A 48,911-nucleotide genomic window follows, 5' to 3' on the forward strand; every position below is an offset into this window, starting at 1 on the left:
AAATCCGTTACACTCCGAAGCCACCTCAAAGCGGAGGTCGACACAGCCCAAGAGTCCCATCCTGACGCGGAGATTCAGATCAGCGGGAATATCCCAGCAGTCGGGGTCTGTGCAACCGAGATGCTACCGTCGGTGTTTCGCAATCTCCTCAGCAATGCCGTACAGCACAACGACAAGGCCACCGCTAAAATAACGGTGCGCGTCGAGGAACGAGACGAGTCAGCCGTCGTTCAGATTGCAGACAACGGCCCTGGGATTCCGGACAAGCAAAAAGAAGCGATCTTTGGGAAGGGAGAGAAAGGTCTGGAGAGTGAAGGAAGCGGCATTGGGCTGTATCTCGTGCAGACGCTGGTCGAACAATTTAATGGAGCAGTCCGGGTGGAGGATAACGACCCTGAGGGCGCAGTGTTCACGATCGAGTTGCAAAAAGCCGAGGAACGTCCAACAGAGACAGAACCGTCACAGAGAAATCCGGCACTGTGACAGCATCCTGCGCCTGATCACAAGCCGAGTCCTGAATGATTTTGGCTGTTTCAGCGCCTCAACTGCTCGAAGTTAGCAGATAAGCATACCGCGTTCCGAAGTCTTTTTGATGCAACGAGTAAATCGTTGGTGTGGCAAATACAAACCGCAGTTGGTACTTCGCAGAGCGACCAGCAGGTGAACCAGACGCGGACTGCTTCGAGCTCAGAGAAGAGAACGTACCAGAGCCGGGCGACGGTGAGCTGCTCGTCCGTGTCGAGTACCTCTCCGTCGATCCGTATATGCGCGGCCGGATGCGCGACAGCGAATCGTACGCGGAGCCGTGGGACGTCGGAGACGTCCTCAAAGGCGGTGTCGTCGGCGAAGTCGTCGAAAGCAACAGTGCACAGTTCGACGAAGGCGACTTCGTGACCGGTGAGGGCACGTGGGCAGACTACAGCGTGCTCGATGCGGGTGACGTCGCTCCCGTCGACCCCGAGGTCGCTGACCTGCCGGCCTATCTCGGCGTCCTCGGAATGCCGGGTCGGACGGCGTACTTCGGGTTGCTCGACGTCGGCGAGCCCAAGCCCGGCGATACCGTCGTCGTCTCGGGGGCAGCCGGCGCAGTTGGATCGGTTGTCGGACAAATCGCGAAGCTGAACGGCTGCCGCGTCGTCGGATTCGCCGGGTCCGACGAGAAGACGCGCTGGCTCACAGACGATCTCGGATTCGACGCCGCGATCAACTACAAAGAGACCGACGATTACGGAGCCGCGCTGGACGACGCCGCACCCGAGGGCGTCGACGTCTACTTCGACAACGTCGGCGGACCGATTACGGATGCTGTATTCACGAAACTGAACCTCGATGCTCGCGTGGCCGTTTGCGGACAGATCGCGCACTACAACGACGAGAGTGTGCCGACAGGACCGCGAAAGCTGCCCCTGCTCATCGCACCGCGCGCGAAAGTCCAGGGTCTGCTCGTCGGCGATTACGCGACTCGATTTGGGGAAGCGACCGAACAGCTCGCAGCGTGGGTGGCGAGCGGGGAAATCGACCATCGTGAATCAGTCGTTGAGGGCTTAGAGAACGCACCGGATGCGTTCCTCGGGCTGTTCTCTGGCGACAACATCGGGAAGCAGGTCGTCCGAGTGGCTGAGTGAGCTCCCCACGGCGAAAAATTGGACGTCCTGGTGTGAGTCGAAGTCGTGGTCTCAGATCGACTTCCGCGACTCAATAGGCTCGTCGGTGTCAGTCGAGCGTTCGGGTCGATAGGTGTTGAGCCCGAGCACGCGGTTGAGGACGCACTGTTGGGTGGCTCCGGTGATGATGAACACGAGGCTGAGTACACCGAACAGGGCGGCGACAACTCCCGTCGAGAGCGGACCGAAGCCTAAGCTGAGATACCCAGCAAGGGCAGCCAGCGAGATGATACCAAGGACTGGCCCGAGGACGAGGCGAGCGATGCGATCGTAACCGCCGACATTCTTTTCCATATTGATCACATCATATTGGCGCTCTGAGGAGATAAGCGTATCTGGCCGTCCCGAACCCTGCAGGGAGTCCGTAGCAAGCGCAACCGAAATCAGTAGGTCATCAAATCGAAGAACAGCGCCTTCGCGCGCGATTCGAGACTTCGGTCGACAGGCCCAATCGGCCGGCGAGCGGTTGCAACTCCGTATTGATCGAATTCGGTCTCGATACGATACGTCAGCGACTTCTCGACCGCACCCTCCCAGAGGTCGACGACGAGGGCTCGGTTGTCGACGATACGCCGGAGCCGCCCCGTCTTCCTGTTCAGCGTCACTTCGATCCAGCAGTCACCGAATTCTGAAATGGGCGCGAACAGGAGCGGAACGACCTGTGCGTACGCGTCCGGTCCGGAAACGCGGTACGTGACCGTTCCATCTCTCTCCGCAGTTTTCGTCCAGTCAGTCCGGTGCGGGCGGACGAAATCGCCGCGGACCGCTCTGGCAGCGTCATCGTCGTCGGCGACGACGTCGGTTCCGCTGTCGCCTTTCGAGATGCGCACCCGCCCGTCTTCCGGCGTCGGCGCATCGAAGTCATACAGCATCGTCCCGTCGGTCACGTACAGCACGTTGGTCAACGGGAGGTCGTAGCTGTCGCTGTAGACCCGGTTGTAGTGAAACAGCGCCCACAGTAGCTGGTGCGGCGTGACGAACTCCCTGTCCGCCTCGTCCGCGATGCTGTCATTCCGGGTCAACGGGGCTGCAAACGTCGTCAAGGTGTGGAGGTGCCGTCGTCGGGAGTGTTCGTGCCACTGTCTGCGCACGTCGAGATCGTACGGTGCCTCGCTGGTCCAGTCCTCCAGCACTCGCACCCTCGTGGTGGCCCGGTGATCGACGGCGTGGCGGTGTCGAGCCGCCGCAACGATGCGCTCGCGCGGCGCATCACCTGTTGGGAGCGCCGGGTCGTAGGGACGAACGTCAGCGACTCGAAGACTGCCGTAGCCCGTAGCTGCGCCGAGGATCGCCGTACCTGCACCGGCGAGCAACGTACGGCGGTTCATTCGCTCGCCTCCGGTGTGGTTGTCCCCGGTCGCCAGACGGCGACCGCTCTCGAGGTATTCCGTTCGGGCGCGACCCAGACCATGCGGGTCATCGCTGGTTCAGGAATCTCGTGAGTCAGTGTCGCTCCCGGCGCAAGCGGGAACGCCGCAGCCGAGTCCGTGCTATCGCGATCGACCCACACGGTCTCGGTGTCGTCAGCGTCGGGGGTGACGACAGACAAGCGACTCGTGTTCTCGGCCGTGACACGGTTGCCGCGGTCAAACGTCACGGTCAGTGCTGACCGATCGGGATTCCAGTCGAACGAAACGAAGACATTCGGTCCACTAGTCGGGTAAGGGTCCGTCGAGGGACTGCTCGGTGCGAGTGAGCACCCAGCAAGGGCAGGGACGAGTGTCGTGAGGAGGGCACGTCGATGCACGAAGTGGCTTTCGGCAACGAGACCTAAAGATAGCTTGGGAATCGGATTCGTCCATCGGAGTTCTCGGGCCGTGCGACCACGTGTTCCTACTCCGCACCGCTTCAGTCAGATACAGCCACCGAGATAGGAGTATATGTGCAGTAGTCGTTTTTCCGAAACACCGAAGGCCTCGAAGCGAGCCCGAAACCGGAGCCGTAAGCGGCGAGGTGAACGTCACCTGTGGGTGTCCTTGTACTCCGTGACGAGCGCCTGCATCGCCTCTCGCGCATCCCCGAACAGCATATACGTGTTGTCGTACGTGAACAGCGGGTTCGGGATCCCAGCGTAGCCGGGGCTGAGGCTGCGCTTGTTCACGATTACCGTCTGAGCGTCCCAGACGTGGAGAACAGGCATACCCGCGATGGGACTCGACGTCTCCGAGAGGGCACTCGGATTCACCACGTCGTTTGCGCCTGTAACGATGACGACGTCGGTCTGGGAGAACATCGGGTTGACCGCTTCCAGTTCCGCCATCTGTTCGTACGGGACGTTCGCCTCAGCGAGGAGGACGTTCATATGACCGGGCATCCGACCGGCCACCGGGTGAACGCCGAAGATCACTTCGACATCGTTCGCCTCCAGAAGCGCCGCGAGTTCGGCGACGGCGTGCTGGGCCTTTCCAACAGCCATCCCGTAGCCGGGGACGATGACCACGCGTCGGGCGACGTCGAGCAACATCGCCACCTCCTCGGGAGAGGTCGACATCACGTTCCCCGTGTAGATATCCGCGACGTCGCCACTTGGCTCATCGGCGCTGTACCCGCCGAAAAGGACGTTCGTGAGCGTCCGGTTCATCGATTCGCACATAATGAATGTGAGAATCAGACCGGAGGCGCCGACGAGTGTCCCGGCGACGATGAGGACGCTGTTGTCGAGCGCAAACCCGGTCGCAGCGGCTGCCAGCCCGGAGCAGGCGTTCAACAGCGCGATGACGACCGGCATATCCGCACCGCCGATGGGGACGACCAGCAGGATGCCCAGTATCGACGCGGCTGCGACCAACACCCAGTACGATGGTACCCACGTTGCCGCCGAAAGCACGCTTATCCCAATCTGCGTGACGAGCGCCACGCCCGCAAGGACGGCGAGGCCGAAGAAGGCGGCCTTGAGTGTATTCTCACCTGGGTAGTGGATGGGGTCCTCGACGTATCCCTGGAGCTTCCCGGCAGCCACGAGACTGCCCCAGAACGTGACACCGCCGATGAGCCCGGTGGCGGCCGCTGCCGTCGTCGTCTCGACTGGAGCTACTGTCGGCCCCGACGGCCCAAAGAGGTCGACGAGTTCCGCGCCGGCCACGAGTGCTGAGGCGCCCCCGCCGAAGCCGTTGAATAGGCCGACGAGCTGGGGCATATCCGTCGTGTCGACAGTGACCGCGAGCCAGCTGCCGATCGCCGCGCCGACGAGAAGACCGGCGAACAGAACCATCGGTGAGAGGATCTCGAACCAGAGGACGGTGACACCGACTGCGACGACCATCCCGGCCGCCGAGAATATATTCCCCCGGCGTGCTGTCCGGGGGTGTGTCAGCTGTCGGAGCCCGTGGATGAACAGGACCGCAGCGGCGAGGTACGCGAGCGAGAGGGCCGCCGGCGGGAGCCCGGCCGCGATTCCCGGCACAGATCAGTCCTCCCGGCCTCGGAAGCGTCGGAGCATCCGGTGGCTCACCAGGTAGCCGCCGACGACGTTCGTCGTCGCCATCACGACGGCGAGAAAGCCCAACACCGTCGCGAGCGTCGACTGGCCCGCTCCCGCGACGACGACCGAGCCAATGAGCGTGATGCCGGAGATGGCGTTCGTCCCCGAGATGAGCGGCGTATGCAACGTGGCCGGGATCTTCGTGATCACCTCGTAGCCGACGAACGCGGCGAGGACGAACAGCGTCAGATTCTCGACGAACCCCATTCACCACCACTCCCGTGTTTCAGGCATCGGTTTCTCCGTCAATTGGCTCCTGGTCGGTGCTGTCACTGGCATCGGTACTGTCTGTGTCGGCAGGACTCGACGGCGGGTTCGGCTCACTGCGACGGTGTGGGGAACGGACCGCGCCCTCGTGGGTGAGGAGTGTGGCGTCGATTATTTCGTCTGTCGTGTCGGTGGCGATAGTTCCCTCCCGGAGAACGTGCTCCAAGAAGTTGGTGACGTTGTTCGCGAAGAGTCGACTGGCTGTCTGAGGGACGGAACTCGGGAGGTTCGTCGGCCCGAAGATAGTGACGTCACCGTATTCGACCGTCTCGTCGGGACGTGTCGGCTCGCAATTCCCCCCGCCTTCGGCCGCGAGGTCGACGACGACAGAACCAGGCGCCATCCCATCGAGCATCGCCTCGGTCACGAGCGTCGGGGCGGGCCGACCCGGGACCGCCGCCGAGGTGATGACGACGTCCGCCGCGCCGACAGCGCTAGTCATCGCTTCACGTTGCTTCCGATAGAACTCGGGGTCCTGTTCTCTGGCGTATCCGCCCGCAGTGGCGGAATCAGACGTTTCGAGATCAAGCGCTACGAAATCCGCCCCGAGACTCTCGACCTCCTCTTTGACGGCGGGTCTGATGTCGTAGGCTCGGACCCGAGCGCCGAGGCGTTTCGCGGTCGCGATCGCCTGCAATCCCGCGACACCCGCACCGACGACGAAAACCGAGGCGGGCGAGATAGTCCCGGCCGCGGTCATCTGCATCGGAAAGAGCTTCGGCAGTTCGTCTGCCGCCATAACGGCGGCCTTGTACCCCCCGAGACTCGCCATCGACGTGAGCACGTCCATCGCTTGGGCCCGACCCGTCCGAGGGAGGAGTTCGAGCGAAAACAGCGTGAGTTGTCTTTCGGCGAGCACCTCGAGTATCGCGTCGTCGACGGCGTACGGCCCGAGCATCCCGATAACTGTCTGTCCTTCGCGGTACGGGTCCAGTTCGCCGTCGGGACGGCTACCGAGACCACGGACCTGAAGGATGACCTCAGCACGCTCGAACACTGCTGTCCGGTCGGCGAGCACTTCACAGCCGACCGCCGCGTACTCGTCGTCGCTCCAGTTGCTCCCCGCTCCGACACCTTCGGCAACGAGGACCTCGATGCCACGATCGACAAGCTTGCGCGCAACCGGTGGAACGAGCGCGACGCGGGTCTCGCCCGTGACCGTCTCTCCGGGGACACCGACCTTCATCGGCTGCAACCCGTGCGAGCGGCGGCTGCCGATCCGCGGCTCTGAGCTGAGTCACTCATCGCCAGCTCGTCCACCCGCCATCGACGACGAGGGATTCGCCGGTCACGTACCCTGCCAGGTCGCTCGCGAGGAAGACCGCCGCACCGGCGACATCTTCGGGCTGGCCGTACCGGCCGAGCGGGACCATTTGGGTGAACTGCTCGGCCCCCGCCGCCGCCGCTTCCGAATCGGTCGGTTCCCCACCGATCATCGTCTGGATAGCGCCGGGATGGATGGCGTTGACACGGATTCCGTGCTCGCCGAGTTCGTGCGCGAGTGAATACGTCAGCAACGTCAACCCGCCCTTGGACGTGGCGTACGTGGGCCAGTTTCCGTTCCCGAACAGCCCCGCAATACTCGAGATGTTGATGATGGAGCCACTTCCACGGTCGCGGAGCCGTGCTGCGGCGACCTGGGACCCAAAGTACGCCCCCTTCGTGTTGATATCCATCAGCTGCTGGTACTCCGCCTCAGTCACGTCAAGAAAATCCTCGGCGTGCCAAATACCGGCGTTGTTCACCCATATGTCGAGACCGCCGAACTCCGCGGCTGCATCGGCAGCGGCCTCGAGGTCGTCGGTATTTGTGACGTCGCACTCCACGAACGTCGCGGCCGCGTCGGTCTCGTCTGCCAGCAGTTCGTGCGTCGGCGGCCCACTCTCTTTCGGGTCCTCACGAACGTCGGCGACCACGACCGCACTCGCGCCGTGGTCGGCGAACTCACGTGCGATTCCACGCCCGATCCCAGAACTACCACCGGTGACCACCGCGGTCTTTCCATCGAGGAGTGTCATATCCGATTTGACCTCCGAGAATACTCGTGTCGGAATAGTATAATTATAGACGACGTAACCCTCCCTCAGAACCAGTTGTGAACTCGGAGGGACGGCACCACGCCAAGTGAGTGGCTCACGGAGACAAAAAGGAGGGCTTACAGACAAGCCAACGGTGTTCAGACGTGGAGTACTGCCGGAAGGGAAAGTGGGGTGGAGTAAAGAACCGGTTGTGCCTCTGACCCACCCGCAATTGAACCAATAGCGGGGATGGTTGTAAATCTATTGAACACTATTTCACAAATGGGTATATTCCCTGACTCTGGTCCACCCGTAGGATTATCGATCGGTTTTCGTACTCATCTCCGAGATGAGTAGCCACTATTCGGCGCGCGTGGGACGATATCGCCGTCAGTGATCGAATAACTGAACTCCACGAGTAGCGACCGGCCGAACTTTGCTCGTATAGGGGCATCCTATTGTAGCGTTTGTAACCGATTATACAACCGATCGTGCGACTACGTGCGGTTGGGTGAGCAAACGCTACTGTAGAATGTCACCGCTACACGGATGAACGGCGTATCCGACCGCGCGGACGGTGGCGACGACTCCCAGCGTCGGTAAGACGGACACCACCCTGAGCTACGCAGGCGGACGTGCGAATCCGAAGGCGAGTGAATCGTCAGACTACGATGATCATTATAGTTATCCCTTCTTTGATGAAGATACCACCTTCATTATGCACTATGCAGATAGAATTCGACGGAACCACTGCTCGTAATAGCTTGCGAGCAATCTTGCGCTACCTGTTCGCCCTGTTTGCCTGGATATACAGCGGTTGCACGTGGGTAGTGGGACAGACCAGAGACACAATTCGAGAGGGGGGACGCTGGGCTGGCTCAGTAACGGGCGCTCTGTGGGGCTACTTCAGCGCCGCTCTCGGAGCCGAGAGAACGAGATATGTGCTGGAACGCGCAACAAAAGGTCTCTTCGGGGTTCGACAGGATATCTCGGTTGTGGCCCTCCTGAGTGCGCCCTTCCTTGCCTTTGGAACCGAGTGGTGGGTCGTGACCACCACCAGTTACCGGCAAATCGAGTCGATGGCCGTCGGCACCTGGACGGGGGCGAATCCGGAACCGCTCGTCTTCGTCAGCGTCGCCGCAATCGTCGCTGTTGCTACTCTGTTCACGGGCTTCAATTCGGGGTTGATTCCATCCACTGTCCTCGCGATGGCACCGACATTCGGTATCGGGTTCGCACGTTACGGGCTCACAGCGGAGTACTATGGCACAGTCGGAATCCCCGACGCGACAGCCATCGGTCTGATGATCGCTGTGGTGATCGGTCTCCCACTGGGAGTGACGGGGTTCTTGATCGGGACCGGACTCCGCCATCTGTGGGGGTACTTCGAGAAGCGATCGGGAACTGACGAGGCATCGAGGCAGGCGTGAGCAATCCGAGTAGAGGGACAAATCCTCAGCTATGGCTTTCGGTTCACGATACGATCTCTTGGACGTAGATGTGTGCGTACGCGCTTGCCCACACGACTGAAAGCAGTTCACTGACGCTCGATGAGATTATGTCTATAACGGGCGATACGAGTGCTAGTCTCGTACCGATCTCGGGGAAAACGGTTGGCAAATACAGGCTGAGTGCACTGCCAATAGCGATTACGGCGATGAGCAAGATTTTTCGACGGTAGTTCGTTGTGATGCGCCAACTCACCCAGAGTGATTCGATAGGCCCGTACTGACCGATAACGCACGCCTCGGGCGCGAACCAGAATTTGAACAGGAGAAAGAGAAACGGCACGGCAAAAATAATCCCACCGACTGCTGCGGCGACAGGGAAACTAACCATCTCCACCGGGGCCGGGATCATGCCGACCAGAAGGAAGAGTGGAAATGACACGAAGAACGGAACCGTCATCACGACGAATACGATGACAACGATGACGCCGACTAACGCCGGAGTTCGAACGATGCTTCGCCGTAGTCCCTCACGTACCGTGACAGACTCGCCGGTCAATTCTCCAGCAACTATCGTTCCCACGTAGGCGCGAATCGAAATGATAAACGCGAACGCCGTCACAGCCTCGATGACGCCGATTGCTGGCGTCGGAAGCACAGTGATACTGTCGATCTCGAGAAGTCGATTGGTGAAAATAATCACGCCAGCGAAGGCGAGGATCGACGGGTAGGACCGAAACAGGCGAACCGACCAAACGAGCGCGTCGAGGACGGTCCGATTGGTGGTGGTTGTCTCAATGTTTCGGCATTCGAGACAACCACAGCCATCGACATCTTCTCGGGCTTTGATTGTCGGTGCCACGCCACACGTGGTTGTGTCGCCACCGGTAGAAGCGCTTCTGCCCGCTGAGTCGGTGTGTTCGCTCATTCCGCAGTGACGAATTGGGAGATGGATTCACCGACTGCGAGCAGGACCGATGGAGGGCCAAGTAGCGACGCGAAGGCCTTGAACGCGCGTTTGAGGCTCGGCCGGTCGTCCTCAGTGCCAAGGAAGAGGAGCGTCGGATCCTCCGAAACGACATACACACTCATCTCACGGCCTTTCTCCGAATAGCAGGTGTCGGTGACTTCGATTACTCCAGCTGCTTCGAGATTCTCCAAGTGATAGTGGACGTTCTGCACGCTCTGGCCAAGTTGGTCAGCGATCCGCGACGGAGTCGCCGGTGTCTCGTTGAGCAACCGGAATATTTCGTAGGCGGTTTCGGAGGACAACGCTTCGATCACGTCTCGTGTCGCGTCGTCGTCGAGGCTCAAGACTGAGGGGTTGTCACTTCGTTTGACGGCGGCGTTCGTTTGTGTCGGAAGGAGTCGTGACATAGTTGCTGTTGACTGCTGTGGATCGAGATCTGTTCTGATCAGCGGCCGCTTGATACCATCGTACGTAGTTGTTGTCGGATAGTCATATTTGTCGGTCGGCAGTCATACTGACTCTATGGAGACAGGTGATGCAGCGATCAGTCGTAGGTAGTACGCCGTGTACACCGTATAGAAGTACGCGAAGCCAACCGCCGACAGGACGATTCCGATCGGAAGGAGGACAGCTACCGGAATACCGGGGTCGATCGGTAATACGTCAGCAGGCCCGGCATCCGTCAACGTCAACTGGAGCAGGTACTCGGGGATAAAAAAGGCGTTCAACAGGATGACCCACACCAGCGAGAACCCGGCGACGCTTTTGAGGTTCGAGCGGACGAGCGAAACGCTCCTCCGAAATGCATCCGTGATGCCCTGGTCTTCGATGACGATCGCAACATCGTAAAATTGCACGAACATAATGACGAGGAGGATGGACAACAGCCAGACGAGCAGCGAACCGACGCCTGCGGCGAAGGCGGCCATCTCGTGAATCGCGGCGAGTGCCAGAGTCCCGATACCGAGTATGAATCCGACGAGGCCGAGCCCGATGGCGGTTCCGAGGACGAGAAGCACGAACACCACCGTTCCGAGTAGCAGCCGGAGGTAATGTGTCTGTGCTGCCGTCACAAACTGAGTGACCGACGTTTCTGTTCCTTCGATCGCAGCTCGGGCGGTGTCGATGAAGCCACCGAGAACGAATGGGAAGACGATCAACCACGCGAGCGATGCACCCGCAGAGACCAACGGTGAGTCGATCAGGTGTTCGACGTTCTGGAGTTGGCTCCCACCCCCGACGAGGAGGCCGGCGACGAGCAGGATCGGATTTGCTTGGAGGGCGGCGAATCCATCTTTGAATGCGGAGACCAGTACCATCGTGTCTACGACATACTGTTGTCTCATATTAGATCGAATGGAGTATCAAAACCAAATTTAAGCGATAATGGGGCCTGTATCCGCTATTTCCCGGGGTAGGAGATTATCAGTCCACTAGTGCCGCTGTGAGCGCTCGGAGTTGTCCCCATCCGTTCGAACGGAGTGCCGCCGGCATCCGTCGGCGTGCTCCATCGAGTGCCGTCCTCAGAGCAGTTGAGGCGTTTTCGAAGATGCCAGCCCCGTGTCCGACGAGAATCCGGCGCGGAGAGAGGTCATCAAACACGGCTCGGGGAGGGAAGAATCGACACAGGAGGTACATCCCGAGTTGCTCCGCACCGACTGTGAACAACGGTGCAGTCCCGAGTACGTCGGGGACGTAGAGTGTCTCGTCGGATTCACGATATGCAACTGCTTCGGACCACCCCGGAAACGGGCAGCAACAACGCAACTCGAACCCAGAGGTACCGACCGCACCCGTCTCTGGATCGATTGGAGCATCGAGTTTGGATACTGCGCGGGAAAGCCACGAGGGACAGTACACCGGGACATTATGACGTGTCGCGAAACGGTCCGCATCACGGACGTGGTAGTTCGAACAGACGAGAACGCCGCGTATGTCGCCAAGCGCTGCGAGCTCCTCGTCGATCCCTGGGGCATCGAGTGGGTCGATGACCCACACGCCACCGTCTGTGCCGACGACGGCGTGACTCGTCCGGCGACCGGTTTCGTTCGGGTGTGCGAACCAGCTGATCCCGCCGTCCCACCGATCGACTACCTCGTACCTCGAAGGGGTATGCCGGTCGTAAATTGGCATCGTCAGCTTTCGGGGAAGACCGTGTCCGGATTCCGACCCTCGAACGGGCCGACGTGTTCATCCGTCGTCGCGTAGCGGTACAGCGCCGTCCGGACGATCGCAGCGGCCGTCTGCGAACCCACGATTGCTGTGACGACGATTCCGCCACCACCGACGAGCGCACCCATAGCGACCACACCATCGAGAACGAAGTATCCAGCCGCCCCCAACGCGACACCTGGCAGCGCAACGATCAGGAAGACGAAACTCACGCCGAGCGTAGCGGAGACGCTTTCGCCCCACGTGTCTCTGAAGAGCGACCCACTCCGACGGAGCTGACGACGTAGACTCCGTCGCTCGTCGAGGACGATGACCGGCACGATGAAGAACGTCAGCAGCGCCCACGCGACATCGAAGACCATCCGCGTCAAACTCCCGACCGCGCCGAACTTCTCGTCGAGAATGTACAAGACCGTGCCGAGCGTCGCGGCGACGACTGCCCACAGGGCGATCTGCCGGCGAGCGCGCCACGCCGCAGCGAGGCCTTCCCGAACAGATGTGGGATTCCCATCGAACAGTTGCGCTGCGCAGTGCACCACCGCGGCGTTGAAAAACGTCGCCACGCTCGAGGAGATCGCAATCGCACAGAACAACACGCTGTACTTGTAGAGGTCGTTGGTGAGCAGTGACCCGACGAGTCCCTGCTGGAAGACGATCGCTCCGAGGACGGCGAAGGCACTCCCGACCGCGAGAAGACTCAAGGCCGGAAGGACCAAAAGCGTCGGCCGCTGGGTGAAGATGCGGAGACTGTCACGAGTGATATCGAAGCCGCGTTGGTATTTCGAGGTCATCCTGAACAGTCTCCGTTTGACTGGCCACGCGCAGATCGAGCACCATTGCGTGTCGAACGTGCTGTGACACCGCCAATCGCTCCGAGTGCAACACTCTCTGTGAGCGGTGCCAGGGTTTTTCGTCGTATGACGGAGGGCATACTACGTTGATTCGGTCAATGTGCGTATAAAAATCCGGGAGGATGAAAACTGCATCTGAGCGATCGGCTCGTTCCTCGTTCGGGGGGATTTTCGCCCTCCTACGCTATGATGCGTGCTGCATACAGCGTGCATAGCTATCACGCCTGGTGAAGATCCCCGAACAAAAGGATAGACAATCAACAATTCTTTGCCCCATCACTTTGGACTACTGCTATGACGAGCAGTCGTGCCTTTGCCACCACGACCGTTGCATTGGGCATCGTCGCGCTCGCCCACGCGGCGATCACGTGGCCAGTCTCCGCAACGCTCGTACTGTTCGGAGGAGGAGCAGTAGTCGCGTTCGTCGCCGAGGCCCTCGTCATTACTCTCGGGTGGCTCGAACATCATATCGAACCGAAGGTTAGTGACGTCCCACTCTATGTCCTGTTCGGCTGGACGGCAGTCATCTATTTTGCACTCCGAATCGCACTCCTCGTAACCGATGGTTGGGCGGCAGTCGTCGCAACCGGTGTCATCGCCACCACCTACGACATACTAACCGACCACCGTGGTGTCGAAGACGGCCACTGGACGTATACAGACGACCTCGCTGGGCCGCGCTACCGTGGAGTCCCGTGGTGGAATTATCTCGGCTGGCTCCTCATCAGCTGTTTCACGGCGGCATTCACTATTCCCTTCCTGTAGTCTCCGGCCCGCATTATATCACTCTGACGAGACGATACATACGCAGACGTAGCGGCAGAGTCAGAGCGAGAGGAGAAAAAGGGCGCTCCGTGCGTGCTGTAACCGCTCTCCACCCTGACCGCAATCTGAGCAGATATATCAATTTCTAAGGGTTTCAACAGGGCTATCGAACACGAAGCGCTCGCCGTCGAGGCGTTGGTTTGGAGTTCGGGGCCACATCTGCGCTGGCCAGACGGGCACTCGCCCGGTTGCAACCGACGGCGAAAGACCCTATTCGTGGCGAAGTACGCGGTGGGAGTCGCTTACGCTCCGGATTCCGAATACAGGTAGAGCGCGCCCACAGCCACGACTAGTTCTGCCACCTTGGCGGCGACGGCCATCGGATTGAGCTCACCGCGCATATAGAATGCCTCGACGCTGAAGCCTTGGAATCCGAACAGGGCGATGATGGTGAGCAGTGCGTAGCCCGCGGCGACCAGATAGAGCGTTTGATTCCAGTACCGGCTCAAATAGAGGGCAATACCCCCAAGGAATCCAAGTCCGTTCAGTATAAACAGTATTCCCATCGTCTGACTGAACCCCATCACCTGGGGCCCTAACAGTAGGTGGACCACTCCGGTGACCAGTGCCGCGAGGATGGTCACGTATCCAATCGGGTGGGATGGAAGGCTGACGATCGAGCCGCCACTCGTCGATGATGATTTCGTCGCCATCACCCGGTATTGAATTCCGGTGATCTTACAATATAGCGACCTCTCCCAGCCAGGGATAACCACCGGTAGATAAACATACTCGGATGGATAATTTGCGGGGGTGGGCTGATTGTCCACGTCGATTGTACTTGTGAGAAGACAGTATCCACAAGCACCCCAACAACATAGTCGCTTCAATCCGACGGAGATTGGCACTATCGGATCTTTGGCGATTGCCACCCAATCGAGAAGTCATCAGATCAACAGTGCGAGCGGGATAGTCACGGGCGGTCTGGGTTCTTGGGGAGGCGTCGGGGCGGGCAACCCCCGATCAGGGGTCCCGAAGCGTGGCCGCCACGTCAGCACTCACTGGCGCGACCGCCCGGCAGGTCGCGGCCGCGACGACGTAGTCGATGGCATCAAACGATACCGAATCGAGGCTGACTGATCCCGACTCCCGCTCGAACTGATCGTCTGTCCACCTGATCTCGTTGGCGTACCACGGCAGCATCGCGCGGATGAGTAGTTCACCGCGGTCGGCAGTGCGTGCTTGCTCGACGGCATCGATTGCATCAGCCCGGAGGTGGGCGACGTCAGTAACACTCTCGACGGCGACGTCGTCGCCGCCGTCGATCCGCTCGCGCAGCGTGTTGAACGCTCGCGTGTACACCAGTGCATCAGCTGCGCCGAGGATACTGCTCGCGAGGGTTGAGCCGTCGTCGGCTTCGAGCGCGTCATCTGCGCGGTATCTGGCTTCGGAGCCCAAGTTGGCGAGCGCCCGTACCCCCGTCGTCTCGCCGACGTCCCGATCGACGAGTGCCGTGGGGTTGTCGACGTCTTCGGCCGGAAGCGACCCCATCCGCGCCCGGACCCGCTGTCGGAGTTCCGCACGGGCGGCCTCGAAACGCGAGCGCTGCTCCGCAGTCGCATCGAGACTCGTCCGAAAGCGATCGAAGACATAGGAAGCGACCGCGACACTCGTCCGGGCTCGCTCGTGGTCTTCGGCGAGGTCCGCCACGTCGAGCGCTGTGCCCCCATCCCGAGGGGGCCGTCGAGGTTCCGCGGAGATCCAGTTCCGCGCGGACTGGATCTCTGTCTCGATCTCCTCGTGGACAACGACTGCGCGGACAGGATCGTCGCCGACGTACGACCACTGTGCGAGGACTTCGTCGATCGCGCCCTCGACGGCTGCGGCCTCCGCTGCGAGATCCGACAGCGTCAGGTCTGCTGCGATGGCTCGCCACGCCGCCCGGACCTGGTGTGCGTCGACACGCGCACTGTTCGCTCGCCCGAGACGGCCATATAGCGTCTCCGCCTCGCCGATCCGGTCGATCGAGTCGGTGGCGGACTCGTAGGTGTCGTTCAGTCGCGCTCGAATCACGCCGTTCGGGATCTCCTCGCGGTCGAACGGAGCCGGGACCGCCGCCAGGTCGGACTCTGCCATCGATCGCTGCTCGTCGACGAACGACGCCTCGATTTCGATCGGGAGCGTCTCCGGAACCGTCGGCGGGTCATCGGCGACGGCATCGGCGAGCGCGTCGGCAGCGACGGTCCGCTCGCTCCCTCCGTGGAGGAGTCCCGAACAGCCGGCCAGCGACGCCAGCGTCCCGACGCCCGAGAGCGCGAGCAGTCGCCGTCGAGTGACGGCCGACTCGCAGTGTTCGTGAGTCACGATCCGCTCTCCTCCCGGCGCTCACCCTTGGGGCGGCGGCAGGCCCCGCCACCGCTACCCGAGCTGTAACCGGAGATCTGGTCGGGATCGAGCGCGACCGGCAGCCGGATCAGGTTCGTCACGGCGACGCGAGTGTCGGCCTCGCAGGCAACGTCGGCGTCGCGGAGGGTCCGCGCATAGTCAGTCTCAATCTCCTCGTCGGTCCAGCGGACCCAGCAGAGTTGGTGGCGGTAGCACTCGCCGACGAGGTGGCGCTCGACGTAGACGGTTTCGGAGTCGAAGTTCGTCGCTTCAAGGAACCGCTTGGCCTCGTCGGCCCCGTCAACGTCGGCGAACGTGACTGCGTCGGCGTCAGCCCCGTTGGCGAGGACGTAGTGGGCCCAGTCGTCGATTTCCGTGCCGGGCGACGGTGTTTCGTTCTCGGCCGCCGTCTCGCGCACGACGTTCGGCTCTGTAGCCGGGCCGCGGAGTGTGACGTGTGGTGGGCTGACGAGCGCGTCTTCGGGCGGTTCGGCGTCGGGTCCCGCACGCGAGGACGCGGAACCAGAGCCGCTGCCGCTGCACCCGGCGAGGGCGGTCAAGCCCAGCGCGGCAACCGTCGAGGCGAGGACGCGCCGCCTGGTGGACCGCGGTGTGTCGGAGGGCATCGTTTCTGGGTCCCACCCGGGTAGTAAATAGACGGCGAAGGGTCAGAGGACTGTTTCAGAGTTCTGCGCTGCTTCGTCCACTCGGGGTGGTGGACGAAGCAGTGCTCTCAGGACCGCGATCGCCGGTGTCGTCGGCGAGTTGCACGTACGCTGCGGCGATGATGCCGTAGACGAACGTATACAGGATGCCGTTGATCAAGACGGAGGCGATGTCGCCGAGTGCGGGCGCGCCAGCGAGTTGGAAGACCGTCGGCACGACTCCAATGAGCATCCCGCTGACCGCGACGAGGAGGACGATCACGAACAGCCGAAGCCGGTTCCCCTTTGCGAGCCCCCAGGAACGTTTCAGCGACCCGACGACACCGCGGTCTTCGACGCCGACCGCGAAGATGAGAAACACGAAATGGGGAGCGAGGAACAGCCCCGGCAGGATCAGCAAGAAGAAGCCGATCATCGTTGCCACAGCGGAGACGACTCCGGCGACGAGCATCGTGAGACTCGCCCAGCCGATACGGCGAGTGTACAGTTCACTCGGGAACGAGGCGAGTTGTGCTTTCGGCCGTGTCAGTGCCCGCGAGAGCATCACGAAGTAGACAGCGCTGAACAGGAATGCGCCGATCAAGACCACACCGGCGACAGCGGTCGGGACCGGAAGCGACAGGCCGAGGGCGTCAGCCGCTGCCGGCGGGACCTGAGCGCCGAGCACCGTGTTGAGCGACGCCAAGAGCAGAAACTGCTGTACGAGCAACAGTGCGAACAGGATGCCGCCGGTTCGCGTCGTAACGCGATCGATACCGTCTGTGAACGCTCTCGATAGCTGGAGGGCCATCACTGGCGACTACAGCGAGAGTATTCAAAAGTCCTCGAATGACTCAAATCTCAATATTACCGTCCGTCACTCCTGCCGCAAGCACTCTCGGGAGACGGTTCAAGAGCTTCAACGGGCGCAGTGCGAGACGATCGTCCTCGAAGAAGGTGACCCCGAGAGCGTTCTTACTGCTGTCAGGACTGGTAAATATGAGGGGACGAGAATCGTCTCGGATCAAACGAACGATTCTCACCGTGATGGGAAGTTATCTCGATGGAGATCCAACCACGACTATGTCCCAATACAAGGCTTCCTTCGAGATAGACTCGAAGACTGATTCGTACGCCACGCGACGTATGCTAGAGCAGGTATACGATACAATTCGAGAAGAATCACGGGTCGTTCGAGAAGGAATGGACGACGCCGATGAGCTCTTGGAAGAATTCCGGACGCTTCGAGACGCAGCGAAGCAGCCTACACCGGGGCGACTGACCATTACCTACGAACAATACGACGGTGAATTCGAGGACTGATGTGGTGGACTCTTCGTCGGGGGCGCCCTGAGTGCCTTTGAGAACCTACGTATACACGTAGGTGTCGGGTCGAGCCCCACACGTGGAGCCCGGTGAACAGACCGGGGTTGAGGTTACTCTCTCCGTTGAATGATGGTGATCAGTTGGGACTTCGGAAGCCACTCGTCAGAGAGATACGGGACGTCGTCCCGCTCCTCGAACCTCCGGTGCTCTTCCTGTAGCCGTTCATTCAACCGCTTTCGACGGTCGCTATCGACTGCATTCTCTATTCCGTGTTCGATCGAGTGTATCTGGTGTGCGATCTGCATCAGACGACGACCCGGCGACGAGTCCTTGAAGAGAATTGCGTCCTCGGTTTCCCGGGAGATGTACCCGACAAATGTGGTAGCCAGGCTTCCCCGCCCGTCGTCTGTTTTCTCGTTGACGAGCCACTCCGGAAGTTGGATGAACACGTCGTCTTCGTCCAGGAGACCCAACAACTGCCACAGCCGATGCGTATCTTGTTCGTTGAGGAGGCCCCGCTCTCGGGCCGTCTCCAGAGTCACATCGCGGTCTCTGAGCGTCTCTGAGTGCCACCTGCGAGCGAAAGAGTCGTAGTCAGCGTACGTTCTGATAGCGTCAACCACTATCAATCAGATAGAAGAGCGAGACAAAGAAGCGTTCTGCCCCCTGGACGACATTTGTCGGGCGGCGAGTAGGACTCTAGCAGCATTTGCAAGTCTTCACTCATCCGATCGTACGCTGTCGTGTGATCGGATGAGCAATCAGTTGCAAATGCTACTATAGCCGATCAGGTCGCAACTGGACCACTAGTCGTCCAGCGAGTCGGGATACCAGACCTTTTCCCGCGTAACTGCCTCTATACAGTGTGTCCTCGTTTTTACTTCCGCTGGCAACCCAGAGCTTGGCTTCGACACCGGTGACAGCGGAGATGTTCGTCGTCTTTGCCCTCATTCTCCTCGCTCTCGTACTCTTTGCGACCGAACGGTTTCCGATCGACGTCACCGCCATCTTGATAATGGTCCTGTTGATGATGCTCGAGCCGTGGACGCAGATCTCGCCGCGGGAGGGAATCTCGGGGTTCGCGAATCCGGCGACGATCACGGTCTTGGCGATGCTCATCCTGAGTACGGGGGTCAACCGAACCGGCATCGTCCAGTTGATCGGCCGCAAGATGGCTGTCTTCGCCGGGACCGACCGACGGAAGCAACTCGCCGCGACGGTTGGCGTCACCGGTCCAGTCTCTGGCTTCGTCAACAACACGCCGGTGGTCGCGATTCTGGTCCCGGTCATCGCTGATCTCGCACACGAGGGGAGAACATCGCCGTCGAAGCTTCTGATGCCGCTGTCGTTCGCGTCGATGCTCGGGGGAACGCTCACACTCATCGGGACGTCGACGAACATCCTCGCGAGCGATATCGCGGCCCAACTCGGCGCGGAATCGCCCGGCCTCGGACTACACGCGTTTGGGATGTTCGAGTTCACCAAACTCGGTGTCGTCGTCTTCGCTGTCGGTTCCCTCTACCTCATGACGGTCGGCGTTCGACTCCTTCCCGAACGGATTCCGGCTGACGAGGACCTCGTCGAGGAGTACGCGCTTCAGGAGTACCTCGCTGACGTCGTCGTCCCGGAGAACTCACCACTGGTCGGCCAGACCGTGGGGGAGGCGCTCGGCGACGACGACCTCGATATCGACGTGTTACAGTTGATCCGCTATGGCGAACAATTCGACGAACCTCTCGCTCGAAAGGAGATTCACGAACACGATACGCTCCGACTCAGGACGAACCGAGAGACACTCGAATACATTATGGACGCGGAGGGGCTCACACTGTCGGGCGGCCCGCAAACAGAGGACGATCTGCATCCGGAGGAGGAAGAACCGGTGCTCGTCGAAGTCGTCGTCCCGTCGGGCTCGTTTCTCGTTGGCGAAACGCTGGCGAGTTCCTCGTTTCGACAGCGCTACGACGCGAACGTGCTGGCCTTCCGCACCCGCGGAGACGTCGTCAGGGACCGATTCGAGGACATCCGTATTCGCGTCGGTGACACGCTATTAGTCCAGGCTCCGCCAGATAGCCTTACGCGACTCGTCGAGAACGAGGATTTCATCGTCGCCCACGAGTTCGACGAGATGACTTATCGGAGCGAGAAGATCCCGTTCGCAGTCGGCATCATCGCCGGCGTGGTCGCACTGCCGGCACTGAACATCCTCCCGATCGTCGTCTCAGCACTTGCTGGTGTCGTGGCGATGATCTTCACCGGCGTCCTCAAGCCGACAGAACTCTACTCGTCTGTCGAGTGGAACGTGATCTTCCTCCTTGCCGGCGTCATCCCGCTCGGTATCGCCCTGCAGCAAACGGGCGCTGCGGCGCTGCTTGGCGATGCCGTCGCTGCGACGTCGGTGTTCCTGCCCCCGATCGGCGTCCTGTGGGTCTTCTACCTCGCGACCGGGCTGTTGACGAGCGTCATCAGTAACAACGCGAGCGTCGTGTTGATGATTCCGGTGGCTGCCAACGCGGCCCAGTCGATCGGGGCGAACGCGTTTGCGTTCGTCCTGGCGGTCACGTTCGCCGCCTCGACGGCGTTTATGACGCCGGTCGGCTACCAGACGAATCTCTTCGTCTACGGCCCCGGAGGGTACAGGTTTTCTGACTTCATTCGAGTCGGCGCACCCTTACAATTCCTCCTCTCGATCGTCACCGTCCTCGGGATCGCGTTCTTCTGGGGAGTCCGCGTCTGAAGCCGCGACCGTCTCACGGACGAGCCCCAGACTCGTGAGAACTGGATCTCACTGGAGACTTGGTTCGACCGGTTGGCCGAGTGTACCTGGCGACCCGCCGCTCTGGATGACGTTGAACGCCCGCATCATATCTGTCCGAGAAACGATCCCGACGAGGTCACCGGACCCGTCGACGACCGGCAAGCGTCCAACGCCGTTCTGCTGCATCTGCTGGAAGGCGGTCATTGCGTCGGTGTCAGGGGTGACCGTATGGAGGTCGGTCGACATCACGTCCTCGACGCGATATGCATCGCGTTCGACTTCTTCGATAGCACCTGCATCATCCAGCGTCACCATCCCAACGAGATTGCCGTTTCGCAGTACTGGATACCCGATATGGCGCTCAGTAAACATTTTCGTGAGGAGATCAGAGATAGTGGTCCCCTCGGGAACCGTCTTGAGGTTCTCTCCAGGCGTCATCACGTCGTTCACGGTGATGTCTTCGAAAGCTGCCTTGATCGTGGTCTGTTGGGCCTCGCCGGATGCAGCAATGTAGATGAAAAACGCCAGTATAATGAGAAACCAGTTGGTGAACAACCCGAGAAGTCCCAGACCGAACGCGAACAGTTTCCCGACGGCAGCAGCCTGTTGGGTCGCCTTTGCGTGTGGCTGGTTTCGAGCGAGGAGTGCTCGTAGAATACGTCCGCCATCCATCGGAAAGCCAGGGAGCAGATTGAACGCAGCGAGCACTATATTCAGGATTGCAAGATAGCCGAAGACGAACCGGGCTGCGTCGACACTCGATGGGAGACTGGTAAATGCCACATAGGAGCCCACGCCGAGGAGGACGCTCACGACGGGACCAGCGATAGCGATCACCAGCTCGTGACGCCAGTCTTCGGGGAACTCGGTGAAGCTAGCCACGCCGCCGAGTAACCAGAGTGTGATCGAATCGATCTCGTATCCGTATCGCAACGCGACCAACGAGTGTCCGAACTCGTGCAATAGGACGCCGGTAAACAGTCCCAGCGCCGAAGCCAGTCCGAGTATCCACGGGAGGGTCCCGTCCGTCAACTGGTTCGGGTCCATCGTGGCGCCGAACGTCTGGTTTATCACCACTACTAACTCAGCGATGTCCCAGGCGATGAATACGGCGAAGAGCGGAAGGACGATCAGGAAAGTCCAGTTGAGCCTGATAGGGATACCAAACGCCGAACCGATTCGGAATCCTCGCATACGTGAACAGTTGTCGGCCCAGCGCAATAAAACAGGCCGTCAGCAAGAACGACCGGGTGAGGGAGGTGTCACAGAATCTCATACTGTCGGTCAGACGTTCGTGAATTATGTTGGCACTCACGGGAGGCCGGAATTCTTCACCTAGTTCTGTCCGACAGTATCATCATCGCGTTGAGTACGCTCACAGCGTCAAGAGATGGTGCTGTAGAGCGTGTTCAACGGTGGGGAAGGCAAAACGCACGTGGTCGAGAATGATCCTAGAACTCAACGCGAGCGCAGAAGTCGGAGGTGCCGGGAATTGTTACTTGCCTTTATTGTATTCAAGGTGTAATATGTGGTATGGTACTCAATGTAGAGGTTCCGGAACCACCAGACCTCTCGAACCGAGGGATGCCACGGGAGTTCGAGTTGCAAGACGAGACACTCGGGTCAGAGGACTTCTACCGCGAAGATCTCGAAGACCTGCTCCAGGAGGGTGCATGGAAGGAGGGGTTCAACGAATGGGCCGAGTACACGGACCTCGACGAAGAGCACGTTCGAATCGTCAGCGACCTCGGCCTGTTCCAATCGTTCGACTTCTACTGGGATCCGACCGAAGACCGTCTCCGCTTCGACGCCCCGACTATACCGGATGACTGGCGGGAGCGAGACGCGACCGAGTCGCTCGACTCGAGCACGGTTTCGATGATCGACGCCGCGTTACGGGATCTCGGCCGAGCCATCCACGAGACGCTGGAGGACTACCTCGACCGGAACGACGAAGCCTCCGATTTTGGCTGGGGGGAAGAGACGTACGGCAAACGAGGCGAGTGACCTCCGCGTGAGTACTTACTAACGCGAACTGTAGATACCAATAGGGGAGCCTATGTACGACCACATTCTCATCCCGACGGACGGAAGTGGCGAAATCGAACAGGCCGGCAGCCACGGGATCGAACTCGCCCGGACCGACAACGCGGCGGTGCACATCCGCTACGTCGAGGACACGAACACATACGCCTACGAGGACGTCCCCCGGAGCAGCGTCGGACTCCTCAAAGAAAGCGGGGACACCGCGCTAGACGAGAGTGCGATGGGTCGAGAACGGGGATTCAGTGTGGAGACACCTATCCAGCGTGGATGGCCGTCCCGAGAACTCCTTGCCTACGTCGACGAGAACGACGTTGACCTCGTCACTCTGGGCACATATGGTCGCACGATCGAGGTCCAGCTCGGGAGTCCCACCGAGCGCGTCATCCGAACGTCCAGCCAACCAACGCTCTCTGTCCGATGAGGGGACCGGATACCCTATCGCTCCTCGGTGACGACCACGAGGCGTTCGAGGCGGTCCTCTCCGGCGAGGTAGCCGGGCCGGTCGCCGTCGTCGGCGGTCCCTTCTCCGGACGCGGGACCGTTCTTGACCGGGCAGTGCAGGAACTGGACGCGACCCGAGTCGCCCTCGACCCGAGCGACAGCGTCGACCGGGTCCGGGGAGAGATCAAAGGCGGACCGGTCGTGGTCGAGGATTGCCAGCACCTGTACGAGCGCCGTATCAGCGGCTTCGAGGGGCTGTCTGCGTTCCTCAACGACCTTGCAAGCGTCGATGCGACGGTAGTGACCGGCTGGAACCGGTACGCGTGGGCGTATCTCACGGCGGTGCAGGCCCTCGACCGGGAGTTTCCCGTCACCGTTGGGGTCCAGCCCCTCCCCGCAGAACGGATCGCGGAACTCGTGCTAGATCGGTACGACGGGATGCCAGCATTCGTCGCCGACGACCCCGATCAGGGCGGCTTGGTCGTCACGACGCACCACGAAATTAGCTGGCGGGACTGGTCGGTATCGGTGCCGGTCCCTATGCTAAGTCCAGTTGCAGTCAGGGGCCTGTTTTCGGATGGAGATCTGGATCCAAAGGACGTGACGTTCGGCCGGCTCGCTGCGGTCTCGAACGGGAACCTCGGTGTCGCCACGGCGATCTGGGAGACCCGTCAGGGGGCGGAGGTACGCCCGAGCGACATCGCGGTCCCCGCGTCCGATCGGGACTTGGACCGCGAGGAGGCATTCTGTCTGCGGATCGTGCTCGCGAAAGAGAGGGTCAACCGGGCACAGCTCGCGGGAATTGTTGACGGACTCGACCGGGTCCTCGGGCGCCTCTCGCGCGACGGTCTCGTCACGGTTGAGGACGATCTCGTGGAACTGGTACCGGCGGCAGTGCCGGCCGCCGCGCCGGCGACCGAACGGGGGCGGATACTGTGACCGCGCTCCAGGCGCTGGTAGACCTGGGGATAGCCCAGGAGACGCTCACGAGAATGGTGGGGGTGGTCGTAGCCGCGTACCTGACCACTCAGGTCGTCGGGTACGTGCTCACGGCTGTCGCCGAGCGCCTTCCCCACCGGCGGATCAGAATCAAGATTGTTGTTCCGATCGCGCGGGTTCTCATCTACGGAACTGCGGCGTATCTGATCTTGGGACCGTTGCTCCAACTATCGACCGCACAGTTGCTCGCAGTGTCGGGACTGTTCGGGGCGGCTCTGGGGTTCGGCCTGAAGGACCTCTTCGCGGCGATAATTGGTGGATTGGTGCTCGTCACCGAGCGCCCCTACCAAGTCGGCGACAAGGTCTCCATCGGCGGCGACTACGGCGAGGTAACAGATATCGACCTCCGGGCGACGACGCTGAGGACGCCCGACGACAGCGCCGTCAGTATCCCGAACGCGACGATGTTCACTGCGAACGTCTCGAACGCCAACGCCGGCCAGTCAGAGATGATGGTTGTCGTCGAGCTCGCGGTCACCGCCTCTGCCGATGTCGATCGAGCGAGTGCGATCGTCGAGGAGGCAATGATGACTTCGAAGTACGTCTACGTCGACGACGACCACCCGTTCACGGTCCTGGTTGAGGACGAATCCTACTATCGGACGATTCGCGGCAAGGCTTATGTGGCCGACCTGCGCGACGAGTTCGCGTTCGCCTCGGACGTGACAGAGCGCTCGATGGCCGCCTTCGCCAGCGAAGGAATCGAAATGCCCGAGGCTCCCATCCGCGCCCCCGAAAACCGCTGACGCATCACCCTGTTACCCTCGAAAACGCTCGTTTTCCGGGCGAGGTTGAGAAACACGTCGTCCTCTGTCTCACACTCTGGACAGGTGCACGAAGTGGAGACCGTCCTCGTCACGTCTTTCTATGCAACGGTGACGTTTCGGCCGTCTACTGCCCTGGGAACAACAGCAGCCGTCCTGCCAGGAAAGCAAAGTACAGCCCCAACATATAGCCCCCCTCGGTCCGTGTGAACTGCCCCTCTCGCCAGTACAGCGCCCAGCCGAGCAGTCCCACGCCGGCAATTAGCTTGAACGGGAGATCCCAAAGAATGACGGCCGACGGAACGGAGTAAGTCGAGAGCGCGCCACCGAGACCGATACCGACGAGGGGGTTGACGATATTACTCCCGACGAGGGTGCCGAGCGCGACGTGGGGCGACCGCCGGCGAATGGCGTCCATCACGGCTGTCAGTTCCGGTAACGCGGCGGCCACGCCGATAGTCACGATACCGACCATCGATCCACCGATGGCAAGCGTATCGACGACTATCTCGACGACCGAGAGCATAAGAGAGGCAGAGAGCAGGACGAGGACGAGCAGAGCCGCGGCAACCACAGCGTCTCGGCGAGGGTTTTTACTCGGGGGCTCTCGGAGTGATTGGGTTCGTTCCCGACGGGAGATTATCACTCCGACGTACACCAAATAGATACCCAGTAGCAGGAACCCGTCAAGCCGACTAATCGTCCCATCCCAAGCGAGCAGCATCGTCACCCCAATCGCACCCAGCATTGGCAGATAACTCTCGTAGACGAACGCCCGAGAAACGTGAACCGTCCCATATCCGATGAGAAGAACGCCGACGAGGAGGAACTGCTGGACGGTTGAAGAGCCGGTGTTCCCGCCGATGACGACAGCCGAGGTAACCTGGTAGTCGAGGACGCCAGAGAGTATCCCGAGTGACGCGACGAGGTGAGAGCTGAGTTCCGGCAGACTCGTACCCAACGCGAGGACGGTCATCCCGACGAGGACTTCGTCGACGTCGTAGTACTCGGCGAGCGCCAGCAGCCGGCCGATCGCTCGACTCGCCGCAGTCACAAGCGTGTACAGCGCGACCGCCCCAATCGAAACCTGCGTCAGCAACTCGCCCGAGACGGCCATATTAACGCTCGGCCAGCCTGGTATCATCCCAGTCTCGTTCGTGGTGGGGGGTAAACGGTTCGAGGGCCCAGACTGGCCAGCTCTCGCACCCGCAGAAGCGGTAAACCGTTCTGTCTCGGGTCACGGCCCCGACAGACGCCCACGCGTGGGTTTCGCAAGTCGAGGCCTCAAACATATGTAGACTCACAAACGATTGCTGTCGGAAAAAGCCTTTCCGCTGGAGGGAACCCAGCGATGGGAAAGCCATCGATAGGTGGGCTAGACGTCGTGTATTTACCCACCGAGCCACCAGCCGTAGAGCTGTTCCTGCTCGTCTCTATCTGGATGCTTCTTCGACTGGCCGTAGGTCTTCCCCTTGAGGAGTTGGCGTTCGACAGCGTTCGCTGCGAGACGGAGGGCGTGGGAGGCGCCGTACCCCTCCCCATCGGCAGTAAAGTAGCCGCGGTCGGTGACCAGTCGAATCCGTGCGAGCACGAGTGGCACGCCCCGGCTCTGTTCCTTGTGCTCCTGCAGTTCGATGCTGGCTTTGATGACACTCATATCGCCGTACTTCGAGGCCATACTCTCGATTAATGCGGAGACGTCGTCGTAGTCCATTCCCTCCAGCAAGTCGAGTCCGAACACTTGGACTGCGTTCCGGTCCTCGCGCTCCCAGGTGAGTGCCTCGATGACGTCCGTCTTCGTGATGATACCGACTGGCTCGTCGTTGTCGTCGGCCGTGACGACGAGCGAGGAGATCTCCCGGTCGAACATCATCCCGACGGCCTCGTCGAGCGGTGCGCTCCGCTTGACCGTCACGACTGCGTCGGACATCAGGTTCCGTATCGGAAGGTCGAGCATCCGGTCGGAATCGCCCTCGCGCGAGCCGAACCCACCCCGGTTCTGCCTGCCACCGCCGCGGCCACCGGAGCCACTCGACGACCCGCCTTGGCTCTTGCTGCCGCCCCGGGTCGTGAACTCGATGACGTCGTACAGGCTCAACATACCCACAAGCTCGTTCTCGTCGACGACCGGGAGATGGGCGACTCCGGCTTCTCGAAGCATATTGAGCGCTTTCCCGATCGTGGTTTTGGGAGTCGCACTGATCAACTCCGCCGTGTAGGCGTCGTCGACAGTTGCCGCGTCGAGAAATGGCCGGACCGCCTCGAGCACGGCATCGCCAGTCACCACACCGACGACACGGTCGTCGTCGAGGACGGGAAGCGTCTTGGCGTCGCTCCCGATCATAAGGCGTGCGACCTCTCGGACGTCCTCGGTACGGTCGACAGTCGGCACGTGCTGTACCTGTGAGCCGACCTTCGCAGACGGTTGGTTCGACGAGGACGCCAACTGTCGGCGACTGACGACGCCACGATACTCGTCGCCGTCCGTTACGACGACGGCATCGAGTTCCTGATTCTCGAATGCCCCAGCGACTTTCGAGAGAGGAGTTCCGATGTCGAACTCGGTGAACTTCGTCGAGAGTATCTCGGATATGTCCATAAGTATCTCTCTAGTGCAAGGAGTGCAAGCTAGTTATGCCTATCCCACCCTAGGGAAAGGGGCGCGAGAAGAGATGGTTGTGTAAGGTCATGCCGGCTCAAGTCCGTACCGAGTCGTCTCGAATCGCGGCCCGCTGTGCAGCCGTCTTCCCGCGTGGTCAGTACTCTTTGTCATCAGTGTCACGGCGTGCTGCCTGTTCAGCACGCTCACGATCCATCGTTTCGCGCTGGTCGTGTTCGGACCTGACGAGGGAGTAGAGGATGAAGGCACCGAGGATACTGAGCAGAAAGAAGATGGCGAACACGAAGCCAGTGGTCATCATCCGAGGAAGACGTCAACGATGTCGCTCGTCCCAGAGGTCGTGTCTCGGTACAGCTCAGAGTAGCCGCAGTTCGTACAGGAGACGACTTTAAAGCTGTTCGTCTGGATGTCGAACATCTTCGAGAGACCACCGCCGGTCGTCGAAATCGTGCCGACATCGGTCTCTGTGTGTCCGCACTTCGGACAACCACGATCAGTGTCGGGTTCCATACACGAACGATGGTGAACTGACTGTATCAAGTTTCGGATAGCTCAAACGTCCCTCTGAGTCACGGACAGACCGCTGTCCATTCCCGGGTCATGTTGCATCCGCCGGATGCAGCAGGGTGCGACGTCGTCGGATGTGACCCTCGTCAAGCGCGAACTGGCGTGACGTACGCCGGGAGAGAAACGCACATTCGTCTCCACCGGCAAGACACGCTAATGACGGATCTCGCGTGTGCGAACGCCGGCTACAGACGACTATTCGACTCCACCGGACTCTCCTTCGGGGTCGGATTCCCGCTCACCGGCGAACGGACGGGAACCCCAGCCATCGAGGACGAAGTCCGGCTCGCAAGCCACGCCGAAGCGGTCGGGTTCGACGGACTCTGGGCGCGGGACGTCCCGACGTACTGGCCGCGGTTCGGTGACGCCGGCGGCGCTTTCGACACGTGGCCGTTACTCTCGCACGTCGCCGCACACACGGACGACGTCGCGCTCGGGACGTCAAGCATCGTCCTCCCCTTACGCCATCCGATCCACGTCGCGAAGTCCGCCGCAACCGTCGATCAACTGTCGGCGGGGCGACTCGTCCTCGGAGTCGCCTCCGGGGATCGTGATCCCGAGTATCCCGCATTCGATGTCGACCCCGACGATCGAGGCGCGCTGGTTCGCGAACACGTCGACGCGCTCCGGGCGCTCTGGGGCGAGGAGTATCCGACACTCGAAGGGTCGTGGGGGCGTATGGATGGCAACCTAGACGTCGTGCCGAAACCGACGACCGAGACGCTGCCGCTACTCCCGACGGGGTACGCCCGCCAATCTATCGAGTGGATCGCCGAGCACGGCGACGGCTGGCTGTTCTATCACCTCCCGGACGACACGCTCCAGAGTCACCTAGACGACTGGCGAGGGCTGGCCGGCGACAAGCCGTTCGTGATCGCAGTTCGCGTCGGGCTCGCCGATGATCCAGCGGCCGACCCCGAACATCTCCACCTCGGTTACCGTGCCGGCGTCGAATGGTTCAGACAGTATTTCCGACGACTCGAAGCGTTCGGTCTCGATCACGTGATCGTCGGGTTGGAAGCCGAAAACCCACAGCAAGCGATGACGACGTTCGCCGACGAGGTTATCGACGAAATCTGAACGCCAGGAGGGGTCGACACCGAGTAACACGGGAACCGATCCAGCGGCCGATAGGAGCTATAGTAGCGTTTGCAACTGATAGGGATTATCGTAAGTCTCCATAGATGTCTCGCCGGACGGTACGGCGAGAATCTCCGAACAGTTACGATAATCCCTATGATTACACAGCCAATCGCACGACTGCGTTGGATTAGGTGGGTAAAGACTTGCAAACGCTACTATAGAGAGCAAGCTTTGCCCGTGTACGTCAGCGAGGCGGCAGCTTCGGAAGACAGAGACGCGATTTTCGAGACGCTGTCCAATAGCGAAAATTAAAACCCGCTATGGGTAGATTCCCGAATATGGAAGATATCAACGACAGTCCGATCGTCAGAAACGGCAACTCCCTCATCCTCGCCTACGATCACGGAACCGAACACGGCCCTGTGGACTTCGAGCCGATGCCGAAAAGCGCCGATCCAACGCACGTCTTCGACGTCGGACGGCACGATGCAGTGACGGCGATCGCGCTGCAGAAAGGCAACGCCGAGTACTATCGATCGTGGGAGAAAGCAAACGGCATCGACGATGGCGCACCACTGCTCGTAAAGCTGAACGGTAACTCGAACCTGGCGGCACGTGACGACTACTACTCGCCAAAACAGTGCTCGGTGCGGTACGCTGTCGAAGAACTCGGCGCCGACGCAATCGGATACACGATGTACGCGGGCTCAACCCACGAAGACGAGATGTGGAAGGAGTTCCGCGATGTCCAGGAGGCAGCGCGGAAATACGGCATCCCCGTGGTGATGTGGAGTTACCCGCGTGGCAAGGGCATCCAGAACAGCGAGGAGTACAGCGGGCAGACGGATCCGAAGGTCGTCGCATACGGCGCCCGCCTGGGTCTCGAACTCGGCGCCGACGTGGTCAAGTGTAAGTACCCGGGGACGCAGGACGGCTGGCAGCAGCTCGAAGACGTCGTGGGCGGGATGAAGACGGTGATGAGTGGTGGCTCGAAGCGCAGCGACGAGGCATTCCTCGAAGATGTGTTCTCGACGATCGAAGTCGGCGGAAACGGCCTCGCAGTCGGGCGGAACATCTTCCAGCGCGAAGACCCCGAAGGGCTGCTGGACAAACTCGAAGCGGTCATCTTCGAAGACGAGAATCCCGACGAACTCTAACGGCACTGTAGTGGCGGGCCTTCCGCTGGGGGCTCAAACCGAGGCAAAATCGCACTCGAATCGGACGGGCAGGGAATGACAGTCCGTAACAAGGTATACCGGTCTCCCCGAGGAACTGGAACCGTTGGATGGGAGACGACCCGGCATTTATTATATACTGCCGACATTTTCGACGATATGACGACGGATACGTCCCCCCTGAACGAGGACCCGCCGGTGTGGCCGCTCGGTTTTCTCGGCTTTCTCTCCCTGATCGGGGTCCGAGGAATCGAGCAGCACAATGCCCTGTTTCTGTTCTGGTTTGCCTTCGCTGGGTTCTTTTCGTTCTTCGGCTACCGGTGGGAGAAACTGAAATACCTCGGACTGCTCGGTATCCCCGGATTTGGTGTCGCTGTGCTCGCGCTACTGGGCATTTTCTCGATCTGAGGAAGGGGACTTAGCGCCTCTAACACTCAAACACGCGTTGCAATTACCAGTACTATTTCCGCAGGCGACCGCCAAACGGGGCGTATGCCCCCTGTGACGCCACTCCTCCGACCTGGTCAGTTCTTCACCAAACGAGATCCCGAGGGCGGGCACGCGCTGATCCTCATACTTCTCCACCTGATCTCGGTCCCACTCGCGGTCTGGGGCGTCGGGCAGGTCCTCAAAGCGCGGGTCGACGGCACCGTGATGGTCGACAACCCGAACCGACCATCCGAGCAGTTCTGCGAGCACGCAGCAGCCTCGATGGACGTCGGGTGTGATGCGCCAGCGCAGATCGAACGAAACATCGACGCGATCCTCGCAGACGCCATCGGTCAGCTCATCGGTCCCGCGCTTCTCGGTGTGGGGATCGTGCTCGTGCTGGTTGGAGGCGCACTTCACGTCGGCGCCTGGGCGTTCAACGGCGAGAATGGAGTTGGGACCTCCTTCGCCGTCGCGCTGTGGGGGCTGCTCCCGTCACTCGTCGGTCTGGTCGTCGGGGTGGCCGTCCTCTTCGTAGTCCTCGACCCGCTCACAGTGACGACGAGCGACGACCCCGCGGTGATGGCCGAGTGGATCCAAGCGGAGATGGCACCGCTACTGACGTGGCAGCCGCTTTTCACCGGTGCGACAACGCTCTGGAGTGCGATCATCTGGCGGTCCGGGCTCGTACACAGCCAGGGGTTGGACAATGGGTCGGCGACGCTCACGGCCGGGACCCTCGCAGTACTGTTTTGGATCGTCTCGCTCGTCTAGCGATTATCCGCGCAACCCGTAGTTCGAATGCGACCTCGATCAAATAGACCACGCAGAAAACATTTACCACGAACGGACGAGTCGCTGTACGATGCCCTCCAGACGCGCGTTTCTCGTGAGTCTGACAACCACCGGCCTCGTCGGCTGTGTCGGCAACACACCCAGTACGAGGACCGAGTCTTCGGCTGACACGGCTACGACGATGCCCGGCACGCCCGCTCGCCCCGCGATGACTATCGAAGCTGCGGCTGTCCAGTACGCGTACCGCCACATCGAAAACGTCGACTGGAACGCGATCCGGACAGCGGACGGCCAGTTCGTGTTCGTCACTGTCGACGCCCGTGAGGCGGATCCCGCCCCGGATCGAGACGCATTCACGCTTGTCACCGCTGACGAGACCCACGACCCCGTAGACATCCAAGAGCGCTATCCGGTCGGCCTCGACGTGCCCGGCGAACCGTACCCATCCGAACAAAGGGGTGGCGAATCTCGGGGGTGGCTCGTATTCGAAACCCCAGCCCAACTCGACACAGCGCCGTCGCTCCGAATGGAACGCGGTACCGACTCCTGGGAGTGGAGACTCGACACAGAGAAGGCGACGACGCCGCCACCGGCGTGGGAGTGGACTGCGAGCACCCCCGACACAGTTGCGCCTGAGGAAACCTTCGACATTACGGTGTCCGCCGAGAACGTGGGCGATGGCCCCGGGACGTTCCGCGGCGCGGTGAACTTCTCATACCCTCTGTACCGGCCGAAAGGGTTCGATATCGTACTCGATCCGATGGAATCTGGGGAGGGAACAGTCTCGGCGACCAGCAAAAACGCCGATCCGGGGAGAGAACTGAACTACGGCGTTCGGACTCCTGCCGGAGAGTCAGAAGTGAGCGTCACCGTCGAGGCTGACTCGAGCGTGACCCAGAACACAAGCTAACGCACCACCGTCCCTGACATTGGTCGATTTCGCTACTAGCCCGGGGTTCTTCGCTATTCAGGTGGAATAGCGACAGTCAGATCGAATATCTACAGGCGGAGCAGGCCGAGTGCCTCGGGGCTTGACCCTGAGGGTGAAGGCCGTCGAAAGATTAACCAAATCACGGTTCGTACAGTTGATACAGTCAGAAACCCACAAAGACGGGTTAAAGATCTTAACCCAACGCTGACTGAGACAATTTGGAAATGCGACTCCTCTCAAAACCCGCGTCTTTGGCGCGGTGCGACGGGAGTTGTCGGGCGGGGTGGAGCCGCCGACCCTCACGGACGCATCGCACGTTCGGGTGTGAATTCCAGCCGACCCATCTCGGGAAGGTCGAGGGGAATTAAATTCGCCTGCGTCCATCCGTCCGTTTCTGGACGGTCTGGACAAAACGGTGAAGCCTCGGGGCTTGTCCCCGAGGTACTTCACTCAAGCGGCATCTGGCGGTTTCGCATTGGTCCGCTACAGTCTGGGCACGTGCCGGGGTTCTCCTCTGTGAGAAGGATGTTGCCACACTCGAAGCACTCGTAGACGGCTTCTGCGGCCGGTTTGATGTCGACGTCTTTCATTGTGAGTTCACGAGTGCGGCCGGTGAAGTGGCGCACTCTACCCGGACGTAGTACACGGAGGCCGGTATACTCGATGGTTAAGTATGAAACCAATAGCTAAGAATATGGTTCGTTATTCAACCACCTCTGTGGAGGGGGCTGTGGGGAGACTATTCTCCTCGAAGAGCGTTGTGAACAGTTTGCGCTGTACGGTCCGGGCGTGCTGATAGAACGCGGGCGGAGAGATGCCGAGTTTCTCCGCGATTTCTTCGCCCGTGCTTTCGCGCGGCGACTCGAAGAAGCCGCTGTAGTACGCCATTTGAATCACCTCCAGTTGTCGATCCGTCAGTTTGTCCAGGAACTTCGAGTAGAGCGTGTGTTCTGTGGCCTGATCGAGCGTCTGCTTGGCACGGAGTTCGACGTTGCTGAACGTCCCGCGGACGAGTTGCATCACCGTTCGGACGTCGATGCTATCCGGGATATCGATGACGAGCGTCGTTGTGGTCGGGTCCGCAGTCGCCTTACGGAAGACGGCGCCGTGGTCGGCCAGGTCCAAGGCGAGGAACGGTTGTGTGAGCCGAAGTCGCAGGACGCCACCATCACCGTCGGTACTGATCTGCTGTACTTCGTCGATGCCGGCCGACTGCGAGGCGGCGCTTGCCACGTTCGTGACCGCCCCGTCTTCGACGGTCACGAACACGTAACTCCCTTCTGTAGATTGCTGGACGCCACCTTGATAGGAGAGAGTACAGCCCGCGTCCCGTGCGAGCCGTGAGAGGACGAACGTCGGGTCGTCGATGGTGAACTCGACACGCGTCATCGACGTCGTGAGCAAGGCGTTCTTGCGTTCGATCGCACTGAGAGCAGAGGCGATCGTGTCGCCGAGTTCGGCGAGGACTGCCCTCGTCGTCTCACCGAACGCATCCTGAGTCGGGGCATAGACGGTCAACACGCCGTGTGTGAGATCGTTGTACACCAGTGGGATGCTCAGTACGGAGAGGTAGTCACGAGAGAGCGCGTCCTTCCGCCAGACTTCCTCGCGGAGACCGGCAGCGACGTTGGCCACAATCGTGACATCGCCAGTCGCTGCGGCCTGGCCGGCTGGCTCTGTCCCCGACGCTTGGATGGCAAACGACTGACTATCCAGGTATCCCCGTTCGGTGCCTGCCCAGGCCCGGGGTTCGAGCGTATCGGTCGCTGGGTCAGTTGTCCCGATCCAGGCGAACCGGAATCGATCACCAGTGGTTAACAGTTCACAGACTGTGTGGTAGATCTCTTCGCGCTTCTCCGCTTGCACGAGTGCCTGATCGATCTCTCGAATCGTCTCGTTGACGCGGTTCAGCGCCGTCAGTTGCTCGTTTTGCGCCTGCAGCGTTCGGTCTTGCTCCCGGAGTCGAGATTCTCGTGTGACGCGGTCGAGAGCCGCCTCGGCAGTCGCCGCGAGCAGGTCGGCCAGTTCCCGCGTCACGTCGTCGAAGATCCCGACCTGGTTCGAGCCGACGACGAACACACCGTGGTTGCCGAGTGGAATGTAAGCCGTACTCCGGAGGTCGGTAGCGCGGTTTTCCAGCCGAGCGGCGTCGTGGACGTCGTCGAAAAACAGCACTTCGTCCTCGACGAAACTGTAGCCCGGGAGCGTTTCGCCGTCGGCGTGAACGGTGGGGAGCGGGCCGTTCAGTTCGGCCATCGTCGCCGAGTGTGCGGCGGGTCGGAGGTCGTTGGCGTCTGCATCGAAGAGATAGACGGCACTCGCCTCGAGATTGAGGACGCTGGACGTATCGTCGACGACGTGCTGGGCGATTTCCTGATGCGTTTCGGCGTAGAGAAAGTCACGCGCCGTCTCTTGGAGCGTAGCGAGTGCTTCTTCGCGCTGTTTGCGTTTCGTGACGTCCCGACAGCTGAAGAGAACTGTCCCGTCCTGAATCGAGACCTCGCGAACGTTGACGAGGAGTGTATGTTCGCGCCCGGCTTTATCCGTCGCTGTCGTTTCGATGTTCTTGAGGACGCCGTCGGCCGCGAGTTCCGCCCGGTCGAAGAGGTCCTCGCCGAGCAGTTCCTCGATCGTCCCGAGCTCTCGGATCTCCTCGGCTGTGTACCCGAAAATGAAGTGAACGTTGGGGCAGACGTAGGTGTACTCGCCGGCCTCGTCCGTTATGAGGACCGTGTCGGTCATATTGTTGAGCGTGACGCGGTGGAGCTCTTCTGACTGCCGGAGATCACGTTCGAGATCGACCCGTTCGGAGATGTCGACGCCTTCGACCACGACCGAGGCGAGGTCCCCGCGTTCGTTCTTGACGGGGCGTACCGAGAGGTCGATAACGCGCGGATCGTCACCGTGTGGGGGCTGTAGGACGACCGCCTTGCCGAATCGCCCGTCGAGGGCTCGGTCTACCAGTTGTTGGACGTCCGCGTTCACCGCATCCGACTGCGACCACCACGGGAGCGTCCAGAACGGCTCGCCGACGATCGCGTCGATCTGCTCGTCGATCATTTCTCTTGCTGTCTGATTCACCCGAGCGAGAGTCCCATCCGCGTCCAGAACCCACGTCGCGGTCCGCGCATCGTGGAAGCTCGCATCGAATTGGCGAGCGCGCTCCCGCTGGGTAGCCGACCGTCGTGCGGATCGAATCGCCCGTTCGGTGCGTTCGACGAGCCCGTCGGTCATCTGCTCGGCAGGGTCCGTGAGTGCGATGTAGTCGGTGACGCCGGCTCCGATGGCCTCACTGGCGATCGCTTCGCTTCCGTTGGTGGCGCAGAGCAGGACCGGAAGCGTCGTCGTTTCAGTGCGGATCTCCTCGAGGAGGTCGATTCCGGTACTTCCCGGCAGTGTATACTCGCTAACGAGACAGTCAATCGCCCGCGCTTTGACAGCACGCAGTGCCGCCGTTTTGGATGCAACCGAGTCGACGGTCGCGTTAGTCCGTGCTTCGAGCGTCGCTGCGAACCGCGTGAGCCACTCGCTCGTCCCGACAAGCAAGACGGTCGACGAATCAAGTACAGCTGTAGAAGACACGATTATTCGGTCGCCACGGGGCTGTGCGTCTGTAGTGTGCTGCTGGTTCGAGGCTGCGCCACGTGTGGGTCCGAGTCCGAATCGAGCTTCGACTTCATAGATGGTTTATAATCAAATGGGTCGGCGTCAAAGGTATTTGCGATAGAACCACCCGACACTCGTATCGCGAATCGCCGCTCCTGTACACGGCGTCTTCGAGTCTTTCGTACTGCCACGCTCGGAGACGCAGTCTCACCGTCGTCGCTGTGTGAGGTACACGACGAGGAAGAGTGATGCGAAGACTATCGCGGGGACCTCGTAGGGCTGTTCGTGAAACGTGAGGACCGCGGCGGCGACGATTAGCGAGCCAGCGAGTGCCGCGTAACCAAGGTAGCGATCTCCCGTCGCACTCGCGTCGGTGGGCTCGGTTCGAACGGTCAACGTGCCTCGTTCGACGCGATCGAGCGTGCGGTCGATGCGCGACGGGAGTCGCGTCAACGCGGGAAATGACTGCCGGACATCCGTCCACGACTCCGCGAGGAACGCTTCCAGTTCGCTCCCGAGAAGCCCCTGTTCGACGAGGAACGACTGGACGGCGGCGAGGAAGTCGAACTCCGGATCGAGCTGGCGACAGACGCCCTCGCCGACGGTACCGACACGGATGAGCAACATCACGTCCGGCGGAATGCGGAACGGAAAGTCCCGGAGGTGCATCGTCAGTTCGGTGATGATCGTCTGCCAGGAGACCTCGGACTGGCCTTCGAGGTTCTCGATGACGAGTTCGAGCACGCGTCGCACCTCCGTCCGGTCTGCGCTCGCGTCGAGGACGTCCAACGCGATGAGCGCGTCGACGAGCGTCTCGACGTCCCGCCGCACGAGTGCGCGGTAGAGTTCGACGATGTCCTCCTGAACGGCCGGCGGGAGGCGCTCGCTCATTCCGAAATCGAAGATCAACAGTCGACCGTCTGCTGTCACAGCGAGGTTCCCCGGATGGGGGTCCGCGTGAAACACGCCGTCGACGACGCCCATCTGCAGGTAAACCTGCATAATGCGCGTCGCCATCTCGTGCGGTGCGACGTCGGTCCCCTCGAACGCCTCGTCGTCAGTCAGTTTCCGGCCGGTCAGATACTCCATCGCGAGCACGCGTTCGGACGACAGGTGCTCGTGAACCGCGGGAATGACGACTCGGTCGTCGTCCGCGAAATTCGAGCGAATTTCGGACATGATGGCTCCCTCCCGGTCGAAGTCGAGTTCGTCTAGAATGATCTCCTCGAAGTCGTCGGCGGCATTGCGGAGCGAGTAGCGCTGCCGCTCGTCGACAAAGAGGCTAATGAGGGGCAACAATCGCCGAATCACGCGGAGGTCGCGTTCGATGAGCGGTTTCACACCTGGACGACGCACTTTGAGTGCGATCCGTTCGCCCTCGTAGCGGACCGTGTACACGAAGGCGAGTGAGCCACCGGCGATCGGTTCGAGGGTCGAGAGGTCGACGTCGTCGCCGAGTTCCTCTCGAAGGACGGTCTGTGGGTCGCCGCCGGCGTCCTCCGGAATCTCGTCTTGCAACGTGCCGAACACCTCGGCGTACGTCTGCGGAACGAGGTCCGGTCGCGTAGAGAGCACCTGGCCGATCTTGATGAACGCCGGCCCGAGATCCAACAGTGTGTCCCGGATCCGCTCTGCTCGCTGGCGGTGGGCCGTCTCGTCAACGCGACATCCGGGCCCAAGCAGGAGGAATCGGTGACGGTCACGAAGGAACGCCAGCGCGAAAGGCAGAAAGCGGGCCACGACCGAGAGGTAGCGGTGGAGGAGTTCGAACATTTATTCGAGGTGGGCAGCCGCAGTCTGTCGACAGTACACAGTACTGACGAACGGAGCCGATCGGACGACGGGGCGGGGTGCGGAAACCATAGTGAGACACCTGTAGTGCGTTTCGGACGCGCTGTGGTTAAGTAATGACATTTCCCCTACAGCTGAAAACTTGGGAGCGAAGCATCCGCGTATGCACGGCCGCATATGACATCCTCCTCGCCGTAGAGTGATATGCGTAAGAGCTGAATACAGCACTGAAACGAGTAAGAGACCCAGTGAACGAATAGAGGTGTTTCACTCGGAGCGGGGAGTCTGCACCACACCTCGCTGCATATTCAATTGTTTCATAGGAGTTATCGTAAGTCTCCATAGATTTCTCGCCGGACGGTACGGCGAGACTCTCCGAACAGTTACGATAATCCCTATCAGTGATCACTCCCGTTGCCGGCGGGATGGCTGATCTGCATCAGCGCCACATCAGAGAGTTTTCGTGCGATCGAGACGGCTTGTTTAATAGAGCCGCTAAGTTCAGATCGCTTTAGTTATTCTGTGGTGCTCCATTTGTCCTATCTGTAGTCAGCACCCATCTTAAAAGAAAAAATGGGAATAACAGTTAAATATTCCCACGGCATTGGTTCGGATATGAGTGGAGAAGTACGAACAGACCAGCGTGGCCGTGTGACGATTCCGAAGGAGGTACGCGACCGTTACGGCGAGAAGTTCCGCCTCGTCGAGTTGGATAGCGGTATCAAACTGGTGCCAATTCCCGACGATCCACTCGAAGAACTGCGAGCGGCGGCTTCCGATGAACTTCGCGAGGCGACACTTGAGGAGCTCGAAGAAGCAGCACGTGAGGAGGCACGCGAACAGGCTGGAGAGAATGTACGCTGATCTCGACTTCTGGCTGGCGTTACTGAAAGACGACGACTGGTTGGCTGATCGTGCTGAGTCACTGCTAGACGAATACGAGGGCGATCTTGAGGTCTCGCTGACGACATTCATCGAACTGTTCCTCGTTGAGGAGCGCTTCACGTTCGACCGAGAACGTGCTGTGACGGCGATACTCGAACTGGCCGCGTACGACGGCGATCCGAATGTTGTATATCAAGCTTCAGAGAACATCGAGGCCGGCCTGAATACGTTCGACGCATTCCACGCAGCACTCTCTGGTGGCACTATTATCTCTAGTGACCTGGGATACGACGGGCTTAGTAATGTGAATCGCATTCGACTCGAACCCGACGAGAACGAGGATTCTGCGGCCTAAGTACGACAACGTCCGGGAGATCATAGGAGAGGCCCCACACCTGAATCCGGATAGAGGGACACCGCCCAAAGGACAAAGACCGTAGAAGTACATCTAACATATACTGGACTAATGAGCAAGATGAAAGTCAGTGTCCGGATCCCAAAAGACCTCATCCAGAGAGCCAACATCGCCGCCAAGGTCACCCAAAAAAGCCGGGGAGAGATCGTGACCGAAGCCCTCCGCGACCATCTTGCAGAACTCGAAGACGAAGAGGCGTTCAAGAAAGACGTTTTTGACCGATATCTCGACGGTCAGATCAGCTTGGGGACACTCAACCGGTTTCTTGACTCCGGAGACGCCGAATCAGTCCGCATCTCGAAGACGCTGCTTGATCAAGGACAAGAACCTGGTGACGGAAGCAAACCTGAGGAGTAGAGGGTGTCATAGAACTCTGCTCACACCGTGAGCACGGTACTTCCCGGATTGTCTCCTCGTTCGGAGTGGTGATTGCGGCGGCGAGATGAAAAGGAGTAAACGACCCTATCCTACCCTACCTCAGCCGGATGATGAAGCCCACCATCTCGGTTGATGGCCGTACTGGCACGGCACGCGATCCCACCACGGACAAGTGGGGCACATCCCGTCGTGGAATGCCCAGTCTGTGACCGAGGATCCTCCGGGTTTAGCCGTTGGGGGATGTCAGTCCATTCCGCTGGCCGCTACGCCGTCACGAATATGGCTCTCGAGCGGTCACGCCACGGGTCAAAGTCTACACCACCTCGATCAGCGAGTTCTATCGTGTGGACACCAAGTGTGAGCAGATCTGTAGGATTAAGCGTACGGGGCGGTCAAGGAGGCGTATGGACGTCTTTAGTACCGAAACACCGATCATCGGAATGGTTCACCTACCGCCGTTGCCGGGGTCACCCGGTTTCGAGGGCGACCGAAGCGATATTCGCAGGCGACTCCGACGAGACGCGACAGCACTCGAGTCGGGCGGCGTCGACGGGATAATGGTCGAAAACTTCGGTGACGCTCCCTTCTATCCGGACCGCGTGCCGCGCCACGTCGTGGCCGACGTTACAGCACTCGCAACCGCGCTCCGCGAGGAAGTGTCGATCCCGTTTGGTGTGAACATCCTCAGAAACGACGTGCAAAGTGCACTCGGCATCGCCGCCGCGACGGGTGGTTCATTCGTCAGGGTGAACGTCCACACCGGGGCCCGACTGACCGATCAGGGTATCATCGAGGGGATGGCCCACGAAACGTTGCGACTCCGTGACCAGCTCGATGCCGATGTCTCGATTCTGGCCGACATCGACGTGAAACATTCCGCGCCACTTGCCGAACGATCCTACGCGGAAGTGGTGAGCGAACTCGTCGAGCGCGGCGGTGCCGACGCCGTCGTCGTGAGCGGGGCTGGCACGGGTGAAGCAGTCGATACGACCGTCCTCGAGCAGGTGATCGAGGCCCGGGATGCTCGCGACCTCGACGCACCGATCTTGATCGGAAGCGGTGTGACACCCGAGACAGCACCCGACCTGCTCTCGCTCGCCGATGGCGCGATCGTTGGGACGGCCCTCAAACACGGTACCGAGACGACGAATCCCGTGGATGAAGCGGCCGTCGAGCGTCTCGTCGAGTCCGCATCTCACTGATCGTCCAAGAACGCCCGAACGTCGGATTCGGGTGGGAGAATGTCGCGTGCGCCCGTCGTCGTGCAGTTGAGAGCGGCCGTGGCCGCAGCAAATCGTCCTGCTTCCCGTGCGGAATCGTCGTCGAGTACCCACGTGTGGATCAGTCCCGCCGTGAAGGCATCGCCGGCGCCCGTCGTATCTGCGACGTCCACGTCGAAGGCCGGAACCTCGGTCACTGTGTCGCCGTCGAGAAGGAGCGCTCCCTTGGCACCCTGTGTCACGGCGGCCCGAGACACGTTCTTCTGTGCAAGAGCAGCGATAGTTTCCTCGGCCCCACTCCCGAAATACGACCGCGCTGCGACCGTCCCGACCACGAACAGGTCTACGACGGAGAGCAGATGATCGATAGTGGCTGGTGCCGTACCCCGCCCTTCGAGTTCCGCCAGCGGGCCAGCGAGGTCGAAGACGAGGGCCGAAATCTCACCGCGTTCACGAGCGCGGACGAGTCTGGAAACCACCTCGTCAGGAGCGTAAGCACTCGTGAACACGACACTGGCGTCACTCACGTACTCGATATCGTCCTCGTCGAGTCGCAGATTCGGGACGCTTTGGCCATCAGCGACGATCATCCGGTCTCCGTCGGGACCACGCAGAATTAGGGTGTACGACGATTCTTCGGGCCCAGAGCGAACTCGGGTGCAGTCGAGATCACGGGCCTGGAGGTCGTCTTCGATCTCGGCGGCGGCATCCGCACCGACACGTGTAACGATTCCGGTTCGGTTCCCGAATTCGACGAGTCCAGCGGCAACGTTCGCAGCGACACCGCCAACGTCGGTCGTGTGTTCGCGGACGAACGCACCGCCGTCAGGCTCCGGCAAATTGGAGACCGAGTAAATGTGGTCGAGGACAGCACTGCCGACCGTGACGACATCGAGCGACGACATTACGTCTATACCAGACAGTCGCCCTTCTTGAACGTACAGGAGTAGTCTCTGCGGTCTCCTCAGAGTGTTCACTGCTGGCGACACCAGCAACGCGGTGACGCTCCGACACAAACGAGAACAGTTTGATACTGTCGAACAGCAGTTCGTGAACTATGTTGGCACCCACGGGGTTCCGATAATCTTCACATCGTTCTGTCCGACAGTATGAGCCTCCGACCAGAATCCATCGCCTAATAGCAGGAATATCGGCGGACGTAGTCGTCGAATACGCCACGACCATCTTCGTACTCTCGACGATGTTCGCTATGGGACAGGAGTTGTCGATCGGTCAACTCTCGTCCGCCCTCCAAAGGCGGCGGCGATGGGGAAGTCGCTGCTGGTGAACTCGCAGCCGCAATTTGTGCCTAATGTGTGGCCGATTTCGGCAAATCGATAAGCCAATCGTCTCGGAAACTGCATTCGATGGATCTCAAACTCTCTCGCAAGCAGTTCCTCCACGCCAGCGGCGTCTCGCTTGCCGCAGCCGTTGCTGGTTGCAGTAGTCTATCTACGGAGTCCGAATCGGGATCGCAGTCCATAGCATCCGACCAATCAGGGGAGAGACACTCGATCGGAGTCTCGTACGTCGGCACGGTGGATACCTCAGCCGATGCAGCAATCGATAGCCGAGCAAAGGTACTCTCGATATCCCCACCCACCGCCACTGAGAAGCGGCCTGTCGTGATGATCCCCGGGCTGGGACTGTCACCGTACATCTATCTCACGACCCCTGATGGACGGCCAGGGTGGGCGAGCCTCTTTGCTGCTGCTGGATATCCAGTGCACGTGGTCTCCCCGCCACGGAACGTCGATTCCGGCGGTCTCAACACGAGCGCATTCGAGCGTGCCGACCCTCCGACGCTCTCGCGGTGGTCACTCGATCGTGCGTGGCCAACGTGGGGCTTCGGGCCAGAAGTCGGCGAGCCATACGAGGATGTCCGGTATCCGATCGACGACGTCGACCAACTCGTGGCGTCGTTTCCGGCGTACGTGAGTACGGGCGGCAGTGGTGGCAATGGTGACAGCCGAAATCGGGCACAGAGAACGACTGCTGAAGAGCCTGAAACAACGGCGACTCCCACACAGTCGCAGCCCGACGAGGGAGGTCAAAGACAAGGCAGTGGTGGCGGACAACGAGGCGGGAGCCGATTTGCATCTGCTCGCGAGACGGCTGCGTTGACAGATCTGCTAGAGCGCGTTGGACCCGCGACACTGCTCGTTCACTCAGCAAGCGGCGCAGCCGGCTTTGCAGTCGCACAATCGTCCCCAAGCCTTGTGGAGAATATCGTAGCTGTCGAACCAGTCGGCTGCCCTACCGACGAGGAGACTGTCGCGAAGATGGGTGGAAACGCCCCGGTGCTTGCTGTGTACGGAGATTATTCGATGCACGCGGACAGACCGGTCGCAAAACAGCCTGTGAGACGACCGTCGAACTAGCGAGGCAGTCGAATGCTGACTCGACACTGCTGAGTCTTCCGGGTGAAGGGATCCACGGGAATACCCATCTCCTGATGCAGGACACGAACAATGACGCGATCGCGAACCGGATTCTGTCGTGGTTATCTGAATAATGACGCGAGGAGACTGGCCGACGTACCGAAGCGAGCGGCAACTCGTGGACAGGACATCAAAACAGAATGTATTTCCAACGGCTGGGGCGTAACTCCGGGAGATGCGGCAGGTGCTCTGGTGGCTCATTGGGGGGTCACGAGGCGGTCGGAACCGCCTTCGGATCGTGCACGCACTCGAGGACCGGCCCAGGAACACCAACCAGCTCTCGAACCATCTGGATTTGAACTACAAGACCGTGCAGCATCACCTCGAAATACTCACAGAAAACGATATCGTGACGACAGAAGGAGACAGCTATGGACAGTTGTATTTCCTTACTGCGCGAATGGAACAGAACCTCGATGTGCTCGAGGAGATAGCTGCTCAGGCAGAGATCGATACGAATGAGTCGTAATTACACACCGCTCAGAAATACCGTCGGCGCGGCTATCGGTGCTGGTCTCGTCGCCGCAGCAGTCGCGGGGTTGGCTCAGATCCCATCTCACGGGCCGCCGTCCCGCCTTGCAGCGGAGATTGTCCTGCTGATCCGTCTGGAGATACTGCTCACGACGGTCAATCTAGTGTTACTTCTCGTACTCAGTGGGATCTACCTGAAGCTGTATCGGGATCTCCCGAACAAGTACACGGTGAGTCTCGTCGTACTGAGCCTCGCGCTGCTGTTGTATGCGTTCTCCTCAAATCCGCTTGTCCACAGCATCCTCGGGTTTCGCCCCCGGCCGAATATCGGCGCGTTCGTGTTCATCCCCGATCTGTTCATTAGTATCGCCATTCTGGTGCTCCTCTATCAGAGCCAAACGTAACGCGCCACCGACCCACTGAGCCACTCCGAGGTTGCGTCGCCCGATTCGCCTGGCAAGAAGCGATGTGGCAACGGAGAAACCCAACGCAGTTGTCGCCACTCGATCGTGTGCAGTACAGATGCGGTACGATTAGTGTTCGTGCTCGATAGAGACAGTGACTTCGTTCTCCAGGTTATCTAACAGCGGAGACCGCGCACGGGCAACCTCCTTGAGTTCCTCAAGCTGTTCGGTCGAGGCCGGCGACTCGATATGTGCCGTACACTCGATCGTCTCGAACCCCGGGCGGACGTCGTCTCCAAGGCCGAGGAGCCCTCGCATATCGACACTGCCTTCGAACTCGAAGCGCATCTCCGAGAGTTCGATATCCATCGCTGCTCCGTGAGCGGCGTACGTAATCGAGAGGCAGGTACCGATCGATCCGAGTAACTGCTCTAAAGCGTTGGGTGCCTCCCGGTGGCCAAACAGCGCACCCTCCATCGTGAATTCAGGCGACGAAACCATTTCGCCGCCCTTCTCGATATCGCTTACCGACGTGGTACAGGTCGTCTCGCCGGTCCACTCTGTCTCAGCAAAGAACCGAAATTGTGCGTTCTCAGCATCCGACTGTGCCGCAGCAGTGAGTCCTTCGAACTTCTCCATATCAATGCCGTTTTCGATAGTCATAGTGGATATCTCCATTTTTGCACACGGGCAGACTCGCAGTAAGCAGACGGCCATCCCCAATTGTAGCCGATTGATAGACAGTCGACAGTCCAAACCACGAACTGTTTCGACAGAGGCTCAGCGACGGTCTGTTGGTGATTCGGTCTGCTGTCGAGGGCGTAGTAAGCGACAATATTGGAAGATAGTTCGCCTGGAATTATAGTAGCGTTTGCAAGTCTTCACGCACCTAATCGTACGTGGTCGTGCGATTGGCTGTGTAATCAGTTGCAAACGCTACTATAGCAGGAGCGACGTCGACGAGCCTCGGTCACTATCCGGACCACCGTCTCGTAAGTAGACGGACAGCACCCACGGTGGGCTTTTGCGTGTGCGTGAGGCCCAACCACGCGGTGGAAAACGCGGTCAACACTCGCAGCCACAACTCGTGTCGTCAGTCTCCGGATCCTCGAAGAACGCTCGAACATTTGCTGAGACTCCGTCAGTCTGTCTGTCGGGGGCGTCGACCGCCGACGGCTGTGGTGACACGATGGCTACAGTGAGTGCCTCGACGAGCAACCCGACGGGCGCTGCCGTGTGTTCTTCGCCACGGTATCGCCAGAGTCGGCAGTCGACGTCACCCGAGCACGCACAGAGGTCACCACACGATTCACAGGTGTTCTCGAGATAGTCGGGCTGGATGTCCTGTCCGTTGATGCGGATCGTCGGTGATACCGCAAGCTGCGTCGCTTCGGCAGCGGCCAGCGTCGAAACGTGGATATCGCGGACGACGACCTCCACATCAAGCACGTCGAGAATCGGAGCAACCCGTTCGAGCGCCGTCTCGAGGGCTGCTTCGGTGCCGATACATCGGTCACAGGACTCGGTATCGAGGTACAGAAAGTCTACTGTCACTGTTCGTCGTGTATACGATTCGGCCGGCGAATCGACGATCGAGATAGCAGCACTGTCAGTTGGGACGTCCATTGCACTCACCGGTACGCCCCGACCCGCCATATATTGTTCAGTAAATAGACACAAAGGCAGTTAGCGTATGGAAACCGCCTCTTGCAACGAAGCGAGGATCATCGGGAACGTATATTTCAATGCAGGTGTTGGGATAGAGATGATGGCCGAGACTGAGCGGTGGCAACAGACGTGGCACGGCTTACAGGACATCCTAGGGCCGAAGTGGACGTTTCACATCCTCCGGTTGCTGTCCGAGGACTCACACGGGTTCAACGCAATCGTGGACGCACTCGATGGTCTCACAGCGCCGATGTGCTCGCAGCGACTCAAAGAACTCACCTGCCACGGGCTCGTAGAGCGCACTGTCACGGACACGACGCCGCCGACCACGACGTACGCACTCACTGATCAGGGGGCCGAAATTGCTGGACACCTGCAACAGCTAGAATCGCTCGTCGAACTCAAAGAACGGCCCGAGCGTGCGACCCACAGCGAGGACTGCACCAGCAGCACGGAGTGTCGGACTGAAGCCCTCACAGACGGGTGTGTGACAGTCGCTGATCGCTGTTGACGAACGAGCGATTTCTTCAGGTCCAGCCACCTCTCGACTCTGAACAGACCGATTAGCTTTCTAACACTCCGATATACGAATCGGATCTGGTCAATACATCTACTAACAATACCCACCAGAACAGAATCCACTTTGATCGGCATATACTGATTTCACGGAGTCTAGATCGTTGAGACGCCCTGATAGCGGAAGCGCATCTCTTGCGAGCGCAACTGGCGGACGCCCCTCAGCCACCTACAAATCGAAAATTATCGAAACGTACTTGTGCCATACCGAGTATTATCGATATGAATGGCAGCCAGAGGCCGGTCCAATCGACAGGTGAGAACGTCTGTCTGCAGTCATTGGGTCGGTGTCGGGCTGTCAGAGGTGACTTATGCAAATCACGATCTACGGACCAGACGGTTGTAGCAACTGTGCGAACCTGAGAGACAAGACGCAGAACGTCGTCGACGAACACGGATTCGACGCCGACGTCGAGAAAGTTGGCGACACCGTGGCGCTCGCTGAGAAGGGCATCATGTCCACGCCCGGATTCGAGATCGACGATGAGATGGTGTTCACCGGCTCGAACCCGCCTGAAGCCGAGCTGAAAGCGTACATCGAGGAGCACCTGTAATAGGATGGTCTTCGAGCAGTTCGCGACCTGGGTCGTCGATGCGCTCGGTCTGACCGGGGCCCCCAGAGCAGCAGTCCACTTCTGGGTCTACGACACGCTGAAGATCCTCGCCTTGCTCGTGACGGTGATCTTCGGCGTCGGCTACCTGCGGACGTACTTCCCGCCCGAGAAGATCAGAGACTATCTTTCTGGCAAGCGGGCGATTACGGGCTACGTCCTCGCGGCACTGCTCGGCATCGTCTCGCCATTCTGTTCGTGCTCGACGATTCCGATCTTTCTCGGAATGGTCGGGGCCGGGCTTCCATTCGGCGTCACGATGACGTTCCTTGCCGTCTCGCCGATGATCAACGAGGCCGCACTCGTCGTGCTTCCTGGCGTGGTCGGCTTCGAGCTGACCGCGCTGTACGCTGTGAGCGGCATCACGATCGGGATGACGAGCGGGTTCGTCCTGAACAAGGCCGGCCTCGATCGGTACATCAAGGAGTTCGACTTTGGCAACTCTGACGTCGACGTCGACGAGCCGACGCACCGGGAGCGCGCACGGCAAGCGTATGTGGAGGCGAAAGACATCATCACCGACATCGTGCCGTACGTCGTGGTCGGTGTCGGAATCGGGGCCGTCATTCACGGCTTCGTTCCGCAGACGATCGTTACCGAGTACCTGTCTGGGCCTCTTGGTGTCTTCGGCGCCGTCGCTGTCGGCGTGCCGATCTACACCAATATTCTTGGTGTGATCCCGGTCGTCGAATCGCTCATCGGAAAGGGGCTGCCGGTCGGGACTGGACTCGCGTTTATGATGTCCGTCGCCGCACTCTCGCTCCCGCAGTTTATGATTCTCAAGAAAGTAATGAAGAAAGAGCTCATCGCGTCGTTCGCGGTGACAGTCGCCTCGGGAATCGTGGTGATTGGGTTGCTGTTCAACCTCCTGCTGTAGTACAGCGTCGCCACCACCTCCCGACTCGAAGATCGCCTACTACCTGACCGTCAGTATCATACCGACGACGACCGATCTATAAAGTACACACGGCCGTTGGCGTTTCGATCTCAGCACGACGGAACCAATAACCGTAACCGACAGCGACGCCCCCAATCGAGAACGTCCGTAAAGCACCAACCCACAAAATGAGTGACTCAGTACCCGAATCGACGCGACAGACGCTCGATCGTCTCTACGAGAACCCCGAAAACCGATTGAAATCACTGTTTGAGCTCGCTCCGGACGACCAGCACGTCGATGCACAACGTTCAGTCTTCAAAGCGTTAGCGAACGAGCACCGGCTCCGAATTCTTGAAGCACTCCGAGACGGTGAACTCTGTGCGTGTGAACTCCAGGTCGTCTTGGATGCCCCGCAATCGACGGTCGCTAGTCACCTACGCGAGCTCAAAGACGTCGGCCTCGTGAAGACACGCCGGCAAGGCAAGTGGACGTACTACCGAATCGGCGATACTGCTGTGTTCCAGTTGCTCGACGTCGCACACGCACTCGCCGAAAGCCAGTAGACGGACAGATCTTTTCACCTAAGTCAAGGCGGAGGCCCCACCCTCAAGGAGCGCAGGGCTTCCGCCTCTGGTGGAAGCACAAGCGAGTAGGGTGGGGAGGAAGCCGACCCGGCACTGACCAACCGCCAGACTGTTGCCCACTAACTCCCAATCATTAAGTAACCACAAGTATATATGTGAAATATTGTGGAGCACCGTCGAACTGCCGTTATCAAGCTCGACACGCCCGAAGGTGCGGATGCATACCTTCGAGAGACTGTCGAGCAATTCAAATACTGCGCCAACACCGCGAGCAAGTGGTGTTGGCACGGCGACGACGACGGCTACCACATTCTCTCGAAAGCCAAAGCTGAACGCGCTCTCTACGACCAACTACGTGAAGACACCGAACTGACAGCGAACC

General features: G+C 60.2%; 53 protein-coding genes and 1 pseudogene (1 of these 54 only partly in view). 27 read left to right on the forward strand and 27 right to left on the reverse strand.

All coding sequences use genetic code 11. The annotated features are described in order from the left end of the window. Together RBH22_RS13435 and RBH22_RS13440 are read left to right on the forward strand one after the other, a co-directional pair. Positions 1–483, forward strand: partial view of an ATP-binding protein gene (locus tag RBH22_RS13435; RefSeq protein ID WP_306677807.1) — the 3' portion only. The gene continues 1,215 nt to the left of window position 1, outside the view; 483 of the gene's 1,698 nt are visible here — the last part of the coding sequence; its start codon lies beyond the left edge, outside the window; the stop codon is at positions 481–483. A 131-nt stretch (positions 484–614) separates the two neighbouring features. After that, complete coding sequence (locus RBH22_RS13440; protein WP_306677808.1) at positions 615–1,625, forward strand: NADP-dependent oxidoreductase; 1,011 nt, start codon at positions 615–617, stop codon at positions 1,623–1,625. A 51-nt stretch (positions 1,626–1,676) separates the two neighbouring features. Here RBH22_RS13440 and RBH22_RS13445 read toward each other — a convergent pair whose 3' ends face one another. From RBH22_RS13445 to RBH22_RS13470, 6 genes are all read right to left on the reverse strand, one after another. Further along, positions 1,677–1,958: a DUF2892 domain-containing protein gene (locus RBH22_RS13445; RefSeq protein WP_306677809.1), complete on the reverse strand. Its 282-nt coding sequence runs from the start codon at positions 1,956–1,958 to the stop codon at positions 1,677–1,679. Between the two features lie 89 nt (positions 1,959–2,047). Then, a complete protein-coding gene (locus RBH22_RS13450) occupies positions 2,048–2,992 on the reverse strand; it encodes a hypothetical protein (protein WP_306677810.1) in 945 nt (314 codons plus the stop codon). 632 nt (positions 2,993–3,624) lie between these two features. After that, on the reverse strand, positions 3,625–5,067 hold the full coding sequence (locus tag RBH22_RS13455; protein WP_306677811.1) for an NAD(P)(+) transhydrogenase (Re/Si-specific) subunit beta: 1,443 nt from the start codon (positions 5,065–5,067) through the stop codon (positions 3,625–3,627). A 3-nt stretch (positions 5,068–5,070) separates the two neighbouring features. Next, the gene (locus RBH22_RS13460) at positions 5,071–5,352 is read right to left on the reverse strand and encodes an NAD(P) transhydrogenase subunit alpha (RefSeq protein WP_121570560.1); all 282 of its coding nucleotides are present in this window, start codon (positions 5,350–5,352) and stop codon (positions 5,071–5,073) included. A gap of 19 nt (positions 5,353–5,371) precedes the next feature. After that, entirely contained in the window at positions 5,372–6,598 is a 1,227-nt protein-coding gene (locus tag RBH22_RS13465) for an NAD(P) transhydrogenase subunit alpha (RefSeq protein WP_306677813.1), read from the reverse strand. Positions 6,599–6,653: 55 nt separating this feature from the next. Beyond that, positions 6,654–7,430, reverse strand: coding sequence for a glucose 1-dehydrogenase (locus tag RBH22_RS13470; RefSeq protein WP_306677814.1), 777 nt, complete (start codon positions 7,428–7,430; stop codon positions 6,654–6,656). Positions 7,431–8,476: 1,046 nt separating this feature from the next. On the opposite strand from RBH22_RS13470, the gene RBH22_RS13475 reads away from it, so the two are divergent. Then, positions 8,477–8,860, forward strand: coding sequence for a hypothetical protein (locus tag RBH22_RS13475; RefSeq protein WP_306677815.1), 384 nt, complete (start codon positions 8,477–8,479; stop codon positions 8,858–8,860). 43 nt (positions 8,861–8,903) lie between these two features. On the opposite strand, the gene RBH22_RS13480 is transcribed toward RBH22_RS13475, so the two are convergent. From RBH22_RS13480 to RBH22_RS13500, 5 genes are all read right to left on the reverse strand, one after another. Further along, positions 8,904–9,806, reverse strand: coding sequence for a hypothetical protein (locus RBH22_RS13480; protein WP_306677816.1), 903 nt, complete (start codon positions 9,804–9,806; stop codon positions 8,904–8,906). After that, positions 9,803–10,255, reverse strand: coding sequence for a helix-turn-helix domain-containing protein (locus RBH22_RS13485; protein WP_256289445.1), 453 nt, complete (start codon positions 10,253–10,255; stop codon positions 9,803–9,805). The genes RBH22_RS13480 and RBH22_RS13485 overlap by 4 nt, the downstream gene beginning before the upstream one ends. A 102-nt stretch (positions 10,256–10,357) precedes the next feature. Further along, positions 10,358–11,167 (reverse strand): hypothetical protein, encoded by an 810-nt coding sequence (locus RBH22_RS13490; protein ID WP_306677817.1) that lies wholly within the window; start codon positions 11,165–11,167, stop codon positions 10,358–10,360. Between the two features lie 106 nt (positions 11,168–11,273). Next, on the reverse strand, positions 11,274–11,981 hold the full coding sequence (locus RBH22_RS13495) for an MBL fold metallo-hydrolase (RefSeq protein ID WP_306677818.1): 708 nt from the start codon (positions 11,979–11,981) through the stop codon (positions 11,274–11,276). Between the two features lie 2 nt (positions 11,982–11,983). Then, a complete protein-coding gene (locus tag RBH22_RS13500) occupies positions 11,984–12,811 on the reverse strand; it encodes a DUF6159 family protein (RefSeq protein ID WP_306677819.1) in 828 nt (275 codons plus the stop codon). A 354-nt stretch (positions 12,812–13,165) separates the two neighbouring features. On the opposite strand from RBH22_RS13500, the gene RBH22_RS13505 reads away from it, so the two are divergent. Then, positions 13,166–13,636 carry a carotenoid biosynthesis protein gene (locus RBH22_RS13505; protein ID WP_306677820.1) on the forward strand — a complete coding sequence of 157 codons (471 nt, stop codon included), beginning with the start codon at positions 13,166–13,168 and terminating at the stop codon, positions 13,634–13,636. Between the two features lie 302 nt (positions 13,637–13,938). Here RBH22_RS13505 and RBH22_RS13510 read toward each other — a convergent pair whose 3' ends face one another. From RBH22_RS13510 to RBH22_RS13525, 4 genes are all read right to left on the reverse strand, one after another. Then, entirely contained in the window at positions 13,939–14,349 is a 411-nt protein-coding gene (locus RBH22_RS13510) for a hypothetical protein (protein WP_256289450.1), read from the reverse strand. Positions 14,350–14,659: 310 nt separating this feature from the next. Next, positions 14,660–16,000 carry a hypothetical protein gene (locus RBH22_RS13515; protein WP_306677821.1) on the reverse strand — a complete coding sequence of 447 codons (1,341 nt, stop codon included), beginning with the start codon at positions 15,998–16,000 and terminating at the stop codon, positions 14,660–14,662. Beyond that, positions 15,997–16,647, reverse strand: a complete 651-nt coding sequence (locus RBH22_RS13520) for a hypothetical protein (RefSeq protein WP_306677822.1) — start codon at positions 16,645–16,647, stop codon at positions 15,997–15,999. Before RBH22_RS13520 ends, RBH22_RS13515 begins: the two co-directional genes overlap by 4 nt. A gap of 55 nt (positions 16,648–16,702) precedes the next feature. Continuing rightward, positions 16,703–17,476 carry a hypothetical protein gene (locus RBH22_RS13525; RefSeq protein WP_306677823.1) on the reverse strand — a complete coding sequence of 258 codons (774 nt, stop codon included), beginning with the start codon at positions 17,474–17,476 and terminating at the stop codon, positions 16,703–16,705. A gap of 272 nt (positions 17,477–17,748) precedes the next feature. Between RBH22_RS13525 and RBH22_RS13530 the strand changes: the two genes are divergently transcribed. Continuing rightward, complete coding sequence (locus RBH22_RS13530; protein WP_306677824.1) at positions 17,749–17,988, forward strand: hypothetical protein; 240 nt, start codon at positions 17,749–17,751, stop codon at positions 17,986–17,988. Between the two features lie 113 nt (positions 17,989–18,101). Here the strand turns inward: RBH22_RS13530 and RBH22_RS13535 are convergent, their stop codons facing one another. Beyond that, the gene (locus RBH22_RS13535) at positions 18,102–18,614 is read right to left on the reverse strand and encodes a hypothetical protein (RefSeq protein WP_306677825.1); all 513 of its coding nucleotides are present in this window, start codon (positions 18,612–18,614) and stop codon (positions 18,102–18,104) included. A gap of 305 nt (positions 18,615–18,919) precedes the next feature. Between RBH22_RS13535 and RBH22_RS13540 the strand changes: the two genes are divergently transcribed. Beyond that, complete coding sequence (locus RBH22_RS13540; RefSeq protein ID WP_306677851.1) at positions 18,920–20,728, forward strand: SLC13 family permease; 1,809 nt, start codon at positions 18,920–18,922, stop codon at positions 20,726–20,728. Positions 20,729–20,776: 48 nt separating this feature from the next. Here RBH22_RS13540 and RBH22_RS13545 read toward each other — a convergent pair whose 3' ends face one another. Beyond that, positions 20,777–21,943 carry a M50 family metallopeptidase gene (locus RBH22_RS13545; protein ID WP_306677826.1) on the reverse strand — a complete coding sequence of 389 codons (1,167 nt, stop codon included), beginning with the start codon at positions 21,941–21,943 and terminating at the stop codon, positions 20,777–20,779. Between the two features lie 339 nt (positions 21,944–22,282). Here RBH22_RS13545 and RBH22_RS13550 point away from each other — a divergent pair, with 339 nt between their 5' ends. The 4 genes from RBH22_RS13550 to RBH22_RS13565 are packed head-to-tail and all read left to right on the forward strand — an operon-like array spanning position 22,283 to position 24,981. After that, positions 22,283–22,756 carry a hypothetical protein gene (locus RBH22_RS13550; RefSeq protein ID WP_306677827.1) on the forward strand — a complete coding sequence of 158 codons (474 nt, stop codon included), beginning with the start codon at positions 22,283–22,285 and terminating at the stop codon, positions 22,754–22,756. Between the two features lie 52 nt (positions 22,757–22,808). Continuing rightward, positions 22,809–23,216 carry a universal stress protein gene (locus tag RBH22_RS13555; protein WP_306677828.1) on the forward strand — a complete coding sequence of 136 codons (408 nt, stop codon included), beginning with the start codon at positions 22,809–22,811 and terminating at the stop codon, positions 23,214–23,216. Then, positions 23,213–24,175, forward strand: coding sequence for a hypothetical protein (locus RBH22_RS13560; RefSeq protein WP_256289460.1), 963 nt, complete (start codon positions 23,213–23,215; stop codon positions 24,173–24,175). Before RBH22_RS13555 ends, RBH22_RS13560 begins: the two co-directional genes overlap by 4 nt. Then, positions 24,172–24,981: a mechanosensitive ion channel domain-containing protein gene (locus RBH22_RS13565; protein ID WP_306677829.1), complete on the forward strand. Its 810-nt coding sequence runs from the start codon at positions 24,172–24,174 to the stop codon at positions 24,979–24,981. Before RBH22_RS13560 ends, RBH22_RS13565 begins: the two co-directional genes overlap by 4 nt. Positions 24,982–25,126: 145 nt before the next feature. On the opposite strand, the gene RBH22_RS13570 is transcribed toward RBH22_RS13565, so the two are convergent. The 4 genes from RBH22_RS13570 to RBH22_RS13585 form a co-directional block, all read right to left on the reverse strand. Beyond that, positions 25,127–26,143, reverse strand: a complete 1,017-nt coding sequence (locus RBH22_RS13570; RefSeq protein WP_306677830.1) for a sodium:calcium antiporter — start codon at positions 26,141–26,143, stop codon at positions 25,127–25,129. A gap of 246 nt (positions 26,144–26,389) precedes the next feature. After that, positions 26,390–27,598, reverse strand: coding sequence for a CBS domain-containing protein (locus tag RBH22_RS13575; protein ID WP_306677831.1), 1,209 nt, complete (start codon positions 27,596–27,598; stop codon positions 26,390–26,392). 157 nt (positions 27,599–27,755) lie between these two features. Continuing rightward, entirely contained in the window at positions 27,756–27,917 is a 162-nt protein-coding gene (locus RBH22_RS13580; protein WP_306677832.1) for a hypothetical protein, read from the reverse strand. After that, on the reverse strand, positions 27,917–28,129 hold the full coding sequence (locus RBH22_RS13585) for a zinc ribbon domain-containing protein (RefSeq protein WP_121570545.1): 213 nt from the start codon (positions 28,127–28,129) through the stop codon (positions 27,917–27,919). Before RBH22_RS13585 ends, RBH22_RS13580 begins: the two co-directional genes overlap by 1 nt. A gap of 213 nt (positions 28,130–28,342) precedes the next feature. Between RBH22_RS13585 and RBH22_RS13590 the strand changes: the two genes are divergently transcribed. The 5 genes from RBH22_RS13590 (at position 28,343) to RBH22_RS13610 (ending at position 32,578) form a co-directional block, all read left to right on the forward strand. Then, on the forward strand, positions 28,343–29,266 hold the full coding sequence (locus RBH22_RS13590) for an LLM class oxidoreductase (RefSeq protein WP_306677833.1): 924 nt from the start codon (positions 28,343–28,345) through the stop codon (positions 29,264–29,266). Positions 29,267–29,607: 341 nt separating this feature from the next. Further along, positions 29,608–30,426 carry an aldolase gene (locus RBH22_RS13595; protein ID WP_306677834.1) on the forward strand — a complete coding sequence of 273 codons (819 nt, stop codon included), beginning with the start codon at positions 29,608–29,610 and terminating at the stop codon, positions 30,424–30,426. 177 nt (positions 30,427–30,603) lie between these two features. Further along, a complete protein-coding gene (locus tag RBH22_RS13600; protein ID WP_306677835.1) occupies positions 30,604–30,852 on the forward strand; it encodes a hypothetical protein in 249 nt (82 codons plus the stop codon). Positions 30,853–30,936: 84 nt separating this feature from the next. Further along, on the forward strand, positions 30,937–31,647 hold the full coding sequence (locus tag RBH22_RS13605; protein ID WP_306677836.1) for a YIP1 family protein: 711 nt from the start codon (positions 30,937–30,939) through the stop codon (positions 31,645–31,647). Between the two features lie 91 nt (positions 31,648–31,738). After that, complete coding sequence (locus RBH22_RS13610) at positions 31,739–32,578, forward strand: hypothetical protein (protein WP_306677837.1); 840 nt, start codon at positions 31,739–31,741, stop codon at positions 32,576–32,578. 467 nt (positions 32,579–33,045) lie between these two features. Here the strand turns inward: RBH22_RS13610 and RBH22_RS13615 are convergent, their stop codons facing one another. From RBH22_RS13615 to RBH22_RS13625, 3 genes are all read right to left on the reverse strand, one after another. Next, positions 33,046–33,189 (reverse strand): rubrerythrin-like domain-containing protein, encoded by a 144-nt coding sequence (locus RBH22_RS13615; RefSeq protein WP_121570540.1) that lies wholly within the window; start codon positions 33,187–33,189, stop codon positions 33,046–33,048. 112 nt (positions 33,190–33,301) lie between these two features. Then, a complete protein-coding gene (locus RBH22_RS13620) occupies positions 33,302–36,184 on the reverse strand; it encodes a bacterio-opsin activator domain-containing protein (protein WP_306677852.1) in 2,883 nt (960 codons plus the stop codon). 228 nt (positions 36,185–36,412) lie between these two features. Beyond that, complete coding sequence (locus tag RBH22_RS13625; RefSeq protein WP_306677838.1) at positions 36,413–37,978, reverse strand: AarF/UbiB family protein; 1,566 nt, start codon at positions 37,976–37,978, stop codon at positions 36,413–36,415. Between the two features lie 633 nt (positions 37,979–38,611). Here RBH22_RS13625 and RBH22_RS13630 point away from each other — a divergent pair. The 4 genes from RBH22_RS13630 to RBH22_RS13645 all read left to right on the forward strand — a co-directional run bounded on the left by RBH22_RS13630 (position 38,612) and on the right by RBH22_RS13645 (position 40,876). Beyond that, on the forward strand, positions 38,612–38,860 hold the full coding sequence (locus RBH22_RS13630) for an AbrB/MazE/SpoVT family DNA-binding domain-containing protein (RefSeq protein WP_306677839.1): 249 nt from the start codon (positions 38,612–38,614) through the stop codon (positions 38,858–38,860). Next, complete coding sequence (locus RBH22_RS13635) at positions 38,850–39,236, forward strand: type II toxin-antitoxin system VapC family toxin (protein WP_306677840.1); 387 nt, start codon at positions 38,850–38,852, stop codon at positions 39,234–39,236. The genes RBH22_RS13630 and RBH22_RS13635 overlap by 11 nt, the downstream gene beginning before the upstream one ends. Before the next feature lie 111 nt (positions 39,237–39,347). Continuing rightward, positions 39,348–39,653, forward strand: coding sequence for a CopG family transcriptional regulator (locus tag RBH22_RS13640; RefSeq protein ID WP_306677841.1), 306 nt, complete (start codon positions 39,348–39,350; stop codon positions 39,651–39,653). 425 nt (positions 39,654–40,078) lie between these two features. Next, on the forward strand, positions 40,079–40,876 hold the full coding sequence (locus tag RBH22_RS13645) for a BtpA/SgcQ family protein (RefSeq protein ID WP_306677842.1): 798 nt from the start codon (positions 40,079–40,081) through the stop codon (positions 40,874–40,876). On the opposite strand, the gene RBH22_RS13650 is transcribed toward RBH22_RS13645, so the two are convergent. Beyond that, positions 40,870–41,799, reverse strand: a complete 930-nt coding sequence (locus RBH22_RS13650; RefSeq protein WP_306677843.1) for a carbohydrate kinase family protein — start codon at positions 41,797–41,799, stop codon at positions 40,870–40,872. The two genes, RBH22_RS13645 and RBH22_RS13650, sit on opposite strands and share 7 nt — an antisense overlap. A gap of 462 nt (positions 41,800–42,261) precedes the next feature. Between RBH22_RS13650 and RBH22_RS13655 the strand changes: the two genes are divergently transcribed. From RBH22_RS13655 to RBH22_RS13665, 3 genes are all read left to right on the forward strand, one after another. Then, positions 42,262–43,275, forward strand: coding sequence for a hypothetical protein (locus tag RBH22_RS13655; protein ID WP_306677844.1), 1,014 nt, complete (start codon positions 42,262–42,264; stop codon positions 43,273–43,275). A gap of 235 nt (positions 43,276–43,510) precedes the next feature. Further along, positions 43,511–43,804: a winged helix-turn-helix domain-containing protein gene (locus RBH22_RS13660; RefSeq protein WP_306677845.1), complete on the forward strand. Its 294-nt coding sequence runs from the start codon at positions 43,511–43,513 to the stop codon at positions 43,802–43,804. Next, positions 43,794–44,210 carry a hypothetical protein gene (locus RBH22_RS13665; protein ID WP_306677846.1) on the forward strand — a complete coding sequence of 139 codons (417 nt, stop codon included), beginning with the start codon at positions 43,794–43,796 and terminating at the stop codon, positions 44,208–44,210. The genes RBH22_RS13660 and RBH22_RS13665 overlap by 11 nt, the downstream gene beginning before the upstream one ends. A 129-nt stretch (positions 44,211–44,339) precedes the next feature. Here RBH22_RS13665 and RBH22_RS13670 read toward each other — a convergent pair whose 3' ends face one another. Both RBH22_RS13670 and RBH22_RS13675 read right to left on the reverse strand, forming a co-directional pair. Continuing rightward, positions 44,340–44,873, reverse strand: coding sequence for an OsmC family protein (locus tag RBH22_RS13670; RefSeq protein ID WP_306677847.1), 534 nt, complete (start codon positions 44,871–44,873; stop codon positions 44,340–44,342). Positions 44,874–45,275: 402 nt separating this feature from the next. Further along, on the reverse strand, positions 45,276–45,764 hold the full coding sequence (locus tag RBH22_RS13675) for a DUF2703 domain-containing protein (protein WP_306677848.1): 489 nt from the start codon (positions 45,762–45,764) through the stop codon (positions 45,276–45,278). 211 nt (positions 45,765–45,975) lie between these two features. On the opposite strand from RBH22_RS13675, the gene RBH22_RS13680 reads away from it, so the two are divergent. From RBH22_RS13680 to RBH22_RS13700, 5 genes and pseudogenes are all read left to right on the forward strand, one after another. Then, positions 45,976–46,389, forward strand: coding sequence for a helix-turn-helix domain-containing protein (locus tag RBH22_RS13680; RefSeq protein ID WP_256289476.1), 414 nt, complete (start codon positions 45,976–45,978; stop codon positions 46,387–46,389). Between the two features lie 376 nt (positions 46,390–46,765). Beyond that, a complete protein-coding gene (locus RBH22_RS13685; protein ID WP_256289477.1) occupies positions 46,766–47,008 on the forward strand; it encodes a thioredoxin family protein in 243 nt (80 codons plus the stop codon). A 4-nt stretch (positions 47,009–47,012) separates the two neighbouring features. Beyond that, the gene (locus tag RBH22_RS13690) at positions 47,013–47,942 is read left to right on the forward strand and encodes a permease (RefSeq protein ID WP_306677849.1); all 930 of its coding nucleotides are present in this window, start codon (positions 47,013–47,015) and stop codon (positions 47,940–47,942) included. A gap of 188 nt (positions 47,943–48,130) precedes the next feature. After that, positions 48,131–48,508 carry a metalloregulator ArsR/SmtB family transcription factor gene (locus RBH22_RS13695; protein ID WP_121570530.1) on the forward strand — a complete coding sequence of 126 codons (378 nt, stop codon included), beginning with the start codon at positions 48,131–48,133 and terminating at the stop codon, positions 48,506–48,508. 186 nt (positions 48,509–48,694) lie between these two features. Beyond that, positions 48,695–48,911, forward strand: a pseudogene (locus RBH22_RS13700) (RNA-guided endonuclease TnpB family protein); the annotation flags it as partial.

It is taken from the genome of Halobellus sp. H-GB7, assembly GCF_030848585.1.
GTDB classification, from domain to species: Archaea; Halobacteriota; Halobacteria; order Halobacteriales; family Haloferacaceae; genus Haloquadratum; species Haloquadratum inordinatus.

What these genes read in the sequence shown, in the direction of transcription:
- RBH22_RS13445 (WP_306677809.1), bottom strand. Translation starts at nt 1,958, where the DNA reads ATGGAAAAGAATGTCGGCGGTTACGATCGCATCGCTCGCCTCGTCCTC.
- RBH22_RS13450 (WP_306677810.1), bottom strand. Translation starts at nt 2,992, where the DNA reads ATGAACCGCCGTACGTTGCTCGCCGGTGCAGGTACGGCGATCCTCGGC.
- RBH22_RS13460 (WP_121570560.1), bottom strand. Translation starts at nt 5,352, where the DNA reads ATGGGGTTCGTCGAGAATCTGACGCTGTTCGTCCTCGCCGCGTTCGTC.
- RBH22_RS13465 (WP_306677813.1), bottom strand. Translation starts at nt 6,598, where the DNA reads ATGAAGGTCGGTGTCCCCGGAGAGACGGTCACGGGCGAGACCCGCGTC.
- RBH22_RS13470 (WP_306677814.1), bottom strand. Translation starts at nt 7,430, where the DNA reads ATGACACTCCTCGATGGAAAGACCGCGGTGGTCACCGGTGGTAGTTCT.
- RBH22_RS13480 (WP_306677816.1), bottom strand. Translation starts at nt 9,806, where the DNA reads ATGAGCGAACACACCGACTCAGCGGGCAGAAGCGCTTCTACCGGTGGC.
- RBH22_RS13485 (WP_256289445.1), bottom strand. Translation starts at nt 10,255, where the DNA reads ATGTCACGACTCCTTCCGACACAAACGAACGCCGCCGTCAAACGAAGT.
- RBH22_RS13490 (WP_306677817.1), bottom strand. Translation starts at nt 11,167, where the DNA reads ATGGTACTGGTCTCCGCATTCAAAGATGGATTCGCCGCCCTCCAAGCA.
- RBH22_RS13495 (WP_306677818.1), bottom strand. Translation starts at nt 11,981, where the DNA reads ATGCCAATTTACGACCGGCATACCCCTTCGAGGTACGAGGTAGTCGAT.
- RBH22_RS13500 (WP_306677819.1), bottom strand. Translation starts at nt 12,811, where the DNA reads ATGACCTCGAAATACCAACGCGGCTTCGATATCACTCGTGACAGTCTC.
- RBH22_RS13505 (WP_306677820.1), top strand. Translation starts at nt 13,166, where the DNA reads ATGACGAGCAGTCGTGCCTTTGCCACCACGACCGTTGCATTGGGCATC.
- RBH22_RS13510 (WP_256289450.1), bottom strand. Translation starts at nt 14,349, where the DNA reads ATGGCGACGAAATCATCATCGACGAGTGGCGGCTCGATCGTCAGCCTT.
- RBH22_RS13520 (WP_306677822.1), bottom strand. Translation starts at nt 16,647, where the DNA reads ATGCCCTCCGACACACCGCGGTCCACCAGGCGGCGCGTCCTCGCCTCG.
- RBH22_RS13525 (WP_306677823.1), bottom strand. Translation starts at nt 17,476, where the DNA reads ATGGCCCTCCAGCTATCGAGAGCGTTCACAGACGGTATCGATCGCGTT.
- RBH22_RS13530 (WP_306677824.1), top strand. Translation starts at nt 17,749, where the DNA reads ATGTCCCAATACAAGGCTTCCTTCGAGATAGACTCGAAGACTGATTCG.
- RBH22_RS13540 (WP_306677851.1), top strand. Translation starts at nt 18,920, where the DNA reads ATGTTCGTCGTCTTTGCCCTCATTCTCCTCGCTCTCGTACTCTTTGCG.
- RBH22_RS13545 (WP_306677826.1), bottom strand. Translation starts at nt 21,943, where the DNA reads ATGCGAGGATTCCGAATCGGTTCGGCGTTTGGTATCCCTATCAGGCTC.
- RBH22_RS13550 (WP_306677827.1), top strand. Translation starts at nt 22,283, where the DNA reads ATGGTACTCAATGTAGAGGTTCCGGAACCACCAGACCTCTCGAACCGA.
- RBH22_RS13555 (WP_306677828.1), top strand. Translation starts at nt 22,809, where the DNA reads ATGTACGACCACATTCTCATCCCGACGGACGGAAGTGGCGAAATCGAA.
- RBH22_RS13560 (WP_256289460.1), top strand. Translation starts at nt 23,213, where the DNA reads ATGAGGGGACCGGATACCCTATCGCTCCTCGGTGACGACCACGAGGCG.
- RBH22_RS13570 (WP_306677830.1), bottom strand. Translation starts at nt 26,143, where the DNA reads ATGATACCAGGCTGGCCGAGCGTTAATATGGCCGTCTCGGGCGAGTTG.
- RBH22_RS13575 (WP_306677831.1), bottom strand. Translation starts at nt 27,598, where the DNA reads ATGGACATATCCGAGATACTCTCGACGAAGTTCACCGAGTTCGACATC.
- RBH22_RS13580 (WP_306677832.1), bottom strand. Translation starts at nt 27,917, where the DNA reads ATGACCACTGGCTTCGTGTTCGCCATCTTCTTTCTGCTCAGTATCCTC.
- RBH22_RS13585 (WP_121570545.1), bottom strand. Translation starts at nt 28,129, where the DNA reads ATGGAACCCGACACTGATCGTGGTTGTCCGAAGTGCGGACACACAGAG.
- RBH22_RS13590 (WP_306677833.1), top strand. Translation starts at nt 28,343, where the DNA reads ATGACGGATCTCGCGTGTGCGAACGCCGGCTACAGACGACTATTCGAC.
- RBH22_RS13595 (WP_306677834.1), top strand. Translation starts at nt 29,608, where the DNA reads ATGGAAGATATCAACGACAGTCCGATCGTCAGAAACGGCAACTCCCTC.
- RBH22_RS13600 (WP_306677835.1), top strand. Translation starts at nt 30,604, where the DNA reads ATGACGACGGATACGTCCCCCCTGAACGAGGACCCGCCGGTGTGGCCG.
- RBH22_RS13605 (WP_306677836.1), top strand. Translation starts at nt 30,937, where the DNA reads ATGCCCCCTGTGACGCCACTCCTCCGACCTGGTCAGTTCTTCACCAAA.
- RBH22_RS13610 (WP_306677837.1), top strand. Translation starts at nt 31,739, where the DNA reads ATGCCCTCCAGACGCGCGTTTCTCGTGAGTCTGACAACCACCGGCCTC.
- RBH22_RS13615 (WP_121570540.1), bottom strand. Translation starts at nt 33,189, where the DNA reads ATGAAAGACGTCGACATCAAACCGGCCGCAGAAGCCGTCTACGAGTGC.
- RBH22_RS13625 (WP_306677838.1), bottom strand. Translation starts at nt 37,978, where the DNA reads ATGTTCGAACTCCTCCACCGCTACCTCTCGGTCGTGGCCCGCTTTCTG.
- RBH22_RS13630 (WP_306677839.1), top strand. Translation starts at nt 38,612, where the DNA reads ATGAGTGGAGAAGTACGAACAGACCAGCGTGGCCGTGTGACGATTCCG.
- RBH22_RS13635 (WP_306677840.1), top strand. Translation starts at nt 38,850, where the DNA reads ATGTACGCTGATCTCGACTTCTGGCTGGCGTTACTGAAAGACGACGAC.
- RBH22_RS13640 (WP_306677841.1), top strand. Translation starts at nt 39,348, where the DNA reads ATGAGCAAGATGAAAGTCAGTGTCCGGATCCCAAAAGACCTCATCCAG.
- RBH22_RS13645 (WP_306677842.1), top strand. Translation starts at nt 40,079, where the DNA reads ATGGACGTCTTTAGTACCGAAACACCGATCATCGGAATGGTTCACCTA.
- RBH22_RS13650 (WP_306677843.1), bottom strand. Translation starts at nt 41,799, where the DNA reads ATGTCGTCGCTCGATGTCGTCACGGTCGGCAGTGCTGTCCTCGACCAC.
- RBH22_RS13655 (WP_306677844.1), top strand. Translation starts at nt 42,262, where the DNA reads ATGGATCTCAAACTCTCTCGCAAGCAGTTCCTCCACGCCAGCGGCGTC.
- RBH22_RS13660 (WP_306677845.1), top strand. Translation starts at nt 43,511, where the DNA reads ATGCGGCAGGTGCTCTGGTGGCTCATTGGGGGGTCACGAGGCGGTCGG.
- RBH22_RS13665 (WP_306677846.1), top strand. Translation starts at nt 43,794, where the DNA reads ATGAGTCGTAATTACACACCGCTCAGAAATACCGTCGGCGCGGCTATC.
- RBH22_RS13670 (WP_306677847.1), bottom strand. Translation starts at nt 44,873, where the DNA reads ATGACTATCGAAAACGGCATTGATATGGAGAAGTTCGAAGGACTCACT.
- RBH22_RS13680 (WP_256289476.1), top strand. Translation starts at nt 45,976, where the DNA reads ATGATGGCCGAGACTGAGCGGTGGCAACAGACGTGGCACGGCTTACAG.
- RBH22_RS13685 (WP_256289477.1), top strand. Translation starts at nt 46,766, where the DNA reads ATGCAAATCACGATCTACGGACCAGACGGTTGTAGCAACTGTGCGAAC.
- RBH22_RS13690 (WP_306677849.1), top strand. Translation starts at nt 47,013, where the DNA reads ATGGTCTTCGAGCAGTTCGCGACCTGGGTCGTCGATGCGCTCGGTCTG.
- RBH22_RS13695 (WP_121570530.1), top strand. Translation starts at nt 48,131, where the DNA reads ATGAGTGACTCAGTACCCGAATCGACGCGACAGACGCTCGATCGTCTC.